This window comes from Arthrobacter terricola (assembly GCF_004354015.1).
GTDB lineage: Bacteria > Actinomycetota > Actinomycetes > Actinomycetales > Micrococcaceae > Arthrobacter > Arthrobacter terricola.
Window position 1 is genome coordinate 113,935 of record NZ_SMRU01000003.1, and the last position, 56,639, is coordinate 170,573.

The following is a 56,639-nucleotide window of genomic DNA, read 5'->3' on the forward strand; positions in this document are numbered from 1 at the left end:
ATCAGGGTCAGGATGAGGGCCTTGCGGCGCATCTTGAGCCGGGCGAGGGCGTAGGCGGCGAAGGAGGCGAAAACGAGCGCGACGAGGGTGGTGACCACCGCGATGATGACCGAGTTGCGCAGGGCGAGCAGGAAGTCGCCGTTGCGGAATACCGAGATGTAGTTCTCCAGGGTGGGCTGGGAGGGGAACAGTTCGCCCTGGCCCAGGGCCGAGCCTTTCTTGAGCGAGGTGTTGATGAGCCAGTAGAAGGGTACGAGGGAGAATCCCATGACGGCGACGACGAACAGCCATACCGCAGGGTGGAGCGTGTGTTCGCGGCGGGGCCGGCGGCGGCGTGGCTTCGCCTGTCCCTGCAGGGTGCGGGTCGTTTTCGGGGCTGTGATGGTGCTCATCAGTGGTCTTCCTTGGCGATGTCGCGGATGTTGCCGCCGCCGAAGCGGATGTAGACGGCCGAGACGGCCATGACGGTGAGGAAGGTCAGGATCGACAGGGCCGAGCCGGGGCCGATCTGGCGGTTCTCGGTGAGCTGGGTGTAGGCCAGCATGGACATGGACTGGGTGCCGTTCGCTCCGCGGGTCAGGACGAAGGGCAGGTCGAACACGCGCAGGGCGTCCAGGGTGCGGAAGATCGCGGCGAGGACGATGGCCGGGCGCAGCAGGGGCAAGGTGATGTGGGCGAAGGTCTGCCACTTGTTGGCGCCGTCCAGTTCGGCGGCCTCGTACGTCTCCTTCGAGATTACTTGGAGGCCCGCGAGGATGATCAGTGCCGCGAACGGGGTGGTCTTCCATACGTCGGAGAGGATGATCACGGCCATGGCGTAGCCCTGCTCGCCGAGCCACACGACCCCTGCCCCGGGCAGGTGGAGGGTGTCCAGGATCTGTGGGAGCAGTCCGAGTCGGGGTTCGAACATGGTCCGCCAGGTGATCGCCGAGACGACGGTGACGATCGCGTACGGGAGCAGGACGACGGTGCGCAGGAGCGCCCGGCCGCGGAAGGCGAGATTGAGCAGCAGCGCCATCGCGGTGCCCAATGCCATCTCGAGGGAAACGGAGACGGCAGCGAACAGGAAGGTCTGGCCGAACGCAGCCCACCAGTCACTGCTGGCGAGGGCGTCAAGGTAGTTGCCCAGGCCCACGAACCGGGACAGTCCGGCTTCGCGGATGCTGTACTGGTTGAGGGAGAGCCAGATCGCGTAGCCGATCGGTACGGCGGCCACGACGGCCATGAGGATCAGCGAGGGGGCGGTCATGCGGGCGGCGAGCCGCCGCTCGGCCCGGTCGCGGCCCGCGGGGCCGCGACCGGGGAGAAGGGTTTTCATAGCCATGGTTAGAAGCTTGCCTGCGCCTTCTTGATCTGGTCCGCCATCTTCTTCACCGCGTCATCGGTGGACGCGGTGCCGGAGAGCACGGAGTAGACGTTCTTGTAGATGGCCTCGGAGATCTGCTGGTAGACCGGGGAGGACGGGCGGGGCTTGGCGGACTTGACCGAGGCGAGAAGTTCCTTCGCGAAGGGCATCTTCGCCAGGACGCCGGGGTCGGAATAGGCGGCCTCGTTCACCGGCGCGGATGAATAGTCGGCGGCGACGTGCTTCTGCCAGTCCGGGCTTGTTGCGAAGTCGATGAAGGCTACCGCGGCCCCAGGGTTGGAGGAGTAGGAGGAGATGCCCAGGTTCCAGCCGCCGAGCACGCCGCTGGCCTTGCCTCCCTCCCATGAGGGCAGCGGTGCGACTCCGAACGTTCCGGCGAGCTTGGTCTTGTTCAGGAGTCCATAGACGTAGGGCCAGTTGCGTTCGTACCCGTTCTTGCCCGATTCGTAGGCCAGGCGCGTGCCATCCTCGTCGTACGTGAGCACACCCTTTTCGACAGCACCGGACTTGATGCCGCCCGCCATGAAATCCAGGACCTTGCGGGTCTCGGGGGAATCAATCTTGATGTTGCCCTGGTCGTCGATGACGTCCCCGCCGGCGCTGTAGAGCAGCTCAAGGAAGTTCACGGTCAGGCCTTCGTACTGCTTGGCCTGGAAGACCACGCCGTCGCCCGAGGCTTTGGCGGCCTCGGTGTAGAGCTGCTGCCAGGTCTCGGGCTTGGCGACCTTGGACTTGTCGTAGTAGATCAGGCCCGCATTGGTGAAGAACGGCGTTGCCCAGTACCTGTCCTTGTACCTCGCGGTCGCTGCGGTGGAGGCGATCAGCTTGTCCTTGTTGGATTCGACCAGTTTGGTCTGGTCGAGAACCCAGCCTTGCGAGGCGAACTCGGGGGTCCACGTGACGTCCATGAGGAACAGGTCGCATTCATTCGACTTGCCCTGGAGGCGCTGGATCGTCTGGGTGCGGGCGTCGTCGGTCGTGGCCCCGATCGAGGTGTACTTTGCCGTGACGCCAGGGTTGGCCTTCATGAACGCGTCGACCGTGCCCTTGTACAGGCCGGCCCCGTCCTTGCCGCCGCACAAGGTCACGTTGCCCTTCGCGTCCTTGGCCGACGCCGGGTCTGCTGCGGCCGCGGTGGGGCCCAATGCGGGTGTCGCTACGCCGCCGCAGCCGCTCAAGGCGAGCCCGACGGCGGCTGTTGCGGCAGCGACGACGGCGAGGCGTCCGCCCCGGCGGAACCGGAAGCGGCGGGATGTGGCGGGGTTGATGGTGTTCACAGATAGCTCCTTTGGATCTGGTGTGAGGGAAATTGGGAAACGGTCGGGATGGGTCAGGGGTGGTTGATGAGGGCCCGGACCCGCTCGGAGGTCTCTGCCGCGATGCGTGAGCACAGTCCGAGGTGGTGCGCAGGGTCGAGGAGGTCGGTGATCTCGCTGTCAGTGAGGCGTGCGGTGACCTGCGGGTCTTCGATCAGGGCCTCAGTGAAGGTCGTCCCGCCGGAGCTTGCCTGGAGGGCGGCATGGTGGACGACGGTGTGGGCTTCCTGCCGCCCGATCGACCGGGCCAGGCGCATCATCACGGCTTCGGCCGTGATGAGCCCTCCGGTGAGGCCGAGGTTGGCCTCCATGCGTTCGGGGAAGACTTCCAGCCCCGAGAGGACCCGATCGAGCGTATTCAGGACGTCGTCGGCGAGGATTGTGGCCTGCTCGACCGCGCGGTCCATCATGGCCGAGCGCGCGCCGTCGACCTCGTGGGACTGGATCATCGCCTCGAGCGCAAGGGGCACAAGCGCCCTGACCTGGGCCGCGCCGGTCACGATCTGCCCACACAGCTTCGGGTTCCGCTTCTGCGGCATGGTCGAGCTGCCGACATCGCCGGCAGGAACCGGCTCGCTGAGTTCTCCAAACTCGGTAGACATGAGACGGGCCACTTCTTCGGAGACCGAAGCTGCGCTGGCGCAGACCATCGCGAGGACCGAAACGAACTCGGCGAAGTGATCCACCAAGCTGCGGGAGGAGACCGTCATCGGGGCCAATCCGAGCTGACGGGCGACCGAGGCCTGCACCGCGGGGCCCCTCTCGCCCAGACTCGCGAACGTCCCCGCGGCCCCTGCGGTCATCGAGACGAACAGCCGTGGGCCGAGCTGGTCCATGCGTTCGAGGTGCCGGGCCATGACGTCGGCCCACACGGCCGCCTTGTACCCGAAGGTGATCGGTACGGCGTGCTGCCAGTGCGTGCGTCCTGCCATCGGCGTGTCCGCGTATCGCGCGGCCAGGTCAGCGAGGGAGGCGATCACGGCTGTGATGCGTTCACGTAGCCGACCGTGGGCTTCGCGGATGCCCACGGTGTCGCCGGTCTGCTGGATGTTCTGGGTCGTCGCGCCCCAATGCACCCAGCCGCCATGCCCGGGACCGGCCGCGCGGGCGAGCTCGGCGATCAGAGGGACCATGACGTGCCCGGTGGCGGCTTCCCCTTCAAGGATCCGGCCGTAGTCGAGCAGATCGAGGTGCGCGGCGGCGGCGATCTTCTCGGCCGCATCCCACGGGACGACCCCGGCCTCGGCCTCGGCCCGGGCGAGGGCTGCTTCAACGTCGAGCCAGCGCTGCCTCTTGGCACGCTCGCAGAACAGCAGGCGCATCGGCGCATCATCAGCCGGCTCGGCTGGGGCGGCGCAGTGGGGTATCGGGGCGGCGACAGTGTCGGACATCGTTATTCCTTGGACGGCTCCGAACCCGGCACAGTGACCGGAGCCCGGAGCGGGCGGGGACACACCGCCCGGCGCGAGAGGCGTGTCGAATTCGAGTGGTGGATCGATTCGGCAAAAATGCCGAATCGATCCACCATATGAGCAAAAGAAAAGGCCTGCGATACTCGGCTTGCGTGCCGGATCGATTCAGCATCTGTGTAAATGGTGTCAGGTGACGGTCGTCACTGTCAAGCGTGGGTCTGGCAGCCGCAGGATTCGCGGACCACGAGTTCCGGGGGGAAGAGCCGACGCTCAGGCTCTGAGTCCAGTTCGTCGAGTTCGGCCAGGAGCAGTTCCGCTGCCGCGTGCCCGAGCCGTTCGGGGTGGGTGGCGACGCTGGTGAGTGGAGGCTCCCAGAGAGCGGCTGTGTTCACGTCGTCGTATCCGATGATTCGGACGCTGTTGGCCCTGCCGGCGATGCGCAGTGCCCGGTACAGGCCGAAGGCTACGCTGTCGCTGTGGCAGATCACTGCTTCGGGCAGTTCCCCTCGTGCAAGTAGTTGTTCTCCCGCCGCCAGGCCGCCCTGCCCCGAGGTTTCGCTCTCCACATCGACCAGGGTCGCGGGGTCGACACCTCCGGCCCGGAGGGCATCCTTCACTCCGTCGATCCGGTCCCTGCGTGAAAGCACGGCCGGGCGCCCGCCCACGTAGGCGAGCGAGCGGCTTCCGTGATCCAGGAGATGCTCGGCGGCGAGGCGTCCGCCTAGCCGGTCATCCGGCCCCACGTAGGGCGCCGGGGCGCCGTCCAAATACCGGGTCATAAGGACATGCGGAATACCCGAGGCCGTGAGACCTTCGAGAAAGGAACCGCTCGTCCGGCCTGCTGGCACGATCGCGAGACCCGCAATTTGATGCTCCCTGAGTTCAGCGACAAGCTCATCCTGCCGCGCGGCGTCATCCCCAGTCGCAACCACCAGGGAACGAAAACCGGCCCTGGCCAGCGTCGACTCGAGTCCGACGAGGAGCTCCCCGAAGAACGGGCTGGCGATGTTGGTCACCACAACGCCGACCGTGGTGGTCTTGTGGGTGCGCAGGGAGGCCGCGCCCCGGTTGTACACATACCCGAGCTCGCGCATCGCCTGATGGACCCGGTCACGCGTTTCGGAGGCGACCCGCCCCGTCCTGGTCACAACATTCGACGCCGTCGTCCTGGACACCCCGGCATGAGCGGCAACATCCTTGAGCGTGACAGCTTGAACCATACTGTCACGATAGCAGGATCGATTCAGCATTCGCGCGCCATGTCCGCTACGCCGCCCTTAGGTCCCCGAAACCCCTCAGCCGGGGCGTAGGCTGTCGGCATGAGCGGCCCTGCGGAGTCCGCCGAACCTTTGCAAAGGCTGCGAGCGGGCGGTCAAGGTGGCATGCCCAGCACGAGCCTGCAGAGGGGGTCTCGACCTCTCCCGCCAAGCAATGTCGGGTGGTATGACGAGCTGCCCAACCGTCGTGGACCGCTGATTCCACGACCATTACGTTGTCCCGGCTGAGCTCCTCGACAAGGCTTTTGGCACGTCCGATGGCGCGAACGGATATACCGCCCGCTTGCGAGCGCCTCCTCGAGGCAACGGGCACTCAAAGGGCTGGCGTAGCCGGGTTGGAACGCTGCGGCGCTGAGGTCAGGAGTCGCATGTTTGGTCACTAAGGTTCCGTGGCCGTTCTGAGTCAGGGACGGGCGGCGCCCGGCCGTTAGGTTTCGGCGGCGTTCTGATAAAGGATCTTCTGCTGAGCATGAGGGGCCGGAGTGCAACTTGGGGAACCGGGAACGATCCAAAAGTTCGCGAGGAAATAAGCGACGCAGGAGCGCCGAGCGAAGTTTTGGATTGGGGCCGGCGCAAAAGCGCCCTGGTTGCGCGGAGGACCCGCCCAGCGATGATCGAGCATCAGAACGACAACAGTGAAGATACGATATCTAAACTTCTAGGTGCGAGGACAACCACGAGTTGAAGTCGCTCCGGCTGATCCTCAGATGTCGGCCGATTCTGTAGGCGCGGGGGCCGATATGTTTCACCCTCCACTGGTAGAACGTCTGCTCAGGAATCTGTAACTGGGTGCAAATGTCTTTCGGGGTCAACCATTGTTCGTCGGCAGTCTCCGCCGTGCTGCTTCGTTCTGGCTTCGTGGTCATCCGTGCCTCCGTCGTGTCCGCGGCTTGACTGCCGGCGTAGGTGCCAGCTGTGTTTCTGGTTCATGGGAAAGGAAGAGCCAGGCGGCATGACGGTGCGCGGAGCCTGCCGCGGCGCACGTTGAACCTCATAACGCGATTCGCCCACCGTTTACCCACCGGAAACGATGGTGCGTAACGAAAAATGATGACATGCCCGTCGCCCGATTTGGGGCCATTCTGCCCCGGAATCTAGGCACTTTTAGCATCCACCGAATACTAATGAAAAACGCGAAATCATTCTCCTAAGGTCCTCGGTTCAAGTCCGAGTAGCCCTACAGGAGAGGAGCCTTTGACTCACGGAAACGTGAGCCAAAGGCTCCTTTTTTGTTGAGCAGTTTTTGTTGCGGTGCGCCACTCATTGCGATAAGTTACTCATCGGTAACTTAAGCGAAGGGGTGTCATGTCCAAGGCAGCAATCGATCTCGACAACCTCCCATATGCCGATGGGGATTTCTTCGGCTTTGAGGACCTGCTCACTGGAAAGGAGAAGGACAGGCTGGCCGAGATCAGGGACTTCCTCGCCCGCGAAGTCAGGCCGATCGCTGTTGACTGGTGGAACCGCGGCGAGTTTCCGCTTGACCTCATCCCCAAGCTCGCGGAGATCGATTTGGTCAGCCCCGTGAAGCGGCAGGGCCATTCCCACGTCTTTGCTGGACTGATCCACGCCGAAGTCACCCGCGCCGATACCTCAATTGCCACGTTCATGGGTGTCCACGACGGCTTGTTCACCGGCTCCATCGAGGCGCTTGCCTCGCAAGAGCAACAAGACGAATGGCTCCCGGACATTTACTCCCTCAAGAAGGTGGGTGCCTTCGGGCTGACCGAACCCCTGGGCGGCTCGGATGTAGCAGGGGGCACCCGGACCACTGCGCGCCGGGATGGGGATTCGTGGATCCTCAACGGTGCCAAACGATGGATCGGCAACGCGACGTTCTCCGACTGGGTGGTGGTTTTTGCCCGGGACCTCGCCGACAACCAGGTCAAGGCGTTCATGGTGGACACGGGCCTTCCCGGATTCAAGGCCAGCAAGATCGAAAACAAGATCTCCCTGCGGATCGTTCAAAACGCTGACATCACCCTCGATAACGTTGTGGTTCCGGACTCCTTCAAACTGGCCAACGCGAACAGCTTCAAGGACGTCAATAAGGTACTCAAGGTCACGCGGCTCGCCGTCGCCTGGCAGGCTGTCGGCCAGCAACTCGCGGCGTTCGACGTCGGCCGGCGCTATGCGGTGGAACGCATCCAGTTCGGGAAGCCCTTGGCGGCCTTCCAATTGGTGCAGGACCAGCTCGTCCAAATTCTCGGCAATGCGGTCAGCTCCATGGGCATGATGGTCCGCCTTGCCCAACTCGAGGACGCAGGGGTGGCCAAAGATGAACAATCCGCCCTGGCAAAAGCGTTCACCACGGCCCGCATGCGCGAAAGCGTTGCCTTGGGCCGCAGCATCCTCGGCGGCAACGGGATTGTCACCGACTTCGGAATGGCCAAGATCTTCGCCGACGCAGAGGCGATCTACTCCTACGAAGGCACGCACGAAATCAACACCCTGGTTGCCGGACGGGCGATCACCGGAGTCTCCGCCATCGTCTAGAGGCAACGTCATCGACCAACTGTTGCCCCTGGTTCATTGAAGGCTGGTTCATTGGAGGCTGGCCCGTTGAGGGGCAGCAAGACCGACGGGCGGAGATCAGTGACGAATGCGAGGGGATTGACGTAGTCCTCTCCGCGCCGGACGCCCCAGTGGACGCAGGGGCTAGCCTCGCAATGACCGTTTTCCAAGGTTCCGATGACTTGCCCTTTGGACACCGGAGTTCCTTCCTTGAGCTCGGACTTAACAGGTTCGAAGCTGCTCCGGATCCCGCCGCCGTGGTCGATTGTGATCACAGGTCTGTCCACCACAGTGCCCACGAAGCTCACGGTGCCGTCCCCAGGAGAGGTAACCGGGCCGGCGTCGGACGCTGTTTGCAAGTCCACGCCGCGGTGCCCGCTCAACCACGGTTTGTCCGGCGGTTCGAAACGCCGCAGGACAGGTGGAACGGGAGGCAGCGGCCAGGCCCACTCCGGCCGGATGCGGGATACCCCTTGGCCGGCCGGGGAAGCGGCTTCAGCCGACACCGGCGTGCTCGCAGGCGCTGCGAGAGCCAGCACCAAGGGGAGACTGAACAAGAATTTCGCCGTTCGCATGGCACAAGCCTTCGGCATCCCGTCGGCTCCCGGAAGCCCGAAAGTCGGCTATGTGGAAAACCGCGGAAAGGCAGTATCCCAGAGGCTACGGAGTGAGAACGGCTAGCTGCATGGTTGCCCGGGTCATAGCGACATAACGGTCCAAGGTGCCCTCGATACCCGCGCCGAATGCCTCCGGGTCAACCAACACGACGAGATCGAACTCCAAGCCCTTCGACTCTTCCGGCGACAAGAAGCTCACACGCGGAATGCCCCCGATCGAGTCGAAGCCTGACGGCTTCGCACTGATGACGCACGCTGTGCCTTCCGTGTGGGCGACGAGCCAACCGTTGAGGACCTGCTCCAGGTCCGACGCCGTCGCATGAAGCACCGGAATGCCGCTGCTTCGGATCGATGAGGGCACGTTGGCATCGGGGAGCGCAGTCCTGATGACGGGCTCGGCTTCCGCCATGACCTCCGAGGGCGTGCGGTAGTTGACCCCGAGGGTAGCCACGGCGACGGCAGGCATGCCGATCCGGCCCAGCCGTTCCTGCCAGGACTCGGCGAATCCATGCCTGGACTGGGCACGGTCACCGACCACCGTGAAGCTGCGGGACGGGCAACGGAGCAAGAGCATGCGCCATTGCGCGTCGGTCAGTTCCTGTGCTTCGTCCACGATGACGTGGGCGAACGGTCCCGCGAGCTGGTCCGGCTCGGCTTGGGGCAAGGCATCGAAGTCGACCAACTTGTCCCGCATGTCCTGCCCGCGCAGCATCGACATCACAAGGAGTTCCGAATCGTCCGCGGCCACCAGGTCTTCGACCACTCGATCCATAAGCTCCCGCTCGCTGGCGATTGCCGCGTCATGAAGGCGTTTGCGTCGGGACGATTCCGGATCGCCGAGGCGTTGCCGGGCCGCATCCAACAACGGCAAGTCGGAGACTGTCCAAGCCTGCGGATCATGGCGCTGCAGCGTGTTGACCTCCTCCGCGGAAAGCCAAGGAGCGCACAATCGCAAGTAGGCCGGCACAGACCAGAGATCTCCCACGACGTCCGTGTACCTCAGCAAGGGCCATGCCCTGTTGAAAGCCCTCGTCAGCTCAGCGTTCCGGGCCAGTGCCGTCCGTAGCATCGCGATGGTGGCGTCGTCGCCGTCGTGCGTGTCCTGATGCCTGTCCACGAGGATTCCGAGCAGCTCTTCCCAAACTTCGTCGCGGGCTTCATTGTGCGGCGTGCCGGGTGAAGGGGCGGCAAACGCGTCCGCCCAGTCCCGGGTGCTGAGCAGGAAATCGCCGTAGGGAGTTTCCACCTCCATGTCCTTGGCGGGCGGCTCTTCGTAGAACCTGACTGCCGCTTCGATCGCGTTCACGAGGTCCGCCGACGATTTCAAGGCGGCAACGCGCGGATCGGATTCGACGACGGCGGTGGCCCCTTCGGGAACCAGGTCCCGCAAAGTGCACATCTGCACACCATCCTCGCCCAGGCTCGGAAGGACGTCAGCGACGTAGGCGAGGAAGTGCTGGTGCGGGCCGACGAGCAGCACGTGGCTTGAGCTGTGGGCGCTGCGATGGCCGAATCGCGGGTCGGAATAGAGGAGATATGCGGCGCGATGCAAAGCCACAACCGTCTTTCCGGTACCCGGGCCGCCGTCGACCACCAATGTCCCGCGGGACGAAGCCCTGATGACGGCGTCCTGTTCGGCCGCGATGGTGCCGAGGACGTCGCGCATCCGGTCGGAACGGCTGCTGCCAAGGCTTGCGATAAACGCGGAAAGGTCTTCGAGGGCAGCCTGCCCTTCGAGGCCTTCCGGGGTGAACGCCTCGTCCCAATAGTCGCTGATCCGGCCGCGGCTCCAACGATAACGACGGCGGCTGGCGACACCCATCGCTTGGGCGTGGGTGGCGCCGAAGAACGGCTCGGCGGCAGGGGACCGCCAGTCGACGAGCAGTCGCCGGCCTGCACTGTCCGTGAGGCCAAGCCGTCCGATATACACGGGCTCCGGATTGCCGGCGAGGACGATGCGTCCGAGGCACAGATCCAGGCCGAAGCGGCGCAAGGCGCGGAGGCGGGCGGCGATCCGCCGTACTTCCGCGTCCCGCTCGAGGGCTTCCTGCCCTGGCCGGCCCGGTGCCTTGCGTGCTTTGTCGAGGCTCTCTGAGAGCTCGGCGATCGAGTGTTCGAGGCTTTCGGCGATGGAGGCGAAGTGGCGCTCGTCGTCGGCAATAAGCACGGCGTCGGATTTGCGGACGAGGTGGTCGGGAAGATCGAACGCGCTGGTGGACAGGTGCATGTGGTCAACTCCATTTCCGGGCGGCAGCAACCAATTCTGCGGCAGGACGGGGGCCTTGCGGCAAGGGCCGGGGGCGGGGATATCCTGAAAATGGAGAGAGGAAACCGTGGCTGCTGCCGCGGTTTTCGCGGTCATGGGGCTGGGTGCGCTGTAGTACACTTGGTGGAGCAGTCTGCTGTGCCCTCAAGCTTGTTCAGGAGCGCGTCTCATTCAGTTGCGCGAGGGTGTCAGGCTGACTACGCGTATCCAACCCTCCAACGGTGAATCCCCATGGATTCGATGCTGAGGAGGATTGTGCCTCTTGCGGTCCGGTGAGCCATCGCCGGATGAGGGGCGCAATGGATGCCAGGAGCCGGGCCCGATCGGGTCAGGCTAACTAACCGTCAACTATTGGCAGGGTAAGAGCGGCCCGTGTGGCTCTCTCATGAATGACCTGCCGGAAGGAGCGTCGGCATGCCCGTCGTAACCATGCGCCAGCTGCTTGACAGCGGCGTCCACTTTGGACACCAGACCCGTCGTTGGAACCCGAAGATGAAGCGGTTCATCTTCACGGAGCGCAACGGCATCTACATCATCGACCTTCAGCAGTCGCTGTCCTACATCGACCGCGCTTTCGAGTTCGTCAAGGCTACTGTCGCCCACGGCGGCACCGTCCTGTTCGTCGGCACCAAGAAGCAGGCCCAGGAAGCAATTGCTGAGCAGGCTACCCGCGTTGGCCAGCCGTACGTCAACCAGCGTTGGTTGGGCGGTATGCTCACCAACTTCCAGACCGTTGCCAAGCGTATCCAGCGCATGAAGGAACTCGAAGAGATCAACTTCGAGGACGTCGCCGGCTCCGGCTACACCAAGAAGGAACTCCTGCTCCTCAAGCGCGAGCTCACCAAGCTGGAGACCAACCTCGGTGGTATCCGCAACCTGACCAAGGCTCCTTCCGTCCTGTGGGTTGTCGACACCAAGAAGGAACACCTTGCTGTTGACGAAGCCAAGAAGCTCAACATCCCGGTTGTTGCCATCCTGGACACCAACTGCGACCCCGACGAAGTCGATTTCCCGATCCCGGGCAACGACGACGCCATCCGCTCCGTCAACCTGCTGACCCGCGTTGTTGCCGACGCCGTTGCCGAGGGCCTCATCGCCCGCAACCAGCGCGCAACGGGTACCACGGAAGCTCCGGAAGAGCCGCTGGCCGAGTGGGAGCGCGAGCTCCTCGAGGGCAGCAAGGCCGAAGCTGCGGCTGCTGAAGCCGCTGAAGCCCCGGCTACCGAAGCTCCCGCCGGCGAAGCCGACAAGTAAATCCGGACCTTCCCGGCGCCGGATAGTGGTGCCGGGAGTTACTGACAGGATGGTGGCCCACGAGGTGGGCTACCGTCCTGTCAGTCCGTAAACACATAAATTTCTAGACAGAGGGGTTCACATGGCGAACTACACTGCTGCTGACATCAAGGCCCTGCGCGAGCGCACCGGCGCCGGCATGATGGACGTCAAGAAGGCTCTTGACGAAGCCAACGGCGACGCCGAGAAGGCCATCGAGATCATCCGCATCAAGGGCCTCAAGGGCGCTACGAAGCGTGAAGGCCGCTCCACCGCCGAAGGCCTGGTTGCCGCCAAGGTCACCGGTAACGTCGGCGTCATGATCGAAGTCAACTGCGAGACCGACTTCGTTGCCAAGGCCGACCGCTTCATCCAGCTGGCCGACAAGGTCCTGGCAACCGCCGTCGAGTCCGGCGCTGCCGACCTTGAGACCCTGCTGGCCACTGACGTCGACGGCAAGCCGGTTTCCGAGTACGTCATCGAAGAAGGCGCTGTCCTCGGTGAGAAGGTTGTGGTTCGCCGCATCGCCCGCATCGAAGGCGGCACGGTTGACGCCTACCTGCACAAGACCTCCAAGGACCTCCCGGCCCAGGTCGGCGTCCTGTTCGCTGTGGAGGGCGAAGGCGAAGCCGCCGCAAGCGCAGCCCACGACGTCGCTGTCCACGTTGCTGCCATGGCTCCGAACTACCTGACCCGCGAAGACGTTCCGGCCGAACTGGTCGAGTCCGAGCGCCGCATCGCCGAGGAAACCGCCAAGGCTGAAGGCAAGCCCGAAGCTGCCCTCCCGAAGATCGTGGAAGGCCGCGTGACCGGCTTCTACAAGGGCGAGGTCCTCCTGGACCAGGCCTTCGCTAAGGACTCCAAGAAGACCGTTGCCCAGGTCCTCGAAGAGGCCGGCGTCAAGGCAACTGCAGTGGCCCGCTTCCGCGTCGGAAACTAGTCAGTCATAAAAAAGGGGTGGTCACTTCGGTGGCCGCCCCTTTTTCATGCAATGGATCGCCCGCATCGCCGGGCGTCCGGGTCAGCGGCTTTATGCCCTGGCCCCCAGCAAGATAATCTAGCCAGAGTGAACCAACGGGAAGGCACCATGGAAACCGAGAACACTGCAATCCAGCCCGGGAAGACCCGCCGCCGCGTTCTGCTGAAGCTGTCCGGCGAGGTCATTGGCGGCGGTAAGCTCGGTGTCGATCCGGAAACCGTCCGCGCCATCTCCAAGCAGATCGCAGCAGCCGTTTCCGAAGTCGAGGTTGCGATCGTCGTCGGCGGTGGAAACTTCTTCCGCGGCGCCGAACTGTCACAGAGCGGCATGGACCGCTCGCGCGCCGACTACATGGGGATGCTTGGCACCGTGATGAACTGCCTGGCCCTGCAGGACTTCCTGGAGCAGGCAGGCGTCGAAACCCGCGTCCAGAGCGCAATCACAATGGGCCAGGTGGCCGAGGCCTACATTCCACGTCGGGCCATCCGGCACATGGAAAAGGGCCGCGTCGTCATTTTCGGCGCCGGCGCCGGCCTCCCGTACTTCTCGACCGACACGGTCGCCGCCCAGCGCGCGCTCGAAGTGCACGCCGACGTCGTCCTCATGGCGAAGAGCGGCGTGGACGGCGTTTACACCGCCGACCCCAAGAAGGACCCCGAGGCCCAGAAGCTCGAAACGCTCAGCTACGATGACGCCTTGCGCCGGGACATCAGGGTAATGGACCAGACGGCCATGACCATGTGCAAGGACAACGACTTGTCCATGGTGGTCTTCGGCATGGAGGGCGAAGGGAATGTCACCCGTGCCATCCTCGGCGAAAAGCTCGGCACCCTGGTCACTCCGTAGCGGGGAGTGACACCCGGGCAAGGACTAGGATATTTCTAGGACTCTTCCGCTCGAGAGGGCGGAATTCTATTGTGCATCGCGGCCCGCGGATCGGGTCGCGACTATTTCTGAGGAGAAACCGTGATCGAAGAAACCTTGCTCGAAGCCGGGGAAAAGATGGACAAGGCGATCGAGGTAGCCAAGGAGGATTTCGCCTCGATCCGTACCGGCCGTGCCAACCCCGGGCTCTACAACAAGGTCATGGTGGAGTACTACGGCACTCCCACACCGCTGCAGCAGCTGGCGTCCTTCGCGATTCCCGATGCCAAGACCATCTTGATCACCCCGTATGACAAGACGGCGTTGCGCGATATCGAGAAGGCCCTGAGCGACTCCGAAGTGGGCGCGAACCCGTCCAACGACGGCAACGTCATCCGGATCACCATCCCGGAGCTGACCCAGGAACGCCGCAAGGAATACGTCAAGATCGTCAAGGGCAAGGGTGAGGACGCGAAGGTCAGCATCCGCAGCATCCGGCGCAAGGCCAAGGACGCCCTGGACAAGCTCGTCAAGGACGGCGAAGCAGGCGAAGACGAAGGCGCCCGCGGCGAGAAGGAACTGGACGCGATCACCAAGGCCCACGTCGACGGCATCGATGAGCTCCTCAAGCGCAAGGAAGCCGAGCTGCTCGAAGTCTAATGAGCGAGCCTGAGCCGGCGCCCGCGCACGGGGCTCCCACACGCGCAAGGCGCCCACGACGAGGCAACCCGACGCCCAAGGCGGGCCGTAATCTTCCGGCTGCCATCGGCGTCGGGCTTGCCATGCTCTTCGCCATCCTCGGCGGGCTGCTCTTCCTGCCCTTGGGGTTCGTCGTCCTGACCACTGCGTTCGCCGTGATTGGGGTGTGGGAGCTCTTCCGTGCCCTCGACAGCCAGGGAACCCGGATGCCGATCATCCCCGTGTTGACGGGAACAGTCGCCATACCGTTCGCGGCCTATTTCGGTGGCCTGGAAAGCATGCTTTTCGCCATGGTGCTCAGCAGCACGGCCGTCCTGCTCTGGCGTTCGCTCGAAAGCGCCGCAGGCGCGCCGCGCAGCGTCTTCGCGGGAATCTTCACCCTCGCCTGGGTGCCTTTCCTGATCAGTTTCGCCATCGTGCCGCTGCATGCCAGCGGAGGGGCGACGACGGCGGGCCTTTGGCCGGACGGGCAGGTCCCGGGCGGCGCGTGGCAGATTGCCGTGATGCTGTTGCTGGTGGTGTCCAACGACACCTTCGGGTACCTCGTCGGTGCCCTGTTCGGCAAGCATCCCATGGCCCCCAAGATCAGTCCCAAGAAGTCCTGGGAGGGCTTTGGCGGTTCCGTCGCTGGCGCCATGGTCATCGGTATCCTCGCCAGCTTGTTCGTCCTGGACAAGCCGTGGTGGGTCGGCGTGGTGCTCGCGGTCGGCATGGTTGCTGCCGCGACTGCCGGCGACCTCGCGGAATCCATGGTCAAACGCGAACTAGGAGTCAAGGACATGAGCAGCATCCTGCCTGGCCACGGCGGCGTCATGGACCGGCTCGACTCGATCGTGTTCGCAGCTCCCACAGCATTCATTCTTTTCGCGCTGCTGAGCGGCGCCTGACAACATCCAGAAGGAAAACACCGTCAGTGGACATTCGTCGTCAAATCCCCGCAGCGTTCCAGCGCGTGGAGCGCAGCAAGTACGGCTACAACGCAAAGCAAGTGGACCAGTTCTTCCAGCGGGCCAGGGTGTCGTTCGAGAACAAGGCCGAGGCCTCGGAAAAGATCGGCAGCCAGGATGTTCGTGCAGTGTCCTTCGATCCGGTCAAGGGAGGCTACGACGCCTCGGTAGTCGATGCTGCCCTTGACCGCCTTGAGGACGCCTTCGCCCGCAGGGAACGGGACGACCTCATTGCGGCGGAAGGCGAAGACGCCTGGCTGCTGAAGATCGGCAAGCTTTCGGGTGTCTTGAGGGGCAGGCTGCACCGGCCCGACGGCGAACGGTTCCGCCGCCCGGAAAAGAAGCGCACCCGCGGGTACAACATCGCCGAGGTGGATGCCTTGTGCGCGTCGCTGATCGGCTACTTGGAAAACGACAAACCGCTAAGCGTCGACAACGTCCGCCGCGCGGCCTTCTCTGAAGCCAAGGGGCACGACAGCTACGAAGAGGCCCAAGTTGACGCCTTCCTGGACCGCGTTGTCGAGCTCATGGCGGCCATCGACTGACGGACTAAGTCAGCGCACCTGGCGCTCGGTGGCCACGGGCCGTTCAGGCACGTGCAGCCTGGTCATGAGGCGGGTGACGCTCCTTGGAACCCGGTGTTTCGTCGCCCGCGAGACCAACACCATGACGCCGAACGCCGCTGGCACGGTCCAGGCCGCGGGCTGGGCAAGCCATGCGGGGGCGAGGTCTGAACCCATGATCGTGCCCGCGCCCAGTGCACCGCCGCACAGGACGGCGCCGGTCACCATCCCTGCGATGGCCCCGGCGTCGCTCAGTCCGCGCCACCAGATGCCCAGGAGCAGGACCGGGCAGATCGTGGACGCGGTGAACGCGAAGACCAATCCCACGCTGCCGGCCAGCGCCGTCGAATCCGTCGTGAATGCGAACGCCAAGGGTACGACGGCGGCCACGAGGGCGGCTGCGCGGAACCCGCGGACACTCCCACCCAAGAGGTCCTGGCTGATGACGCCTGCAAGCGACACCACCAAGCCGGACGTCGTAGAGAGGAACGCGGCGAACGCTCCCGCCACCACCAGCGCGGAGAGCAGGTCACCGGGGATCCCGCCGAGCAGCTTCCCGGGGAGCAGGAGCACCAGCGCATCGGGCTGGCCGTTGCGTGCCAGCTCCGGGGCGAAGACGCGCCCAAGCAAGCCGGTCGCCGTCGGGAAGAGGTAGAAAACGGACAGCAGTCCCAGGACGATCAGCGTAGTTCGCCGTGCCGACTGGCCGTCCGGGTTGGTGTAGAACCGAACCAGGACGTGGGGGAGTCCGAGCGTGCCGAAGAGGAGCGCCACCAGGAGCGAGACGGTTTGGTACAGTCCGGCCGGCGGAAGGCTGGTCGGATTGCTGGCGGCCTCCGCCAGGGAAAGCGTTCCGGCGTCCGCTTGATGCAGGAGCAGGAACACCACCGGAACCGCCAGGGCCGTGAGCTTGAGCCAGTATTGGAACGCCTGGACGAAGGTGATGGAGCGCATTCCGCCGGCCACCACGGTCAGGCACACCACCACGACGACGGCCGTGGAGCCAACCCAGGACGGCAGGCCCGTGCTGATGCGGATGGCGAGCCCGGCGCCGTGGAGTTGCGGAACGATATAGAGCCAACCGACAGCTACCACCACGAGGCTCGTGACGCGGCGGACGGCTTTGGACTCGAGCCTGGCCTCGGTGAAGTCCGGGATCGTATAGGCGCCGGAGCGGCGCAGCGGAGCGGCCACGAACAGCAGGAGCATCAGGTACCCGGCGGTGTAGCCCACCGGGAACCACAGCGCGTCCGTTCCGGTGAGCAGGATGAGCCCGGCAACGCCCAGGAAGCTTGCGGCGGAAAGGTATTCGCCGCCGATCGCCGAGGCATTCCACCAGGGCCGCACAGTGCGGGACGCTACATAAAAGTCGCTCGTAGTACGGGAAATGCGAAGTCCGTAGAAGCCGATGGCCGCCGTCGCAAGTACCACGCCCAGGAAGGCGGTGAGGCCGACCGCCGGATTCACCTGTCCTCCACGAGGTCGCGGTAGCGGGCTTCGTTTCGCGCCGCGGCGCGGTTGTACAGCCACGCGCTGAGACCGATCACCGGGTACAGCGCAGCGCCGAGGATGATCCAGTTGACCGGGACACCAAGAATCCGCATTTGCGCCAAGTCGGGGACAAGCGCCACCATCAGGCCATAAGCGGCGATCACCAGCAGGAATCCCGATGCCACCACAACAGCGAGACGAAGCTGCGAACGGATCAGTGACCGGACAAACACCTGGCCGACATCCGATTCTTCGGCGGCTTCACGCGAAGTGTAGGGTCGCTTCGGCGCTGGCCTGGCGGCGGATTGGGGTGCGGTGACCCGGACGCGGGTCATCCCTGCGGCCGGATCCGGGTGGCCTGGAGCTTGTCTCGCACGGAGGGCAGGTGCCTGCGGCTGATGGGCAGTTCGGCCCCGGCAACCGTAACGCTTGGCCGGGCCGCGGCGAGTTTCATGTGCCCGACGTGGTTGAGGGACATCAGGTAGGAGCGGTGGATCCTGATGAACCCGGCGTCCGCCCACTGCTGTTCGAGGTCGCTGAGCGGGACCCGGATCAAGTAGCTGGCTTCCGCGGTGTGGAGCCGGGCGTAGTCTCCTTGGGCCTGGACGTAACTGACGTCGTCCCTGCGGATCATCCGTGTGGTTCCGCCCTGGTCCACCGTGATCATCTCCGGAACCTTGCTTCTGTCCTTCATGAGTTCGCAGATGCGGCTGACGGACCGCGTCAGGCGCTCGGTGCGCACGGGCTTGAGCAGGTAGTCGACGGCGGCCAGTTCGAACGCTTCCAGCGCGCAGTCTTCGTCGGCGGTGACGAAGACGACGGCGGGTGGCCGGGTACTGTGCGAAATGGCGCGGGCGATGTCCAAGCCGGAGACGGCGGGCATGTGGATGTCGAGGAAAACCGCATCCACGGATTCGGCGTCGATGGTCCTGAGCGCTTCGGCTCCCGAGACGGCGCGGTGGATCGTGCCGATTCGCTCGTCACGCCTCAGCAGGAAGGCGAGCTCTTCAACGGCGGGGAGCTCGTCGTCGGCGACGAGTACGTTGATCATGCTTATAGATTAGCTTCAGGCGTCATGGCGCGGTTGGGACTTGGGTACGCGCATCGTGATCAGCATGCCTTCGCCCCGTGCTGTTTCGATGACCAGGCCGTGGTCGTCGCCATAGACCTGCCGGAGCCTGGCATCGACGTTCCGCAAGCCCACATGCTCAGCGTCCGAATACCCGGCCAGGACGGCCCGCAAGTGCTCCGGATCGATGCCCACGCCGTCGTCCTCGATGGTGACCTCCGCGAAGGCGCCCGAGTCGTTGGCGCAAATGGTGATGTGGCCGGGGCCCTCCTTCGCTTCCAGCCCGTGGCGCACGGCGTTTTCCACGAGAGGCTGCAAGCTGAGGAAGGGAATCACGGTGCTCAGCACTTCGGGCGCGATTCTTAGGCTAAGCTGCAGCCGCTCGCCGAAACGGGCCTTCTCCAGGAGCAGGTAGCGGTCAATGCTGCGAAGTTCCTCGGCCAAGGTGGTGAAATCGCCATGGCGTCGGAACGAGTACCGCGTGAAGTCGGCAAACTCCACCACCAGCTCACGGGCCCTCTCGGGATCGGTATTGATGAAGGAAGCGATCGCGTTGAGGGAGTTGTAGATGAAATGCGGACTGATCTGCGCCCGCAGCGCCCTGACCTCGGCTTCGATGAGGAGGGTTCGCGAAGCATCGAGTTCGGCGAGTTCCACCTGAACCGCCACCCAGTCCGCGAGCTCGCTGGTCGCGCGGACCAGCCCGGCTCCGGCTTGGGGAGCGAAGGCCGCAACGGCGCCCACCACCCGGTTGCCGGCCCGGATCGGCGCGACGACGGCACTGAGTTCGCGGGATGCGGAAACCACCGCTGTCCGCCCGTCGTTGAGGACCCCCGCGGCGAGGTCCATGAGCGAAGGCTTCAGTTCCTCGGCGGCGCCGTCCCATGCCAGTACCGATTCGGCGTCGGTGATTGCCAGGGCGTCGCATCGGAGCATGGAGCGCAGTTGCTTGCTCGCCTTCGCGGCTCCCGCCGCGTGCAGCCCGGTCCGCAAATGCTGTCCAGCGCGCGACGCCGCGTGGAGGGTCTGGTAGGTGGCCCGCTCGGCATCGGTGCCCAACTCCCGGAAGGAGCGGATTACCTTGAGTCCCACCCCGACGACGACGGCCACGGCGAGGACGATGACCGCAATGGCGGCCGCGGTGACGAGCGGGGAATCCGGCATGGAGCAAGAGTAGCGAATCCGTGTCCGGCAGCCGCAGCGGAGCGGTGCCTTTCGGAGTGTGCCGTTCGGCGCAACAACATGTCCGTTGGGCGACGCCCGGTGCAGGAGGTCTGGAAGTGCCCGGCCGGCCCGGTCGATAGTGATGTCAGTCACACTGGGCCGGAGCGTGCGGCTGATGTGGACGTTCACCACCAGGAGGAAACCATGGGTAACGAAGCCCCAACACCGGACACGGCGTCCGTCGATTTCCAGGAAGTCCAGCAAAGCCCGCAGTTCCACGAGCTCCGCAGGCGTCACCGCAGTTTCGTCTTCCCCATGGCCATCGCGTTCCTGCTGTGGTACTTCGCCTATGTCCTCCTGGCCGACTACGCGGTGGGCTTCATGTCCACCAAGCTGTGGGGAAACATCAACATCGGCCTGGTCCTTGGCCTGCTGCAATTCGTGACGACATTCGGGATCACTGCTTGGTACGTCAGCTACTCCAACCGCAAGCTCGACCCCGTTGCCGAAGAGATCCGGCACGGCATCGAAGGCCATGAATTCGACAAGGACGCCGTGAAGGGACTCGCACAATGAAAACGATGGTCCCCACGGTCGAAGTCTCCGCACTCAAGGACACCACGATGCTGAACATGGGCATTTTCGCGTTGTTCGTCCTGGTCACCATGGTCATCGTGTTCCGGGCCAGCCGAAACAACAAAACCGCCGCAGACTACTACGCGGCGGGCCGCTCCTTCACCGGCTCCCAAAACGGAACAGCCATCGCCGGCGACTACCTCTCGGCGGCTTCCTTCCTCGGGATCACGGGAGCGATCGCCGTCAATGGCTACGACGGGTTCCTGTACTCCATCGGCTTCCTCGTCGCGTGGCTCGTGGCGCTGCTCCTCGTGGCGGAACTGTTGCGGAACACAGGGAAGTTCACCATGGCGGACGTGCTGTCCTTCCGGCTCCGGCAACGCCCCGTCCGCATTGCCGCAGCCCTTTCCACCCTCGCCGTTTGTTTCTTCTACCTGCTGGCTCAAATGGCCGGCGCAGGAAGCTTGATCTCCTTGCTCCTCGGCATCAGCGATTGGGGCGGCCAAGCACTGGTCATTGTCGTCGTCGGCGCCCTCATGATCATGTACGTGCTGATCGGCGGAATGAAGGGGACCACCTGGGTCCAGATCATCAAGGCAGTCCTGCTCATCTGCGGTGCGGCCGTCATGACCTTGTGGGTCCTCTCCATCTACGGCTTCAACCTCTCGAACCTCCTCGGTTCCGCCGCGGACGCCGCAAAGAACCCCAATGTCCTGAACCCGGGCCTGCAGTACGGTAAAACCGGGACCTCGAAGCTTGACTTCCTGTCCCTCGGCCTGGCCCTTGTCCTCGGTACGGCCGCCCTGCCGCACGTCTTGATGCGTTTCTACACCGTGCCCACCGCCAAGGAAGCCCGCAAGTCCGTGGTCTGGTCCATCTGGTTGATCGGCTTGTTCTACTTGTTCACGCTGGTCCTCGGGTATGGTGCCGCTGCGCTGGTCGGGGCCGACACCATCAAGTCCGCCCCCGGCGGAGTCAACTCCGCCGCTCCGCTCCTCGCGTTCCACCTGGGCGGGCCGTTGCTCCTGGGCTTCATCTCCGCCGTCGCGTTCGCAACCATCCTTGCCGTTGTCGCGGGCCTGACCATCACGGCGGCAGCGTCCTTCGCGCACGACATCTATGCGAACGTCATCTCCAAGGGCAAGGCCGACCCCGCGTCCGAAGTCAAAGTGGCCCGGCGGACAGTTGTGGTCATCGGTATCCTGGCCATCCTCGGCGGCATCTTCGCCAACGGCCAGAATGTCGCCTTCCTCGTCGCCCTCGCCTTCGCAGTAGCGGCGTCAGCCAACCTGCCGACCATCATCTACTCCCTGTTCTGGAAGAAGTTCACCACCCAGGGAGCCGTCTGGAGCATGTACGGAGGGCTGGCCGCCGCAATCGTCCTGATCGCCCTTTCGCCAGTGGTTTCCGGTGCGAAGACGTCCATGATCCCGGGCGCGAACTTCGCAGTTTTCCCGCTGAGCAATCCCGGGATCGTGTCCATTCCGCTCGCGTTCCTGCTCGGTTGGCTTGGCACCGTGTTGGACAAGCGGCGTGAGGACGCGGCCAAGCAAGCGGAAATGGAGGTTCGTTCGCTGACCGGTATCGGAGCCGAGAAGGCAGTGAACCACTAGGGTCCCTGTTGGTCCCGCCAATAACAGCGTCCGTCCCGCCGCTCTTCAACGCGACGGGACGGACGCTGTCCTTTGTATGGATGGGCAGTTTCAGTGATGGTGCCCCGTGGGCAAGGAATGCTCCTGGTGCGGGACGGCGTGCTGGCCGGCGACGGAAGCCGCGAGCCCCGGCGTCGTAATCGCAGCGACCACGACGGCGGCCGCGAAAGCCGCCGCTACCAGCAACCCGGGGTGCGGGGGAACCGCCATTCTGGCGCCCGGCCGGGCGCTGGTTTCCTCGCCGTCGGGGTACCTCCGGGCAATCCAGGCGGACGACCCCAACGTCATGAGGACCAGGAAAAGAGCGGCCAGGTGGCCGCCGTCGAGCACTTGTTGGGAAATACCAACAGTGAGGGCGGCAACGTGGAACACCACTGCCACTGCCAGCGCTCTGGCGGTCAACCGACGGAACCTGAGCCGGCCGCGCTGCAAGCTTGCCACCGAGACCGAGAGCAACGCCAACCCCCACACCGCCACAACGAAACCCGGCAACATGAGGGGTCCGCGGGGCAGAATGTAGCTTGAAGCGATGGAAAGCTCCACGAGCCCGGCACCCATTCCCGCGAAGCATGAAAACAAGGTGACGGATGCCCCGGCAGTCGGCCCTACGGACGACGGTGTTGGTACTGTTCGCGCTGTTTGTGCTGTCACGGTCGGCTCCTTCCGGATCCGTTGCTCTGCGGTTCCTGAACCGCGTTTTCCCGGATGGTCCTAGGCGTGGGCCCTGGCGTGGCCGGCCGGGACCTTGTCCTGAGAGAGTCCCACGCCCAGCAGTACAACAGCGCTCGCGAGGTGCAGGACATTGTCTGCTCCGTTAAGGGCAATGATATTCAGTGCGGAACCAACGAGGAACAGCCCGAGGATACCTACCAGGAGGTAGACGGCGCCGACGGTTGAATTGACGGCCTTGGAGAGGGTTGCGTTGTTCAGTCCGGCGTAGAGCAATGCCGCGCCGACCGCCAGGTGAATGATGTTGTGCAAGGGGTTGACCGCAAAGATGATCAGGTTGGCACCGTCGGTGGCGAAGAATCCGATCCCCGAGGTGACAAAGAATCCAAGGACACCCACGAGCAGGAAGACGGCTCCAAAGATGGTGGCGATCAGGCGGTTGGGTGAAGTGCGCATGGTCCAAACCTTCCGGTATGGCCGGAGTCTCCGGCCTTTGGTCGAGTCCCGGGTGGGGCTCTCAACCAGCGGTTCGGAACACCCGGCCAAGTGGATGGGTGGACTGGGGAAACTTTTTTGCGTCAGCCTTCGGGCCGGAGGCGGATCGCATCCATCTTGGGGTCGTTGCCTTCAAAGTTGTATTGCAGATCGATGGTCTTACTTTGGCATTGCAACGTGCCCACGACCTCTGCGGTGTTGGTCCCGTTTACCGTACTGACGTTCACGGAGTCATAGTGCGGCTTGCACGTGCTGTCGAGGCCCAGGCCCGCAACACCGCTCTCGAATTCGTCTTTCGTCAGGTTTTGGGCCAGGTCCGGGTGCATGTATTGGTCGTATGCTTGCCCGCTCTGGCCGTTCACGATCAGGCGCGTGAAATCATCGGAGGCGGCCCGCGCTTTGTTCGTGGCGCTTCCCACCACGTTGAACAGCACGACTGCCCCCACTATGACCAAGATGAGGAAGGCGCCTGCGACGCCGAGGATGATCCAGAGAAGCCTGCGGTTCTTGGGCCGCGGCGGCGGAGGGCCGTACGGGCCCGGGTATTGCCCGTACTGGACTGGCGGGTACTGTCCGGATCCGTATTGAGTTGGAGGGTACTGACCTGGCCCGCCGTATTGTCCCGGTTGGTATTGGCCGGGAGCGGAATATTGTCCGGACGGCGGGAACTGGGTTGGCGGGCCGTAGGGTTGGGCTGGGCTGTGCTGGTGGGGACCAGCGCCCGACGCCGGTTGGCCGGCGTCGGGGTCATCGTTCGGCTGCGGCGGCACGTGCGGGGTGCTCATGGCAATTCCCCTTCCCGGCGGCCAGGCGTGTGCCGCCAACCGGACGGAAGCCGCCTCCCGGCCCCCATGGCGTCCACCTGCATCAAATCGTACAAAGTTGCTCAGGGCAAGGGCCGGGCCGGGCTGTACCGGGAGCGCCGGTGGAACTTACGTGGCGCGGGGCGCCTTCTGGCTGGTGCGGTTCAAGAGTGGCTGCACCCGGAAGGGGATCAGTTCGCCCATGGACATGGCGGTATCCGTGCGTTCGACGCCGTCGCACGCCAGGATCTTGCCGTTGATGCGGAACAGGTCCTCGGCGTCGAGCGCTACCACCCGCAAGAGGAGGTCGGCTGATCCGGTCAGCCCGTACCCCTCGAGGATTTCCGGGATTTCGGCGAGTTCCACGGTCAGTTGTGCGAGCTTTTGCTGCTGGACGTGGATCGAAATGAAGGCCATGAGCGGATAGCCGAGAGCCGCGGGATTGATGCGTCGTTCGAACGAGAGGAAGGCGTGCTTCTTCTCCAATTGGGCCAGGCGGGCCTGCACGGTATTCCGGGACAATCCCAGCTTCTGGGCGAGGGCCACTACGGTGCCGCGGGGGTCCTTGGCCATGGCCGACAGCAGCCGGGTATCAGTGCCATCCAAAGCTTGCATAATGCGCAACGGTAGCACGGTCCAGGACGCTCAAATAGGGCATTATGCGCAGAATTTCCAGTAGCGGTTGTACCCAATGAGCATTGTGAGTAGGGTCACAATTAATCCGGGCGACGACGCCGGGATGCTGGCACGCGAGTGGACCACAAGTCCTTCCGCAAGCCTGCGAGCACGAGCTGAAAGGTGCGATCAACGGTGTTGACGGACAAGGCCGGCAAGGACGCCTACGAGGCTTCGACAACCGGAATCAGTGCAGAAAATCCGCGTCGGACCGGCGGGAACCTGGTCCAATTGATCTCCGCCAAGGGGGAGCGCATCAGCCACCCGGAGTTCGATCTTTGGGTCAGCGACGTCACCGACGAGCAGTTGTGCTCGCTGTATGAGGACATGACGGTCATCCGGCGCATCGACGCCGAGAGTACGGCACTGCAGCGTCAGGGAGAGCTGGCCTTGTGGCCGCCGCTCCTCGGCCAGGAAGCATCCCAGATCGGCTCGGCCCGGGCCCTCCGCGACGATGACTTCGTCTTCCCCAGCTACCGCGATAACGGCGTGGCCTATTGCCGTGGCGTGGACCCGCTGGACATGGTGCGGGCCTGGCGCGGCAATGCGTCCTTCGGTTGGGACCCGTACCGCTACAACATCGCCACCCAACAGATCATGATTGGATCGCAAACCCTGCATGCCACCGGATATGCCATGGGTATCCAGAACGACGGAGCGGACTCGGCGGCGGTTGCCTATTTCGGTGACGGCGCCACGAGCGAGGGCGATGTCAACGAGGCCATGGTGTTCGCGGCCAGCTTCCAGGCGCCGGTGGTCTTCATCTGCCAAAACAACCATTGGGCTATCTCAGAGCCGGTCCGGCTACAGTCCCACATCCAGATCGCCGACCGTGCCCTGGGCTTCGGCATCCCCAGTATCCGCGTGGACGGGAACGATGTCCTGGCCGTCATGGCAGTCACCCGGATCGCCCTTGACCGGGCGCGCAAAGGCGGTGGTCCCACCTTCATCGAAGCGGTCACCTACCGTATGGGACCGCATACGACGGCGGACGACCCCACCCGGTACCGCGATGCCAACGAACTCGAGGATTGGCGCGCGAAAGACCCGATCGCAAGGCTCAAGACGTTGCTCCTGACGAAGGGCCTCCTGACGGACGAGGCTGAAGCGAGGGTGCGGGCGAAAGCGGACGAGGTCGCCAACAAGCTGCGCTCGGGCTGCGTCAATATGCCCGATCCCGCGCCCTTGGACCTTTTCAACCACGTCTACAGCACGCCCAACTCGTGGATCGAACGGCAGAAAGACCATTACTCCCGCTACCTCGAAAGCTTCAGTGGATCAACCCAGGAAGGTGCACTCTGATGAGCAAGCTGACCTTCGCCCGCGCCATCAACGCCGGCCTGCGCAAAGCCCTCGACAGCGATCCCAAAGTAGTCCTCATGGGTGAGGACATCGGCACGCTCGGTGGTGTCTTCCGCGTGACCGACGGACTGCAGAAGGACTTCGGCAAGCACCGCGTGGTAGACACCCCACTGGCCGAATCGGGCATCCTCGGGACCGCCGTCGGGCTCGCATACCGTGGCTACCGTCCCGTATGCGAAATCCAGTTCGACGGGTTCATCTACCCGGCGTTCGACCAGATTGTCAGCCAAGTGGCCAAGATGCACTACCGCACTCAAGGGCGCGTGAAGATGCCCATCACCATTCGCGTGCCGTTCGGCGGCGGCATCGGTTCTCCCGAGCACCACTCGGAGTCACCGGAAGCGTACTTCACCCACACTTCGGGGCTGCGCGTCATCAGCGTTTCCAACCCCCAGGATGCCTATACGCTGATCCAGCAGGCCATCGCTTCTGACGATCCCGTGCTGTATTTCGAACCCAAGCGCCGCTACCACGACAAGGGCGATGTCGATGAGGCCGCGGACCTGTCCACCGCATTGTCCATGGAGAAGGCCCGGGTGGTCACCCAGGGCAGCGATGTCACGCTGGTCACCTACGGTCCACTCGTGAAAACGGCAAGCGATGCCGCCCTGGCGGCCTCCGACGAGGGCATTTCGGTGGAAGTGATCGACCTCCGTTCGCTCGCGCCGATCGACTTCCCTGTGGTGGAAGCGTCCGTCCGCAAGACCGGCCGCCTGGTGATCACCCACGAAGCAGCCCAATCCGGAGGGCTCGGCGCCGAAATCGCAGCCAGCATCACCGAGCGTTGCTTCAACTACCTTGAATCCGCCCCGGTCCGGATCACCGGGTTCGACATCCCGTACCCGTACTCAAAGCTTGAAATGCACCATTTACCGGACCTCGACAGGATCCTGGACGGCGTGGACCGCTCGCTGGGCCGCCGCAACTCGTTGAGCGGGCTGGAAGGATGACGGCCACGATGATCAAGGAATTCAGGCTGCCGGACCTCGGCGAGGGGCTGACCGAGTCGGAAATCCTCAGTTGGAAAGTAGCCGTGGGGGACACCGTGGCCCTCAACCAGGTGATCGCGGAAGTCGAAACGGCCAAGGCTGTGGTTGAATTGCCTTCGCCCTTCGCCGGAACGGTCGCGGCCCTCCATGAAGAGGCTGGTGCCGTAGTGGAGGTCGGCAAGCCGATCGTCTCGTTCGAGGTCGACGACGTCGGCGCTGAGGGTTCAACCGCTGCCGGTTCCGGTTCGGAAGCTTCCACCTCGAACGGCGCCGCCGCGGCTGTTCCTCCGGTGACCCCGGCCAAACGGGAGGCCAACCTCGTAGGCTATGGCGCCGTCGTCGAAGAATCCGGGCACCCGGTGCGACGCCATCGCACCTTCGACTCGGTGCCCGAGCGGGAGGCTGTCCAAACACCTGTGCAGCAACCAGTCCAGCAGCCCGCGCCGCAAACCATCCAGGAACCGGAGCAGGAACGTCCGCGCTCGACTCCGCCAGTCCGTAAGCTGGCGCGGGACCTTGGGATCGATCTCCAGTTGGTCAAGGGCACCGGACCGGCAGGGCTTATCACCCGATCCGACGTCCAGGGCTTCGCCGCCGGATCGCACGAGCAAACGGAGGCGCGGGCTGCCGCGGTTCCCGGTGGGCGTGAGACCCGGACGCCGATCAAGGGTGTCCGGAAGTTCACTGCCGCGGCCATGGTGCAAAGCGCCTTCACGGCACCGCACGTGACCGAATTCCTGACCGTCGACGTCACGCCAACCATGGAGCTTTTGGAACGGCTCAAGTCGAGCAAGGCATTCGCGGGCTACAAACTGACGCCGTTGACCATCGCGGCCAAGGCGGTGTTGATTGCGCTGCGCCGGAACCCGACCCTCAACTCCCGTTGGGACGAGGCATCGCAGGAGATAGTGCAGTTCAACTACGTCAACCTGGGAATCGCCGCGGCAACGCCACGAGGGCTGACCGTTCCAAACATCAAGGACGCGGACGGCATGACGCTCCTGGAGTTGTCGGCCGCCCTGTCCGAGCTCACGGATACGGCCCGATCCGGAAAGACCTCGCCGTCGGACCTGTCGGGCGGGACAATCTCCATCACGAACATCGGAATCTTCGGTATCGACGCCGGCACCCCCATCCTGAATCCCGGGGAAGCCGCGATCATTGCCCTCGGTGCCGTTCGTAAGGCCCCTTGGGTACACAACGACGAACTCGCCGTGCGGCAAGTGATGTCGCTCAGCCTGTCCTTCGACCATAGGCTCGTGGACGGCGAGCAGGGTTCGAAGTTCCTGGCCGAACTGGGGGCTATCCTGGCTGACCCCGCGATGGTCATCACGATGGTCTAGCCCCTTGGCTACTCCACCATCAGCGCAGCCAAGGCCATGCGCTCAAGGATGGGCCGGGCGCTCTTGGCTGCCATGCGGCGCCCATGGTGCCGCACGGAATGGGGAGTCGAGTTGATGAGGCCGAAAGCGGCGTGTGCCCGCACCCGCAGTTCGCTTGGATCCGTGTGGGGATGCACGTCGCCGAGCACCTCGACCCAGAGCTCGACATAATTTCGCTGGAGGGCGCGGACTTCGGCCTGGTCGGCCTCGCCAAGGTTGCTGAAATCCCGGTCCTGGACGCGGATGACGTCGGGGTTGCTCAGGGCGAAGTCGACGTGGAACTCCACCAACCCGCGAAGGGCCGCTTCTGCTTCCGGCGCATCGGACACCACGCCGCGTCCGCCGTCGAGCAGGTTGCGGCTCACGCTCAGCAGGAGCTCGGCGAGCACCGCCTGTTTCCCGGGAAAATGCCGGTACACCGCAGGCCCACTGACTCCCGCGGCGGCGCCCAGGTCCTCCAGCGAGACGCGGTTGAAGCCATCGGCCGCGAAGAGGCCGGCGGCGGCAGCCAGAAGTGCCTTTCGCCGTGTCTCCTTGGCCTGGCTGCGCTGGGTCTGGACGTGATTGTCCTGCTTGGTGCCATCCTTGGCGGGGGTGTCCTTTGGGCTCCGCTGGAACGTGACCACGATTCCTCCTTGTTGCACGCGATCCGCTGTGAGCTCAAGGCCGGGGCGCCGCCGGGGATGCGCCAAGGTGATGGACAACACAGTTAACAGAGACTAACCTAAATTCCAGTTACGCGGTACTAACTGAGATGGCCGTTGGCCGGGATGGAACGCAGTCGATGGAGACACTTGCCAGCCAGCTGGATACCGGCAGCGAGCAATTCGCCGCCAACGCCGAGGCGCAGCTGTCCCTCGTGGGCGAACTGAAGAAGCGCCTCGCCGTGGCTGCCCTTGGCGGTCCGGAGAAGTCCCGCGAGCGCCATATGTCGAGGGGCAAGTTGTTGCCGCGGGAGCGCATCGACTACCTGCTGGACGATGGGAGTCCGTTCCTGGAGATCGCGCCCTTGGCGGCCAACGGCATGTACAACGACGATTCGCCCGGCGCCGGAATCATCACGGGGATTGGACTCGTCCACGGCCGCCAAGTGATGGTGGTCTCAAACGACGCCACGGTCAAGGGCGGGACCTACTACCCGATGACGGTCAAAAAGCACCTCCGGGCCCAGGAAATAGCACTTGAGAACCGGCTGCCGTGCATCTACCTCGTGGATTCCGGGGGAGCGTTCCTGCCCAGGCAGGACGAGGTTTTCCCTGACAAGGAGCACTTCGGCCGGATCTTCTTCAACCAGGCGAAGATGTCCGCCGCGAAGATCCCGCAGATCGCCTCGGTCATGGGCTCCTGCACCGCCGGCGGCGCCTATGTTCCGGCGATGAGCGACGAAACGGTGATCGTCCGCAACCAGGGCACGATCTTCCTTGGCGGCCCGCCCCTCGTGAAAGCCGCGATCGGCGAAATCGTCACGGCGGAAGAACTTGGTGGCGGGGACGTGCACTCGCGAATCTCGGGCGTCACGGACCACCTCGCGGAAAATGACGAGCACGCCTTGCAGATTGTCCGTGACATTGTCTCCACGCTGCCCCTGCCGGCCGCGCCCGCCTGGGAGGTGGACGCCGTCGTCGATCCCGTTGCGGATCCGGAGGAAATCTACGGCGCCGTTCCTACGGACGTGAATGCCCAATACGACGTCCGGGAAGTCATTGCCCGCCTCGTTGACGCCTCGAGGTTCCATGAGTTCAAGAAGAACTACGGCACCACCCTGGTCACTGGATTCGCGAAGCTGCACGGCCATCCGGTGGGAATCGTGGCCAACAACGGCGTGCTTTTCAGCGAGTCCTCGCTCAAGGGCGCCCACTTCATCGAATTGTGCGACCAGCGGTGCATCCCCTTGATTTTCCTGCAGAACCTCTCCGGCTTCATGGTGGGCAAGGACTATGAGCAGGGCGGGATCGCGAAGAACGGTGCCAAGATGGTCACCGCCGTCGCCACGGCGCGCGTGCCGAAGCTGACCGTGGTGATCGGTGGTTCCTTCGGTGCCGGAAACTATTCGATGTGCGGCCGTGCCTATTCGCCGCGGTTCCTGTGGATGTGGCCGGCCTCGCGGATTTCGGTCATGGGCGGAAACCAGGCCTCAAGCGTGCTGGCCACAGTCAAGCGGGACCAGTACGAAGCCCGCGGCGAGGAATGGTCGGCCGAGGATGAAGAAGCTTTCAAGGCCCCCATCAAGCAGCAATATGAGGACCAGGGCAGTCCCTATTACTCCACGGCGCGGCTCTGGGACGACGGCATCATCGACCCCGCGGACACGAGGCGCGTCCTGGGGATGGCCCTTGATACCGTCTCCCGCCAACCCCTGCCGGATACGTCCTTCGGCCTTTTTCGGATGTGAGCCATGACCACTAAACCATTCGAAACTGTCCTTGTAGCCAACCGCGGAGAGATCGCCTGCCGTGTGATCCGCACGCTCAAAGCCATGGGCATTCGGTCCGTCGCGGTCTATTCAGACGCCGACGCCGGAGCCCGCCACGTGCGCGAAGCCGATACGGCCGTCCGGATCGGCACCGCCGCCGCTGCGGACAGCTACCTGCGCATCGATTCCATCATCGAAGCCTGCCTGCAGAGCGGCGCCCAAGCCGTCCACCCGGGCTACGGGTTCCTCGCGGAGAACGTCGAGTTCGCGAAAGCCCTGGACGCCGCGGGCATTGCGTTCGTCGGCCCGGGCATCGAGGCGATCGACATCATGGGCGACAAAATCCGGTCCAAAAACCACGTCATGTCCTACGGCGTCCCCTGCGTTCCCGGCATTGCCGAGCCCGGCCTCAGCGACCAGGAACTCATCGAGGCGGCGCCCGGCGTCGGATTCCCCCTGCTCATCAAGCCCTCGGCCGGCGGCGGTGGCAAAGGCATGCACGTCGTAGAGCGGCCCGAAGACATGGCAGCCACGCTGGCAACCGCGCGCCGCGTCGCCGCCGGTGCCTTCGGCGACGACACGCTCTTCCTGGAGCGGCTTGTCCCTGCACCCCGGCATATCGAAGTCCAGGTACTCGCGGACAACCATGGCAACGTCATCCACCTCGGCGAGCGCGAATGCTCGTTGCAGCGCCGGCACCAGAAGGTGATCGAGGAAGCGCCGTCCCCGTTGCTGGAGTCCCAGCCGGACGGGAAGGAACTCCGCGCGCGCATCGGCGAAGCAGCGTGCGATGCAGCCCGGTCGGTCGCGTACAGCGGAGCAGGCACGGTCGAATTCCTTGTGTCGGACCAGGATCCGGAGCACTTCTTCTTTATGGAAATGAACACCCGCCTCCAGGTCGAGCACCCCGTCACGGAAATGGTCACCGGGATCGACCTCGTCGAATGGCAGGTGCGAATCGCCGCCGGTGAGGTCCTCGCCGTGGCGCAGTCCGACGTCGTACTTGACGGTCACGCGGTGGAAGCGCGTGTCTACGCGGAGGTTCCTGAACGCGGCTTCCTGCCGTCCATTGGCGAGGTCGTGGCGCTCCGTGAGCGGTCCGGCGACGATCCCCATGTCCGGATCGATTCCGGCATGCTCCGGGGAGTGACCGTCACGGGGGACTACGACCCCATGCTCGCCAAGGTCATCGCGTGGGGACCGGACCGCAAGTCGGCCTTGGACACGCTGGACCACGCCCTGGCGGACTACTCGTTGCTTGGGGTGCAGACGAACGTCGAGTACCTTCGGCTCCTGATCAACGACGACGACGTCCGCGCCGGCCGCCTCGATACCGGGCTCATCGGGCGCAAGCTCGAAGGGATGCAGTTCCGCCACGCGGCGGACGCGGAAATCGTCGCCGCGGCACTGCTTGCCCGCGATGCTGCGGCGCCTGTTGAAGCCAACTCGCCATGGAACGCTGCCGATGGTTGGCGAGTTGGCGCACCTGCCCCGTGGCGGGTGACCATCGGCCTTCCCGACGGCGGCCTGGCCACCGTCTCACTGACCGGGCACGGACCGGACGCCACCGCGCGCGTCGATTCCGGCGTCGAACACCCTGCCGCGCTACGTCCCGGGACGCCGGGCACTGGGGACGCCGTGTTGGTGCTCGACGGCGTCGAGCACCTTTTCGAACTCGGCTTGCCTCCCGCAAGTGGTACCGCGGGTGCCAGCCTTCCGCGCGAAATCTGGCTCGGCAGCGGCGGCTGGTCCTGCCGGCTGGAGATCCTGGACCGCGAGGCCCGCCTGCAACGAGTCCTCGCGGGGATTCAGCGCGAAGAGGGAGCGGCGGACCCCGAAGTCCGGTCTCCCATGCCCGGAACCGTGGTCTCCGTCCCAGTGAACAACGGAGACCACGTGGAGACCGGGCAGGTCCTCGTCGTAGTCGAGGCGATGAAGATGGAGCACCAACTCGTGGCCTCTGTGTCCGGCACAGTCCACCTCAGCAGCAAACCCGGGGACCTCGTCAAAGCCGACCAGGTCCTCGCCACCATCCACGTAGCGGCCGAATCCTCCAGTCCGGCAGCAGAAGAACAGCAAGACAAGGAAGCCTAACCATGGAACTCAACGAGGAATACCAGGACCTGAGCGACTCCGTCCGGGAATTCGCCGACGAGGTGGTGGCCCCTGTGTCCACCAAGCACGACGAAGAACACAGTTTCCCGTACGAGATCATTAAGCAGATGGGGGAGATGGGCCTCTTCGGCTTGCCCTTCCCCGAAGAGTATGGCGGCATGGGCGGCGACTACTTTGCGCTCGCATTGGCCCTCGAGCAGCTCGGCCGGGTGGACCAGTCCGTCGCCATCACCCTCGAAGCCGGCGTCTCCCTGGGAGCCATGCCGGTGTATCGCTTCGGTACGCAGGAACAGAAAGAGCGCTGGCTGCCGCAATTGACCTCGGGCGCCGCGCTCGCGGGGTTCGGGCTGACGGAACCGGAGGCGGGCTCGGACGCGGGCGGCACCAAGACGAATGCGCATCTTGAGGAGGGCCACTGGGTCATCAACGGCAACAAGGAGTTCATCACCAACTCCGGAACCAACATCACCCGACTGGTCACGGTCACTGCCGTCACGGGACAGGGGACACGCGAGGACGGGAGCCTCAGGAAGGAAATCTCCACCATCCTGGTTCCCACCGACACGCCCGGGTTCACCGCGGAAAAGGCGTACAACAAGGTCGGCTGGAATGCCTCGGACACGCATCCGCTCACGTTGAAGAACGTCCGCGTTCCGCAGGAAAACCTCCTCGGCGTCCGGGGCCGCGGTTACGCCAACTTCCTGTCGATCCTGGACGAAGGCCGCATCGCGATCGCGGCGCTCGCAACGGGCGCTGCCCAAGGATGCGTCGATTTGTCCGTGAAATACGCCAAGGAACGCATGGCATTCGGCCAGAACATCGGCAAGTACCAAGCGGTCCAGTTCAAGATCGCCCGCATGCAGGCCCGGGCCCATACCGCCCGCCTCGCATACTACGACGCCGCGTCACGGATGCTCGCGGGGAAGCCATTCAAGACCGAAGCGGCCATCGCTAAGATGGTCGCAGGCGAGGCAGCCATGGACAACGCGCGGGACGCCACCCAGGTGTTCGGCGGCTATGGCTTCATCAACGAATTCACGGTGGCACGGCATTACCGCGACTCCAAGATCCTGGAAGTCGGGGAGGGAACCACCGAGGTCCAGTTGATGCTCATCGCCCGCGAGCTGGGCCTTTAACCGCTAGGGAAAGGTGAACGATGATCGACAAAGTTGTTGCCAGCGCCGCGGAAGCGGTGAAAGACATCCACGACGGCGCCTCGCTCGCCGTCGGGGGCTTCGGCCTTTGCGGAATCCCGGTGGCCCTCATCGACGCCCTGCACGCCCAGGGGACCTCCGGATTGGAAACCATCAGCAACAACTGCGGCGTGGACGACTGGGGATTGGGCATCCTGCTCAAGGACGGACGGATCAGCCGGACCATCAGCTCCTATGTCGGCGAGAACAAGGAGTTCGCCCGCCAGTTCCTCGCCGGCGAGCTTGAAGTTGTCCTCACTCCGCAAGGGACCCTCGCTGAGAAACTCCGCGCCGGGGGCGCCGGGATTCCGGCGTTCTACACGAAAGCCGGAGTGGGCACCCAGGTTTCCGAGGGCGGACTTCCGCAAAAGTACGACGCCGACGGTACGGTCGCGATCGCGTCCTCACCCAAGGAGGTCCGCACCTTCAATGGCGGAGACTACGTGCTGGAAGAGTCGCTGACGCCCGACTTCGGGCTCGTCCATGCGTGGAAGGGCGACCGCCACGGGAACCTCGTCTTCCATGCGACGGCCATGAACTTCAACCCGTTGTGCGCCATGGCCGCCCGGGTCACCATCGCCGAGGTGGAAGAGCTCGTGGAACCCGGCGAGCTGGACCCGCAAAACATCCACACCCCGGGAATCTTCGTCCACCGGGTGGTGCTCGCTCCGGACACCGAGAAACGCATCGAAAAACGGACCGTGGCGCTGACCCCGGCGTCAGGAGCGGAACCCGGCGGGAAGGCAGGAGCGTAGACATGGAAACCAACACGACCCAGGATGTGCCGCCCCGCCCGGAAGCGGTCCGGCACGAGTACCGCCGCTCCGACGTCGAACACCACGAAGGCAAAGGCTGGACGCGGAACGAACTGGCCGCCCGAGTTGCCCGCGAGCTCAGCAACGGACAATACGTCAACCTCGGGATCGGCATGCCCACCCTGATTCCCAACTACATCCCCGACGGCGTCGAGGTGATCCTGCATTCCGAAAACGGGATCCTCGGCGTCGGGCCTTACCCGGCCGACGACGCCGTGGATCCGGACCTCATCAATGCGGGCAAGGAAACCGTGACCGTCAATGCGGGCGCGGCGTTCTTCGATTCGGCAACCTCGTTCGGCATGATCCGGGGCGGCCATGTGGACGTTGCCGTGTTGGGTGCCATGGAAGTCGCCGCCAACGGAGACCTGGCCAACTGGATGATTCCCGGAAAGATGGTCAAGGGCATGGGCGGCGCCATGGACCTTGTGTTCGGCGCCAAGCGGGTCATTGTGATGATGGAGCACGTGGACCGCAACGGCAAGCCCAAGATCGTCAAGGAATGCTCGCTGCCGGTCACCGGGAAAGGCTGCGTTGACCGGATCATCACGGATCTCGCGGTGATCGACGTCGTGTCCGACGGCGGGGAATCGCGGTTGGTCCTGCGCGAACTGGCGCCGAACGTCTCTGCCGAGGACGTCGCCGCCGCCACCGGCGTCGAGCTTTTCGAGGAAGACCAGGAACTCACGGTATGACAGCGGACCCCGGCGTCCCGGAGAAACGCGTTATTGAACAGCGCGGGCTGTATTTCGATGAGCTTGAAGAAGGCGTGGTCTACGCGCACCGTCCTGGCCGTACTGTCACCGAGGCGGATAACGTCCTGTTCACCACGCTCACCATGAACACGCAGGCGCTCCATCTGGACGCCGCCTGGAGTTCCAAGCAGCCCTTCGGGCAACGGCTCATGAACTCCATGTTCACCTTGTCCACAATGGTGGGGCAGTCCGTGAACCAATTGACGCAAGGCACCATCATTGCCCAACTCGGCCTCACGGACGTCACGTTTCCGCATCCGCTTTACCACGGCGACACCCTCTACACGGAAACCGTCATCACCTCGAAGCGGCTTTCGTCGTCGCGGCCCGGGCAGGGAATCGTGACCATGCAACACACGGGCCGCAACCAGGCCGGAACCGTGGTGGCCCTCGCCACGAGGACGTGCCTCATGTGGACCCAGACCGCGCATCTGGAGGCGTAACAGGGGACAATCAATACATGACGTTCACGATGGGTCCCGCACTGCTCTTCTGTCCCGCCGACCGCCCCGAACGGTACCAAAAGGCCGCCGAGCGTTCCGACGCCGTGATCCTGGACCTCGAGGACGCGGTGGCTCCCGACAGCAAGAAACGGGCCAGGGGAGCCATCCTTGCACAGCTCGGCTCGGGCGGCGAGACCGCGGAGCTCGATCCGAGCAGGACGATCGTCCGGGTCAACCCCGTGGGCACGGCGGAATTCGAGAAGGACCTGCACTGCCTCACGCACACCCCGTATCGCACGGTGATGCTCGCCAAGGCGGAGTCCCGCGAGCAATTGAAGGAACTCGAGGGCTACCACGTCATTGCGTTGTGCGAGACGGCCAAGGGGATCGTCAACGCGGTCGAGATCGCCCAGGCGCCCAACGTCGTCGGACTCATGTGGGGCGCCGAGGACCTGATCGCGTCCATGGGAGGGACCTCCAGCCGAAAGGACGACGGCGGCTACCGGGCGGTAGCGCTTCACTCCCGTTCCACCGTGCTGCTGGCGGCAAAGGCCGCCGGCAAGGAAGCAATCGACGCGGTCTATGTGGACATCCCGGACCTCGCAGGACTGGCCGTGGAATCCGCCGATGCCGTCGCCAGCGGATTCGGGGCCAAGGCCTGCATCCACCCCAACCAGGTTGCCGTGGTCCGCGAAGCCTATGCGCCGTCGGCGGACGTCGTCGCTGAAGCGCAGGAGTTGCTCGACGCTGCCGCCTCAGCGGGCACGGGAGTTTTCCAGCACAAAGGAAAAATGGTGGACGGTCCCATCCTCAAGCATGCCGAAGCGACGTTGCGCAGGGCCCGGCTCGCGTAAAACCCAGCTCAGCTCCCATGCTGCCGCGACCGCGGCAGGGACAACGGCGGGATCACTTCGTACAGCTCCATCCGGATCCAGCGTTGGCCGGTTTCCCGGAACTCGGCCCGGGTTGCGAACCGGTACAGGAAGCTGCGGGCCCGTACCCACCTCGGCCGCCCGCCGTCGAACGGGTCAAGGCGCAACAAGCGCAAGGTGGGCTTGTCGGCGTCGAGCAGCTTGCCGAGGAACGCATAAAACCATTCCTCGTGCACCGTCCGCAGCGGCAGGAACCACATCAGCCAATCAAGCCGCAGGTGGTATGGCGCCCACTGGCGCGGCAAGCGCCGGACGTCGCCGGGCTTGCCTTTGAAGCCGTACTCGAGCCACTCGGCTTCGTCGACCGGCGCGTCGGACCGGGTGCCTTCCACCACGATTTCCACCCGGTGCCGCGTCACGGTTCCAAAGGCACCGTACGTGTTGGCCAGTTGCCAGCGGTTGAAGCTCGCGTTCATGAGCTGCCCGCGCGAAACCAGGTTCCGGGCCGGCCAATAGCTGAGCACCAGCAGGAGGACCGTGACGCAAAGAACGACGGCGAGCCACCAGGGCGGCGTCGTCGCTGCTCCGGCATGCGGTGCCGGGGTAAACGGCAGCACCGCGTGGATCACGGGGTCGTTCACTGCAGCGAAAGCAAGCACGATGGCGGACCAGTTGAGCCACGCGAAGTTCCCGCTACCCACCAGCCAAAGTTGCGTGAAGACAACTATCCCGGCGGCAACGCTGGCAAGCGGCTGCGGGAAGAACAGGAAGAACGGCACCACCAGTTGGGCGAAGTGGTTTCCGAGCACTTCGACGCGGTGCAGCGGTTTCGGCAGCAAGTGCGCTTGCCGGCTCAAGGGTCCCGGCATCGGCTGCGTCTCGTGGTGGTAGTACAACGCGGTCAAATCACGCCATTCGCTGCCGCCATGGATCTTGATCATGCCGGCGCCGAACTCCAGCCGGAACACGAGCCAAACCAGCAGGATCAGGATGGTCCTGGGCGGGGGAACCTGGTTCGAACCGAGGAATGCCACTGTGAAGCCCATTTCGAGCAGGAGCATCTCCCACCCGAACGCGTAGAAGGTCTGGCCGACGTTCACCACCGACATGTAGAGCAGCCACAGGGCCAGGAACGCGAGTGCGGGCAGCCACGGCGGTCCCAGCTGCGGCAGCCCGAGCACAAGGGCCAGGGAGATGAGTAAGCCGGTGGCGCACACGGAGCGCAGCAAAGTGTCCGAATATGCCCAGCGGAAAAGGCTTGGCCTGCGTAGTTTCCGGTGGCCATCAACGTACCGCGGGACGGGGAGGAGCCCATGTTCGCCGAGGAGCGCGGGAAACTGGTTCAGCGTGGACAAAAACGCGATGAAGTAGAGTGCCGCTGTTCCGCGCTGGAGCACTTGCCGGGCGAATTCATAGTCCGGCGCCTCGAACCACGAGACCCACTCCACAAATCAACGCTACGCCAGGGGTACGGGATACTTAAGCAATGCAGCCGCGAAAAATCGTTCTCCTCGGGTCCACTGGTTCCATCGGCACGCAGGCAATCGACGTCGTCGACGCCGCACCCCATTTGTTCGAGGTTGTGGCACTCAGCGCGGGCGGCGGGAACCTTGACCTCATCGCTCAGCAGGCCGTCCACACCAAGGCGCAGGCGGTCGGAATCGCCCGGGGAGATGCCCGCGAACTGCAGGAGCGGATCGATGCTGCCGCGTCCGCCGTCGGGATACGCAACTACAAGCCCGGCATCATGACCGGACCGGACGCCTCCACCCGGATTGCCGCCATCGAAGCCGATGTGGTCCTCAACGGCATCACCGGATCCATTGGTTTGGCACCGACCCTGGCGGCCTTGAATTCCGGAGCCGTCCTGGCCTTGGCCAACAAGGAATCCTTGATTGTCGGCGGCGCGCTGGTGAAGGCCGCGGCCGCACCCGGGCAAATCGTGCCGGTGGATTCGGAGCACTCGGCCATTGCCCAATGCCTCCGGGCAGGCTCGGCCAACGAAGTTGAAAAGCTCATCCTGACGGCGTCCGGTGGCCCGTTCCGGGGACTCACCAAGGAACTGCTCCGGGACGTCACCCCGGCCGAGGCACTGGCCCACCCCACGTGGGACATGGGCCTCATGGTCACCACCAATTCGGCCAGCCTCGTCAACAAGGGACTCGAGGTGATCGAAGCCCACCTGCTGTTCGACGTCCCGCTCGACCGGATCGACGTCGTGGTCCATCCGCAATCGGTGGTGCATTCCATGGTCGAGTTCGTCGACGGCTCCATCATCGGCCAAGCTTCTCCACCGGACATGCGCCTCCCTATCGCCCTCGGACTGGGCTGGCCGGACCGCGTGCCCCGCGCCGCCAAGTCGTGCGATTGGAGCCAGGCCACCAGCTGGACATTCGAGCCCCTCGACTCGGTGGCGTTCCCCGCCGTCGAGCTCGCCAAGGACGCCGCGAAGCAGGGGAGCACATACCCGGCGGTCTTCAACGCGGCCAACGAGGAAGCGGTGGAAGCCTTCCACGCCGGCAAGATCCGCTTCACGGACATCGTGGACACCGTGGAGTCCGTCCTCAGCGAACATTCAGGATCCTTCGAGCTGACGGTGGACTCGGTGTTGGATGCTGAGAGTTGGGCACGAACACGCACCCATGATCGTTTAGCCAACAGCACCCTTTAGGAAGCAGTACTTAAGGCATGAATCCCGCCATCCTGTTCATACTCGGAGTCGTCTTCGTCGCTATTGGCGTGGCGGTTTCCATCGCGCTCCACGAAGTCGGGCACCTCGTGCCGGCCAAGCTGTTCAAAGTGCGAGTCACGAAGTACATGATCGGTTTCGGCCCCACCATCTGGTCAAAGCGGAAGGGCGAAACCGAATACGGCTTCAAGGCCATTCCCTTGGGCGGCTACGTCGCCATGATCGGGATGTACCCGCCAAACAAGGAAGACGGCAGCGTTCGCCCTTCCAGCACCGGCATGTTCCAGACTTTGGCCTCAGAGGCCCGTTCGGCGGCGCACGAGGAAGTCGGTCCCGGCGACGAGAAACGGGTGTTCTACAAGCTCCCGGTCTGGAAAAAGGTCATCATCATGCTGGGCGGTCCAGCCATGAACTTCCTCATCGGCCTTGTGCTGACCGCCGTGCTGCTCATGGGATTCGGCGTGTCCAGCCCCACCACTACCATCGCGGACGTTTCCAAATGCCAGGTCAAACAAGGCGAAACGGTTGATCCCAACTCCGCGGCCTGCCAACTGACTCCCGCTGCCCAGGCCAAATTGCAGCCCAACGACGTCATCACCGGTTTCGACGGCAAGACTGTGACCAGCTGGGCGGAACTGACCGGCTGGATCAGGGCTTCTGCGGGCAAAGCCGTGCAAATCACGGTGGAACGCGGCGGTCAGAGCGTCACTACCCAGGTGACGCCGGTCCTCTCGGCGCGTCCGGTCATCGGAGACAATGGCCAGCAGGCCAAGGGTCCGGACGGCAAACCGCTCTACGAGGAGGTCGGGTTCCTTGGCATCGGCGCCCAGACCGCCATGGTGCCGCAACCGGCGTCGAGCGTCCTTCCCATGGCCGGCGAGAACATCAAGCAAATCGCCGGCGTCGTCCTGAACCTGCCCGCCAGGGTGGTGGGCGTGGCCCAGGCCGCTTTCAGCTCGGAGCCTCGCGATCCCAATGGACCCATGAGCGTTGTGGGTGTCGGCCGCGCGGCCGGTGAAGTCGCCGCCATGCAGGACGTGCCGGTGCAATCGCGGCTGGCGGCCCTCATCGGGCTCATCGCAGGCTTGAACTTCGCCCTCGCCGTCTTCAACCTGATCCCTCTGCTCCCGCTCGACGGCGGTCACATCGCGGGTGCCCTCTACGAGGGAGCCCGGCGCCGGATCGCCAAGCTGTTCCGCAAACCGGACCCGGGAGCATTCGATATCGCCAAGCTCTTGCCGCTCACCTACGTGGTTGCCGGCCTCCTCATGGCAATGAGCGCGCTCCTCATTTATGCCGACATCGTCAAGCCCGTGAACCTCTTCGGCTGATCCGGCCGCCTTCCGTCGCGGCACTCCGGTCCGCACCGGGGGGATAGGCTATCCATATGACTGTTTTCGCTGTTGAGTACGTGTACGACGCCGAATCCGCCGAAGTACGCGACGAACACCGCCCTGCCCACCGGGCTTGGCTCGCAGGCTTGGCCGAGCAGGGAACCTTACTCGCCAGCGGACCCTACGCCGATGGCGCTGGTGCGCTGTTGCTGGTCCGCGCCGCCGACGAGTCCGAGCTGAACGCGACGCTCAAGGAGGACCCCTTCGCCGCCGTGCAGGGAATCTCCGGAATCCGCACCTCGGCCTGGAACCCGATCATCGGCGTACTCTCCGCTTACGCATCCGCGTAGCCTGACTGGCCGGGGCCCGGGCCCCGGCCACACGATTTACCCATTTCAATCCAAGGAGTCCACGTGACCTCGGTCAGCCTGGGAATGCCGTCAGCCCCTCCACCTGTTCTTGCGCCGCGCCGCAAAACCCGCCAGATCAAGGTGGGATCGGTCGGCGTCGGCTCGGATTTCCCCATCAGCGTGCAATCGATGACCACCACTCCCACCACGGACATCAACGCCACGTTGCAGCAGATCGCCGAACTCACGGCCTCGGGCTGCGATATTGTGCGTGTCGCGTGCCCGTCCGCGGATGACGCCGAGGCGCTCCCGATCATCGCCCGCAAATCCCAGATCCCGGTGATTGCGGACATCCATTTCCAGCCGAAGTACGTGTTCGCCGCGATCGAGGCCGGTTGCGCCGCGGTACGGGTCAACCCCGGCAACATCCGCAAGTTCGACGACCAAGTCAAGGAAATCGCAGCCGCCGCCAAGGACCACGGCACGTCCATCCGGATCGGCATCAACGCCGGCTCCTTGGAACCGGGCATCCTGAAGAAATACGGCAAGGCCACTCCGGAGGCGCTCGTTGAATCCGCGGTGTGGGAAGCGTCCCTTTTCGAGGAGCACGGCTTCCACGACTTCAAGATCTCGGTCAAGCACAACGACCCCGTGGTGATGGTCGCCGCTTACGAAATGCTCGCCGAGAAGGGCGACTGGCCGCTGCATCTTGGCGTGACCGAGGCAGGACCGGCCTTCCAAGGCACTATCAAATCGGCCACGGCGTTCGGTGCCCTCTTGTCCAGGGGCATTGGAGACACCATCCGCGTTTCCCTCTCCGCGCCTCCGGTAGAGGAAATCAAGGTCGGTAACCAGATCCTGCAGTCGCTCAACCTGCGGCCGCGGAAGCTGGAAATCGTCTCGTGCCCTTCGTGTGGTCGCGCCCAAGTGGACGTCTACACCCTCGCGGAGCAAGTCACCGCCGGACTCGAAGGCATGGAAATTCCGTTGCGTGTCGCGGTCATGGGCTGCGTCGTCAACGGTCCGGGTGAGGCCCGCGAAGCGGACCTCGGAGTTGCCTCCGGAAACGGGAAAGGCCAGATCTTCGTTAAAGGCGAAGTCATCAAGACTGTGCCTGAAAGCCAAATTGTTGAGACACTGATCGAAGAGGCCATGCGTATCGCTGAAGAGATGGGGGAGGCCGATGGCGAAGATGCTGTCAAGGGTAGCCCCGTGGTTAGCGTCTCGTAGCAAAGACGAAACCGGCCCGGACGGCGTCGCCGTCCGGGTCCTCGGTGCTGCTGACACACCCGCCTTGCGGGCGCTTGCCATGGAAGACCCGGTTGCGAACGTCTTCATCCTGTCGCACCTTGATTCATCCGGTAGCGCCGCGCCGACCTCCGGCGGCGCGAGCGTTTTCGGAGTGTTCGACGGCGGCGCCCTCGTTGGCGCGTGCTGGGCCGGCGCCAACCTGGTTCCCGTTCAACTGGACCCGGAACTGACTTCGCTCGTTGCCGCGGCGGCGCACCGGGCAGGCAGGCGGTACGCCTCGATCTTCGGCCCCGCTGAGCCTGTCCTGGCTTTGCATTCCCATTTGGAACGGCTCGGCCACCTCGCCCATGAAGTCCGGGCCGAACAGCCACTCCTCGCTATTTCCGGTCAGCCAGCTGTCCAGGCCGACCCGCGGCTGGGCTTTGGCGACATCAAGGATTTCGACAGCATCCTGCCGGCTTGCGCGGCAATGTTCGAAGAAGAAGTCGGGTACTCGCCATTCCTTGGGAGCGAAGACTTCTACAGCCGCCGGGTGGCCGGACTCATCCGTCAAGGCCACTCCCTGGTACACATCGATACCGGTGGCACTGTGATGTTCAAAGCCGAATTGGGTGCCGTGACGGAGCAAGTCACCCAAGTGCAGGGGGTCTGGATGAACCCGGCCTTCCGCGGCCGGGGGCTCAGCGCAGGGTACATGGCGGCCGTGGTGGTCCTCGCCCAGCAGTTCGCGCCCGTCACCAGCCTCTACGTCAACGAGTACAACACCAGGGCCCGCGCCACCTACGAGCGCGTCGGTTTCAAGCGGCTGGGAACTTTTGCGACTGTCTTGTACTGATCCCTGTGTTGTTATGCCCCCTGCGCGCCGATTTCCATGGACCGTGGGCGTTCGCTAGTGTGCTTGTAGCCAGCGACGACGCTGGATAAATGGGGCAATATTTGGGGGAACAGTGAATCGATCGATCCTTGGCATCATCGGCATCTCGGCGGTGCTGGCCACCGGCGTAACGGCCTGCGGTGCGTCAGGAAATTCCACGGCTGCCGGGGCGTCAGAAAGTGCGGCACCGATCGTCTTGTCCCAGACGCCAACGCCAACGCCGACACCCACGCAGGCGAAGAAGTACACGAGCGATGAGCTTGCGGGGCTGCTGGGTCAGCTCCACGACTCCAAGGGCGCCAAGCTCTCCGTGCTGTCCAGCGCGGACCTTTCGGGCACAGTGGACCAGACGAAGTCGATCTTGTCGTCGATCGCGGTCGAACCGGCGGAGTGCGGGGCGATGGCGGCAGCCGGTATGGCCCAGTCGGTTGCGGGAGCGTCAATGGCCCTCGGTACGAGCACGGATACGGCTTCGGGCACCGCCACAACTATTTCGTTGATGTCGGGGCTTGATGCGGGTTTCCTCCAGCAAAGTGTCGCCCAGACCACGCAGCTCGACCGGTGCGCAAGCATGTCGATGACCGTTTCAGGCGTACGGGTGGATGTCGCCATCAGCAAGGTGGATGGAGTGGGCTCCGTCCCCGACACTGTGGCGTACCGAACCGACACGACATTCCCGGGCGGGCGGAAGCAATCGGTCATCACCGCCCAAGCTGTCAAGGGTGCAGTCCGTATTTCGTCGATCGCCACCGTAGGGTCTAGCGAGCAAGACGCCGTCTCCAGGGCCGGAGCATTGCTCGACCAAGCGGACGCGCTCGTCAAATAAACGCGGATGGCCCCCGGGGAAGGCGCTACGTGAGCTCGCCTGTGAGGTAGTGCTGGACGTTGGGGGCCACAAGGCGCACCACGTCATCCTGGGATGCCGACGCGAGCGGATCCAAGCGGACCACGTACCGCATCAGCATGAGCCCCACAATTTGCGTGGCCACGAGGCTTGCGCGCATCCTTTTTTCCTCAGGAGTTCCCGGGAGCCCGGCTGTGATCCTGGAGAGGATGGCGTGGGTAAGCATTTCGCGCATCAATGCTGTCTTGGCCTTCGAGCCGAGGGTTCCCCTGACGAACGCCACGAGTCCGTGTTGCGCCGGGCCTTCCCACAGGCGCAGGACCGCCCTGACGATCGCTTCGGCGCGCTGGCCGGGGTCCACCGATTCGACACCGGAAAGCACTTCGGCCGGGTTGGCCGGGAGCTCCACGCTCAAGGCGAAGAGCTCGTCCTTGCCATCGAAAAAGTGGTGGACCATTGCCGGGTCCACTTCGGCTTCACGGGCCACTTGCCGCAGGCTTGTGCCCTCGAACCCGTGTTCGGCGAAAAGCCGTCGCGCCGTCGCCAGGATCCGTTCGCGCGAATCGCTTCCCCCGCTGCGGCGTCCCCGCCGCCCTGGAGGCACGGCGCCGCTCACGAGGTCCGCCGTCGGAGGGTAAACGAGGCCAGGACCAGAACCGCCACCACGATCCCCGCCATGGTCACCGCGTCTTGCCACATCGCTTGGGTAGCGTCGGTGTTCCCGGCGATTTGCTGGAGCGCGTCCACCGAATATGTCAGCGGCAGGACATTGGAGATGCTCTCCAGGAAGCCATTCATGTGTTCCCTGGCAACGAAGAGGCCGCACAACAGGATCTGCGGCACCACGACCACCGGCATGAACTGCACCGCCTGGAATTCGGTCCGCGCGAATGCCGAACACAGCAAGCCCAGTGCGACTCCCAGCACGGCATTGATGACGGCGATCATCACGACGTAGCCCGGGCCTCCCTTGATGTCCAGGTTGAAGATCCAGTAGGCCACCGCCGTCGCGACCAAGGATTGGAGGGCAGCCATGAGGGAGAAAGCTATCGCGTAGCCGAACAGCAGGTCGGCCTTGTGGATGGGTGTGGTCAGGAGCCGTTCCAGTGTCCCGGTGGTCCTTTCGCGCAGCATGGTGATTGACGTGACGAGGAACATCACCACAAAGGGGAAGATGGCCAGCATCATGAGTCCCACACGGTCGAATGTCCGCGGGAATCCAGGCGGCAAGGTCTCGTTCTCGAAAAGGTAATACACGGCGGCGAGCAGGAGAGCCGGGACCACCAGGATCAACGCGACGCTTCGGTGGTCGTGCCGCAGTTGCTCCAGTACCCGCCTTGCAGTGGCAAACATCATTCGCGGATTCACGACGCCACCTGGCTTTCGCTGGCATTCCGGTTTGCCGATTCCGATTCCTGGATGATGTGCAAAAAGGCCTTCTCGAGATCATGGCTTCGGCCGCGTTCGCTCAATTCCGTCGGGCTGAGTTGCGCAAGCAGTAAACCGTCGCGGAGCAGGAGCAGCGAGGAACAGTGCGAGGCCTCCTCCATGACATGGCTGGAGACGATCAAGGTGGTTCCCGTTGCAGCCATCGCGGCGAACCGGTCCCACAGTTCAGCGCGCAGCACCGGGTCCAGGCCGACGGTTGGTTCATCCAGCACCAACAATTGCGGATGGGAGACCAGCGCGCACGCGAGCGAGACGCGACTGAATTCGCCGCCGGACAGGCTGGCCGTCTTTTGCCGGGCCAGTTTTTCGAGCCCGACGGCGGCAATCGCCTCAGCTGCGTCACTTGCCTTGGCGTCGTGCATGGCGCCGAAGTACCTGACGTTCGCTTCGACGCTGAGGTCCGGGTAGACGCTTGGAGCCTGGGTGACGTATCCGACGACGTGCCGCAGTGAGGGCGTCCCGGCCGGCCGGCCCAAGACCTCAATGGCTCCGGCCCTCAGCCGTTGGACCCCTACAACGGCGCGCATCAACGTGGTCTTGCCGCTTCCGGAAGGGCCGAGCAAGCCCGTGATGCGACCGGGTTCAATGGCGAAGTCGATGCCGCGAAGGATCTTCTTGCGGCCACGGGTCACATGCACGCCAGTTGCTTTGACAGCCGCGGGACCGGTTGGCTTGGCTCGTCCCGACGTGCTGTTTACCGATGTGCTGTTTCCCGAACTGCTGTGGGACATCCCGGCCTCCCGATACGTTTATTCATCAGGTGATGAATAAACGGTATGCCCCGCCTCCAGGCCCGTCAACCAAGAGGGCCGCCAAATATTGATTTGCCCAAATCCTTGAATCTTGTGGTCCCAATCACTTAGGTTCGAAATCAGCCGTGTCGTTGGGGTGCGGATGGGTCCAGGGGGAAACGCGCAATTGGCTGCTCTGGGAATCAAGACCATCCATGAACTCGGTAGCAAGATCTTCGCAGCCACAGGTGCTCTGACCGCCCGGCATGGGGTGGCGGGCGGGTAGCGCTTGTGGCCGACCGGCTGTTGAGCCACGCCATGGCAGGATGACCAGCCGTTCGCGGCCAGGGGCTTCCTTTGTTCATGGCGTGGCTCGACTGCGTTTACGCCCGGCGCCAGGGTGTTCGCGGCGGGCGACGACGCCGAAAGGGCGGCTGGAACGGCAAGGGGCCGGGTTGCGAGCCGGTAGATTGGTACACAGTAGTTTTTGCCAGCTCTTGCCATAGAAACGGATTCTGACCCGTGATCCTTCGCCTCTCCCAGCTTTTCCTGCGCACCTTGCGTGAAGATCCCGTCGACGCCGAAGTCGCCAGCCACAAACTCCTGGTCCGTGCCGGCTACATCCGGCGTGCCGCGCCAGGCATTTACACGTGGTTGCCGCTGGGTTTGAGCGTCCTGCGCAAGGTCGAAGAGATCATCCGGGAGGAAATGGCTGCCATCGGAGCGCAGGAAGTCCACTTCCCCGCTCTGCTGCCCAGGGAACCGTATGAGGCCACGAATCGCTGGACCGAGTACGGCGAAGGGCTGTTCCGCCTCCAGGACCGCAAGGGTGCCGACTACTTGCTCGCCCCCACCCACGAGGAAATGTTCACCCTCCTGGTCAAGGACCTGTACTCCTCGTACAAGGACCTCCCGCTGAGCCTGTACCAGATCCAGAACAAGTACCGCGACGAAGCGCGCCCCCGGGCAGGCCTCCTCCGCGGACGCGAATTCATCATGAAGGACTCGTACTCGTTCGACGTCGACGACGCCGGACTGGACGCCAGCTACGCCGCCCACCGTGCCGCGTACTTGAGGATCTTCGACCGTCTCGGCCTGGAAGTCATCCCCGTAACCGCCACCGCGGGCGCCATGGGCGGCTCCAAGAGCGAAGAATTCCTGCACCCGACCGAAGTCGGCGAAGACACCTTCGTGCGGTCTGCGGGCGGTTATGCGGCAAACGTCGAGGCCGTGACCACGGTGGTCCCGGCCGACATCGACTTCAGCAACGCCCCCGCGGCCCGCGTCCTGGACACCCCGGACACGCCCACCATCGATACTTTGGTGGCCGCGTCCAACGAGCTCGCGCCCCGCAGCGATTCCGACGGCGGCGCTTGGACTGCCGCCGACACGCTCAAGAACGTCGTACTCGCCGTCACGCTGCCCACGAAGGAACGCCAGATCGTCGTCATCGGCGTCCCCGGCGACCGCGCCGTCGACTTGAAGCGTGTCGAAGCGAACATCGGCGCCTTCCTTCCGATTGCCGGCGAGATCGGCCTTGAGGCCGCCAACGAAGAAGACCTGAAGAAAATCCCCCAACTTGTCAAGGGATACATCGGCCCCGGCCTGTCCCTCGACGAACCGGTCCTTGGCCTCGAGGGTTCCAGCAAGTTGCTCTTCCTCGTGGACCCGCGCATCGTGTCCGGCACCAGCTGGGTCACCGGCGCCAATCAAGACGGCAAGCACGTCTTCGGCCTTGTCGCCGGACGCGACTTCGCCTGGGACGGCGTCATCGAATGCACGGAGGTCCGCGCGGGAGACGAAGCCCCTGACGGTTCCGGTCCGCTCGAGACCGCCCGCGGCATCGAAATGGGACACATTTTCCAGCTCGGCCGCAAGTACGCCGAAGCCTTGGACCTGAAGGTCCTGGACCAGAACGGCAAACAGGTCGTCGTCACCATGGGCTCCTACGGAGTGGGCGTCACCCGCGCCGTGGCCGCCCTTGCCGAATCGAACAACGACGAACGCGGCTTGGTCTGGCCCCGCTCGGTGGCCCCGGCGGATGTCCACGTCGTCGCCGTCGGACGTGGCGAGGAGATTTTCGCGGCTGCCGAGAAGCTCTCCGCCGAACTCAACGCTGCCGGGCTGGACGTCATCTATGACGACCGTCCCAAGGTCTCGCCCGGCGTCAAGTTCGGCGACGCCGAACTCGTCGGCGTCCCCACGATTCTTGCGGTTGGCCGCGGACTCGCGGAAGGCGTCGTCGAAATTAAGGACCGCCGCACCGGTGACGCGGAAAATGTCGCAGTCGAGAAGGCAGTCGACTACGTGGTTAACGCCGTCCGCCAGAAGTGATCTCCGGCTTCGAATCCATCCAGCTCGGCACGATCATCATGATCGTGGTGGCTGGATTCGCGGCCGGCTGGGTTGACGCCGTGGTAGGGGGCGGGGGACTGATCCAGCTCCCCGCCTTGCTCCTGGTCCCCGGAATCGCTCCGGTCCAGGCGCTTGCCACCAACAAGATGGGTTCCATTTTCGGCACGGCAACCAGCGCCACGACGTACTACCGCAGGGTTGGCCCGGACCTCAAGACTGCCATACCCATGGCCGTGATCGCCCTTGCAGGAAGCTTCGGCGGGGCAGTCCTCGCGGCGAATCTTCCCGCCAGCGTGTTCAAACCGATCATCGTGGTGGCCCTGATCGCCGTCGCGGTCTTCACAGCGCTGCGGCCCAACGCGGGCGAGCTGACCGCGCTGCGCCACCAAGGCCACCGGCACTATGTGGTGGCCTGCGCGATCGGGGCTGTCATTGGGTTCTACGACGGACTCATTGGCCCCGGAACGGGATCGTTCCTGGTCATCGCCCTCGTTTCCGCCATGGGCTATGCCTTCCTCGAGGCGAGTGCCAAAGCGAAGATCGTCAACATGGCCACCAACGCCGGGGCGCTTTTGTTCTTCCTCCCACATGGATCGTTGTTGTGGGGGATCGGCATCATGCTTGGCTTGGCCAACATGGCGGGCGGATACCTTGGGGCCAGGACAGCGGTGAAGAAGGGCAGCCGCTTTGTGCGGCTGGTGTTCCTGATCGTGGTTGCCGCGTTGATCATCAAGCTGGGCATCGATGTGTGGAACGACTATTCGGCGTAGCATGCACCCATGTGGGCGGATTCCGACGACTATGAGCGAGCGCTCGAGCGGGCCCGGGAGCATACGAGGAAGTGGCTGGAGGCCTTGCCGGAGCGGATAGTCCGGCCGAGCGCCACAGCCGACGAGGTCAAGCAACGCTTCGGCGGGCCATTGCCGGAAACCGGACTTGATGCGGCCGCGGTGGTTGATTTCCTCGCCGAGAACGCGGAACCCGGATTGATGGCGATGCAGTCCGGGCGATTCTTCGGTTGGGTTATAGGCGGCACAGTTCCGGCCGCCATGGCCGCGGATTGGCTGGTGTCCGCCTGGGACCAAAACTCCGGCCTGTGCTTTGCGTCTCCGTCTACCGCGGGGATCGAAGAGGCGGCCGGGGAATGGCTCCTTGAGCTGCTCAACCTTCCGCCAGGGTCCGACGTCGGGTTCGCCACCGGCGCGAGCATGGCCAACTTCACCGCACTTGCCGCGGCCCGATGGCGCCAGCTCGCCAATGCCGGATGGGACGTCAATGCGGACGGACTCCAGGGCGCTCCGAAAGTACGCGTCCTCGCAGGGGCCGAGCGGCACGACAGCCTGGACATGGCCCTGCGGTTCCTGGGGCTGGGAGCGCCCGAACTTGTGCCGGCAGACGGCCAAGGAAGAATCGACCCCACCGCGCTCCGCAGCACCCTTGAATCCGGCCCGCAGGACGCTCCGGCGATAGTCTGCCTCCAAGCGGGAAACCTGCATTCCGGGGCCTTTGATCCTTTTCCGGCGGCGATCTCGGCTGCCCGGGACTACGGTGCCTGGGTCCATGTGGACGGGGCATTCGGCTTGTGGGCAGCAGCGGTTCCCGGGCTTCGGCACTTGACGGAAGGAGTCGAGTTGGCCGATTCCTGGGGGACCGATGCGCATAAGACACTCAACGTGCCGTACGACGCGGGAATCGTGGCGGTCCGCGACGCCGCCGCACTCCGATCCGGGATCGGCATGCACGCCGTCTACCTCATGCAGGACGACCACGGACCTGCGGATCCGATGGAGAAGGTCCCCGAACTATCCCGAAGGGCCAGGGGAGTGCCGGTCTGGGCGGCCTTGCGCTCCCTAGGGTCCGACGGCGTGCGGCAGCTTGTGGCCGGTCGCGCGGATTGTGCCGCGGAACTGGGCCATCGGCTTGCCGGGGTGCCGGGCGTTGAGGGCCTCAACGACGTGGTGTTTACGCAGCTTTCCCTGGCTTTTGGTTCGGACGAGAGGACACGTGCCGTGACGGACTACGTCATGGCAGCTACGAGGACGCTGCCTGCCCGGGCTCGGGCAGTTGGTGCGCCGAGGGCAGCCCGTCCAGTGTCCGTCCGGCGAGGGTGCTCGCAACCCACAACGAGCGGGCGAGGTCGCCGTCGTGCCCGGGTTTTCCCGCGTACCACAGCGCATTTTCCACTTCGCGGACGAGGCTCCACTGCCGGGCCACTTCGCTGTCCAAGCCGGCCGCGGCACTGAAATCGGCGCACCGTTCAAGGAGCGCGAGTTCCGGCGCCGTCGTGGAAAGGTCGCGGATGCGGTTCCACAGGATGGGCGCAACGGCGAATTCGGCTTCACCGATCATCGGCTGCGGATCAATTGCCACATATCGGGTCTTTCCGTTGGAGGCGCCTCCCACGAGGTGAGGGAGGATGTTCATGAAGTGCAGATCGCAATGCACCAGGACATCCCTGCCGGCCCGCCGTCCCACCGCGCCCCGCGTCTGGCACACTTCCAGCGCGGCTTCGAGGAGCCAGCGGGGGAAGGGCTGGCCGCTTTGCTCCCAGTCCGCCGGCAGGTCGTCGCTCAAGCGTTCGGCGTGCGCGGCGATGTGGTCGAACTCCCGCCATTCCGGGCTGGCGTCTGGTTCGATGCTGAGTTCCTTGATAATCGCGCCCCAGGCGTCGCGGGCATCGTCGATGGGGGCGCTGTGGAGCCAGTTCCCGGCGTCGAGGCGTTCCAGGAGCATCGAACACGAGGCGGGATCGGCGTCGTGCATCCGTACCGCGCCTGCACCGTCCCAGAGGGCGAGCGCATGGCTCTCAAGAAGGGCCTCCGGGTGCGGGAACGCGATCTTGAGCACTGAGCGGTTTCCGTGGTGGAGAACGGGGACAACAATGCCGCCGTGGCCGTTCCATGGTTCGGCGCCTGGTTCCAGGTCCACGGACAATTGCCACCGGTCCAAACCGGAATCGATCAATCCGGGCAGGCGGGAAAGCCATGCGCGCCCCTCCGCCGTGCGGGAGTAGCGTGCCCGGAGATCGCTCGGAATGGAAACGGAGGTAGTCATTACCGCCAGACTACCCAAACGGGTCGCCCGCTGGTTCAGACCACTCCGGAAGAACAGTTCGGACCACTCCGGTGGAGCCGTTTAGACCACTCCGGTAGAACCCAGCAGGCTTCCGATGATGAACGTCGCGGCTAGGGCGAGCGCGCCGCCGATCACAACCCGCACAGCGGCACGGGTCTTCGAACTGCCGCCGATCCATGCTCCGATGGCGCCGGTGACAGCCAGCGCCACCAGGACTGAAATGAAGGTCAACGGGACCCGCACGCCGGGCGGCGGGAGGAGGATCGCGAGCATGGGCAGGACCGCGCCCAGAGTGAAGGCGATGGCTGAGGCGAAGGCTGCGTGCCAGGGGCTCACGATGTCGTCTTCGTCGATGTTCAATTCGGCGGAAAGGTGCGCGGCCAAGGCATCGTGCTCGGTGAGTTCCAGCGCGACCTTCCGCGCGGTATCCGGGCTCAGGCCCTTGGAACGGTAGATGGCCGTGAGTTCTGCCAGTTCCTCCTCGGGCTGCTCTTCGAGCTCCCGGCGCTCCTTCTCGATGAGGGCTTTCTGGCTGTCGCTTTGGCTGCTGACGGAGACGTACTCTCCGAGCGCCATGGACACCGCACCGCCTACGAGGCCTGCCGCGCCGGCGGCGAGGATCGCACCCGTGCTCGTGGTGGCTCCTGCGACACCGACCACGATCGCGGCAACGGAGACGATTCCGTCGTTGGCGCCAAGGACGCCTGCGCGGAGCCAATTGAGCCGATGGGCGAGGTCGTTGGCGTGGGGTTCGTTTTCGTGCAGAGCTGCAGTTTCGATGGAAGCCATGCTACTAGCCAAGCACTCGTGCCCGGGAGCCGCTAGGAAAGAAAGGCTTTCCTATGGAGCCGGCGTGCTTGTAGGCAGGGGCGGCAGTTCGGCGTCGTCCACCGGGAGTCCAGCGAATGGACCCGGTTGTGTGCCCCAGGCCTCGCTGCGCTTCGCGGTCTCGAGCAGGACGCCGAGCGCCCATTGGCGGGTGGTGCCGTCCGAGAGTGCCACGAGGTCGGCGTAGGCCTCCAGCGAACTGGCCTCCATGCCCCCCAGTGCCGCTGCTGGCTTCGACTGGAACGTGACCGGCAGCCTGTAGCCGGCTTCACGCGGCGGGGTGACTACACAATGCAAGCGGCCTTGGTCCTCCGCAGCCCGGAGCAATTCCTGGTGCCGGGCGAGCCACGTGGCCGCGGTTGCGGACGATTTCGCATCCAGTTTGGTCACGGCCACCTGGTACGCGTAGACCGCCTCTTGTTCGGAACTGACCACGGCGGCCAGGGCATTGGGGAGGTCCGCCCGCGAACCGGATCCGGTGGCCGGCGTGGCAGCTGCCGAGGCCTCCGGCTGGGGAGGGCAACTCGGAAAGGCGGTGGGGGCGGGAACCGCCTCCACTGTCGCCGTCGGTTGCGGCAAGCCCCAGGCGGTTGCGAGCCGCGACGACTCCAGTAGTTGCGAGGTCCCGACGGCGGCGAGCAGCCGTGCGATGCCGCCGTCGGCTTTCCCGGCGTCAGCCAATCGGCGCGAAGCGCTTGAAGCGAGGGCGGCTACAAAGGACTCGCGCGTCGGGTGTTCCGGGCTTGCCGCGGGCGAGGAAGGTGCGGTGCTTGCGGTGCCGCTGCTCTTCATGCTCGACGACGGCGAGGGTGCAGAATCCGGCAACAAGGCCCTGCTTTGGGTTGTGAGCAAAGTAACGGTCGCGGCCAGGCCGCCGGAATCGGTTTCACTCCCTGCGCCGCGACCCGCCGCCGGTTCCAGGAGGGTCGCGCTGCGGACGAGGTCCTCGGTTGAATCCAGGGCTTCGGTACGGGCGGTCTGCGAGAACGGCACTGCTTGTGGTTTGCCTGTATTGCGCGGTACGAGCACTGATCCGACGCCCAGCACGAGCACTGCGAGCAAAGCCACAATGAGGGTTCTCGTCCATCGATGGCTTGGGGGTTTTTCGGCAGTCTCGTTCTTCACAACAGACTATGGTGTCACGCCCGTGCACCACGCGGCCGCAAATGTCGTTAAGCTAGTAGTCACAACATCATCTATCGGGAGGCGGCTGGCCAGTGAGTCATTCGGAAGCCAGGACTTCATCAGACCCGGATCCGGCGAATCCAACAGAACGCGAGGTCCGCAACCCGGAAGAGAGCAGGCTGAGGGACCTCTTGGAACCCGCCGTCGTGGCAAATCGGCTGTACCTCGAGGATGTTGCCATCCAGGTCGCCGGCTCCCACCGCGTGGTACACGTGGTCATCGATCTTCCGCAGGAAGAAACCGGCGGCGTCAGCCTGGACGTCATCGCAGACATCTCCAGGGCACTATCGGACGTCATGGACAACGATCCCCAGGCCGATTCCCGGCCCTACGACCTCGAGGTGTCCTCGCCCGGCGTCGGACGGCCCCTCACTGAACCGCGCCATTGGCACCGCGCCCGCGGACGCATGGTCAAGGTCAACGTGATCCAAGGGGACAACGTCACTGGCCGGATACAGTCAGTCGATGACGAAGGCGTCACGCTGGTTCCTGAGCAAGAGGTCAAAAAGGGGACCAAGCCCAAACAGGGCGAACCAGTAAAGATTCCTTTCGACAGGATCCGCCAGGGAAAAGTCGAAGTAGAGTTCAGCCACCTCCATGAGGCAGGGCTGGAAGACGACGAGAACGGACCTTCAGGGAGGCCAAATGGATATTGATATGAGTGCGCTGAGGCTCTTGGAGCGCGAGCGTGAAATCCCGCTGGACCTCCTCATTCCCACCATTGAGCAGGCGCTCTTGGTGGCTTACCACAAGACGCCTGGCGCTTTTGAGAAAGCCCGCGCTGAGCTGGATCGCAAGAGCGGCCACGTCACCATCTGGGCCACGGAAATCGACGACGACGGCGAGGCCGTCGGCGAGTTCGAAGATACTCCGGCCGGGTTCGGGCGGATCGCGGCAAGCACTGCGCGGCAAATCATCCTGCAGCGCTTGCGCGACGTCGAAGACGACAACGTCCTCGGTGAGTTCAAGGGCCGCGAGGGCGAGCTCGTCGCCGGTTTGATCCAGCAGGGCAACAACCCCCACATGGTCCAGGTCAACCTGGGTTCCGTGGAGGCACTCCTGCCGCCGCCCGAACAGGTTCCGGGGGAGAGGTACACCCACGGAAGCCGTCTCCGCGCATTCGTTGTGGATGTCCACCGCGGCGCCAAGGGGCCTTCCATCACGCTGTCGCGATCGCATCCGGGCCTTGTCCGGAAGCTGTTCGAGCTGGAAGTTCCGGAGATCGCGGACCGAACCGTCGAAATCGTGGCGTTGGCGCGGGAAGCAGGGCACCGCACCAAGATGGCGGTCAAAGCCAACACCCCGGGCATCAACGCCAAGGGCGCGTGCATTGGTGAAATGGGTTCGCGCGTTCGCGCGGTCATGACTGAACTCAACGACGAAAAGATCGACATCGTCGACTTCAGCGAGGACCCGGCGACCTTCATCGCGAACTCGCTTTCGCCGTCGCGCGTGAATTCCGTCACCATCACGGATGAATCCACGCGTTCGGCGCGGGTTGTGGTCCCGGACTACCAGCTGTCGCTCGCCATCGGCAAGGAAGGCCAGAATGCCCGCCTTGCCGCCAAGCTGACCGGCTGGCGCATCGATATCGTTTCCGACGCCACTCCGGCGAAGGGCAACTAAACACGTTCCCGGGGTGCCCGGCGCCGATCCAGGCATGGCCTGGATTCGGTAGCCGGGCATTCTGGGGCTTAGAATGGATGGAACCGGGCCTATGCCCGGTATCCGTGCGCTTTGGCGTGCTCACGGCAAAGAGTGCAGAACGCGAAGGCAGGAAAGACACTGAGGCGATTGATGGACCCGGTGACTGAACTGCCCCGCCCCAGGCACCAGCCTGTACGCACCTGCATCGGATGCCGGAAACAAGGCATGCGGAATGAGTTGATCCGGCTTGTCGCCGAAGGCGACGGGTCGCCCGTCGTCCTGGTGGATGTACGACGCCGGATGGCTGGCCGGGGTGCTTGGCTGCACCCCAGCAACACATGCCTGACGCTGGCAAGCAAACGGCGTGCTTTCGTGCGGGCCCTTCCGGGCACAAGCGAGATCACCGCAGTCCAAAGCTACCTGGCGGCAGTCGTGCCACCTGCGGACACACCCGTGAAAGCAGGAAAACCGTCCAAACCTGAAAGCGGGTCAGAAGACTGATGGAAACCCGATGAGTTCCCAGCGATGAGTGCGTAACGATGACATCTTTGTTGCGCTCTGCACAGGGCCTTTCCGCCGCATTCGTGGCAGGGGCCCGCAGTAAGAAGTAGACGGTTCGTGCCTGGCTCGGTGCGGACCGAGACAGGAGAAATGTGGCCAAGGTCCGCGTACATGAGCTCGCCAAAGAGCTCGGTATTACTTCCAAAGATGCAGTGACAAAACTGCAGGAATTGGGCGAATTCGTTCGCTCCGCCTCGTCAACCATCGAGGCCCCCGTCGTGAAGAAGCTTCGCGACGCCTACCCTGCTGCTGGTGGCGGTGCCGCAAAGGCGTCCGCACCTGCAGCTCCCCGCGCTGCCGCCCCGGCTGCGCCTGTTGCCCCCGCGGCTCCTGCCGCGCCCGTGGCATCCCGTCCGGCTCCCGGCCCCGCCGCGCCCAAGGCCCCGGTTCCGGCTCCCAAGGCTGAAACCCCGGCGCCTGCCGCACCGGCAGCTCCCGCAG

General features: G+C 64.4%; 55 protein-coding genes and 1 pseudogene (2 of these 56 only partly in view). 32 read left to right on the forward strand and 24 right to left on the reverse strand.

What is annotated here, in order from left to right; translation table 11 throughout:
* The 6 genes from E1809_RS03485 to E1809_RS27960 all read right to left on the reverse strand — a co-directional run.
* Positions 1-392, reverse strand: partial view of a carbohydrate ABC transporter permease gene (locus E1809_RS03485; protein WP_133202839.1) — the 5' end (the start) only. Its footprint begins 508 nt before the window's first position; the window shows 392 of its 900 coding nt (coding positions 1-392); its start codon is at positions 390-392; its stop codon lies beyond the left edge, outside the window.
* A complete protein-coding gene (locus tag E1809_RS03490; RefSeq protein WP_133202840.1) occupies positions 392-1,324 on the reverse strand; it encodes a carbohydrate ABC transporter permease in 933 nt (310 codons plus the stop codon). Before E1809_RS03490 ends, E1809_RS03485 begins: the two co-directional genes overlap by 1 nt.
* A gap of 2 nt (positions 1,325-1,326) precedes the next feature.
* Complete coding sequence (locus E1809_RS03495) at positions 1,327-2,643, reverse strand: ABC transporter substrate-binding protein (RefSeq protein WP_235835413.1); 1,317 nt, start codon at positions 2,641-2,643, stop codon at positions 1,327-1,329.
* A gap of 53 nt (positions 2,644-2,696) precedes the next feature.
* The gene (locus tag E1809_RS03500; protein ID WP_133202841.1) at positions 2,697-4,073 is read right to left on the reverse strand and encodes a class-II fumarase/aspartase family protein; all 1,377 of its coding nucleotides are present in this window, start codon (positions 4,071-4,073) and stop codon (positions 2,697-2,699) included.
* A 227-nt stretch (positions 4,074-4,300) separates the two neighbouring features.
* The gene (locus E1809_RS03505) at positions 4,301-5,314 is read right to left on the reverse strand and encodes a LacI family DNA-binding transcriptional regulator (RefSeq protein WP_165962196.1); all 1,014 of its coding nucleotides are present in this window, start codon (positions 5,312-5,314) and stop codon (positions 4,301-4,303) included.
* Positions 5,315-6,021: 707 nt separating this feature from the next.
* Positions 6,022-6,237 carry a helix-turn-helix domain-containing protein gene (locus E1809_RS27960; protein ID WP_133202843.1) on the reverse strand — a complete coding sequence of 72 codons (216 nt, stop codon included), beginning with the start codon at positions 6,235-6,237 and terminating at the stop codon, positions 6,022-6,024.
* A 439-nt stretch (positions 6,238-6,676) separates the two neighbouring features.
* Between E1809_RS27960 and E1809_RS03515 the strand changes: the two genes are divergently transcribed.
* Positions 6,677-7,867 (forward strand): acyl-CoA dehydrogenase family protein, encoded by a 1,191-nt coding sequence (locus E1809_RS03515; protein WP_133202844.1) that lies wholly within the window; start codon positions 6,677-6,679, stop codon positions 7,865-7,867.
* 8 nt (positions 7,868-7,875) lie between these two features.
* Here the strand turns inward: E1809_RS03515 and E1809_RS03520 are convergent, their stop codons facing one another.
* Both E1809_RS03520 and helR read right to left on the reverse strand, forming a co-directional pair.
* Positions 7,876-8,460 carry a M23 family metallopeptidase gene (locus tag E1809_RS03520; RefSeq protein WP_235835414.1) on the reverse strand — a complete coding sequence of 195 codons (585 nt, stop codon included), beginning with the start codon at positions 8,458-8,460 and terminating at the stop codon, positions 7,876-7,878.
* Positions 8,461-8,545: 85 nt separating this feature from the next.
* Positions 8,546-10,729: an RNA polymerase recycling motor ATPase HelR gene (gene helR / locus E1809_RS03525; protein ID WP_133202846.1), complete on the reverse strand. Its 2,184-nt coding sequence runs from the start codon at positions 10,727-10,729 to the stop codon at positions 8,546-8,548.
* A gap of 453 nt (positions 10,730-11,182) precedes the next feature.
* Between helR and rpsB the strand changes: the two genes are divergently transcribed.
* The 6 genes from rpsB (at position 11,183) to E1809_RS03555 (ending at position 16,074) form a co-directional block, all read left to right on the forward strand.
* Positions 11,183-12,022 (forward strand): 30S ribosomal protein S2, encoded by an 840-nt coding sequence (rpsB, locus tag E1809_RS03530; RefSeq protein ID WP_133202847.1) that lies wholly within the window; start codon positions 11,183-11,185, stop codon positions 12,020-12,022.
* Positions 12,023-12,143: 121 nt separating this feature from the next.
* Positions 12,144-12,980, forward strand: coding sequence for a translation elongation factor Ts (gene tsf / locus E1809_RS03535; protein WP_133202848.1), 837 nt, complete (start codon positions 12,144-12,146; stop codon positions 12,978-12,980).
* A 147-nt stretch (positions 12,981-13,127) separates the two neighbouring features.
* Entirely contained in the window at positions 13,128-13,865 is a 738-nt protein-coding gene (gene pyrH, locus E1809_RS03540; RefSeq protein WP_133202849.1) for a UMP kinase, read from the forward strand.
* Positions 13,866-13,985: 120 nt separating this feature from the next.
* Complete coding sequence (frr, locus tag E1809_RS03545; protein WP_133202850.1) at positions 13,986-14,543, forward strand: ribosome recycling factor; 558 nt, start codon at positions 13,986-13,988, stop codon at positions 14,541-14,543.
* Entirely contained in the window at positions 14,543-15,469 is a 927-nt protein-coding gene (locus E1809_RS03550; protein ID WP_133202851.1) for a phosphatidate cytidylyltransferase, read from the forward strand. The genes frr and E1809_RS03550 overlap by 1 nt, the downstream gene beginning before the upstream one ends.
* A 26-nt stretch (positions 15,470-15,495) precedes the next feature.
* Complete coding sequence (locus tag E1809_RS03555; RefSeq protein ID WP_133202852.1) at positions 15,496-16,074, forward strand: DivIVA domain-containing protein; 579 nt, start codon at positions 15,496-15,498, stop codon at positions 16,072-16,074.
* 9 nt (positions 16,075-16,083) lie between these two features.
* Here E1809_RS03555 and E1809_RS03560 read toward each other — a convergent pair whose 3' ends face one another.
* Genes E1809_RS03560 through E1809_RS03575 form a run of 4 tightly spaced genes read right to left on the reverse strand, consistent with a single transcriptional unit; the run spans position 16,084 to position 19,816 of the window.
* Complete coding sequence (locus E1809_RS03560; RefSeq protein WP_133202853.1) at positions 16,084-17,559, reverse strand: sodium/solute symporter; 1,476 nt, start codon at positions 17,557-17,559, stop codon at positions 16,084-16,086.
* Positions 17,556-17,918 (reverse strand): DUF485 domain-containing protein, encoded by a 363-nt coding sequence (locus E1809_RS03565; protein ID WP_133202854.1) that lies wholly within the window; start codon positions 17,916-17,918, stop codon positions 17,556-17,558. Before E1809_RS03565 ends, E1809_RS03560 begins: the two co-directional genes overlap by 4 nt.
* On the reverse strand, positions 17,915-18,634 hold the full coding sequence (locus tag E1809_RS03570; protein ID WP_133202855.1) for a LytR/AlgR family response regulator transcription factor: 720 nt from the start codon (positions 18,632-18,634) through the stop codon (positions 17,915-17,917). Before E1809_RS03570 ends, E1809_RS03565 begins: the two co-directional genes overlap by 4 nt.
* A 15-nt stretch (positions 18,635-18,649) precedes the next feature.
* Positions 18,650-19,816, reverse strand: coding sequence for a sensor histidine kinase (locus E1809_RS03575; protein WP_133202856.1), 1,167 nt, complete (start codon positions 19,814-19,816; stop codon positions 18,650-18,652).
* Positions 19,817-20,020: 204 nt separating this feature from the next.
* On the opposite strand from E1809_RS03575, the gene E1809_RS03580 reads away from it, so the two are divergent.
* Positions 20,021-20,392 carry a DUF485 domain-containing protein gene (locus E1809_RS03580; RefSeq protein WP_133202857.1) on the forward strand — a complete coding sequence of 124 codons (372 nt, stop codon included), beginning with the start codon at positions 20,021-20,023 and terminating at the stop codon, positions 20,390-20,392.
* Entirely contained in the window at positions 20,389-22,005 is a 1,617-nt protein-coding gene (locus E1809_RS03585; RefSeq protein ID WP_133202858.1) for a solute symporter family protein, read from the forward strand. The genes E1809_RS03580 and E1809_RS03585 overlap by 4 nt, the downstream gene beginning before the upstream one ends.
* 90 nt (positions 22,006-22,095) lie before the next feature.
* Here E1809_RS03585 and E1809_RS03590 read toward each other — a convergent pair whose 3' ends face one another.
* The 4 genes from E1809_RS03590 to E1809_RS03605 all read right to left on the reverse strand — a co-directional run bounded on the left by E1809_RS03590 (position 22,096) and on the right by E1809_RS03605 (position 24,626).
* On the reverse strand, positions 22,096-22,695 hold the full coding sequence (locus tag E1809_RS03590; protein WP_133202859.1) for a hypothetical protein: 600 nt from the start codon (positions 22,693-22,695) through the stop codon (positions 22,096-22,098).
* Between the two features lie 60 nt (positions 22,696-22,755).
* Positions 22,756-23,169 (reverse strand): DUF4383 domain-containing protein, encoded by a 414-nt coding sequence (locus tag E1809_RS03595; RefSeq protein ID WP_133202860.1) that lies wholly within the window; start codon positions 23,167-23,169, stop codon positions 22,756-22,758.
* A gap of 122 nt (positions 23,170-23,291) precedes the next feature.
* Complete coding sequence (locus E1809_RS27290; RefSeq protein WP_235835415.1) at positions 23,292-23,993, reverse strand: hypothetical protein; 702 nt, start codon at positions 23,991-23,993, stop codon at positions 23,292-23,294.
* 147 nt (positions 23,994-24,140) lie between these two features.
* Positions 24,141-24,626 (reverse strand): Lrp/AsnC family transcriptional regulator, encoded by a 486-nt coding sequence (locus E1809_RS03605; RefSeq protein WP_133202861.1) that lies wholly within the window; start codon positions 24,624-24,626, stop codon positions 24,141-24,143.
* A gap of 195 nt (positions 24,627-24,821) precedes the next feature.
* Between E1809_RS03605 and pdhA the strand changes: the two genes are divergently transcribed.
* From pdhA to E1809_RS03620, 3 genes are read left to right on the forward strand one after another with little or no spacing between them, the layout of a single operon-like run.
* Entirely contained in the window at positions 24,822-25,988 is a 1,167-nt protein-coding gene (gene pdhA / locus E1809_RS03610; protein WP_133202862.1) for a pyruvate dehydrogenase (acetyl-transferring) E1 component subunit alpha, read from the forward strand.
* The gene (locus E1809_RS03615) at positions 25,988-26,998 is read left to right on the forward strand and encodes an alpha-ketoacid dehydrogenase subunit beta (RefSeq protein ID WP_133202863.1); all 1,011 of its coding nucleotides are present in this window, start codon (positions 25,988-25,990) and stop codon (positions 26,996-26,998) included. Before pdhA ends, E1809_RS03615 begins: the two co-directional genes overlap by 1 nt.
* On the forward strand, positions 26,995-28,380 hold the full coding sequence (locus tag E1809_RS03620) for a dihydrolipoamide acetyltransferase family protein (protein WP_133202864.1): 1,386 nt from the start codon (positions 26,995-26,997) through the stop codon (positions 28,378-28,380). The genes E1809_RS03615 and E1809_RS03620 overlap by 4 nt, the downstream gene beginning before the upstream one ends.
* 8 nt (positions 28,381-28,388) lie before the next feature.
* Here E1809_RS03620 and E1809_RS03625 read toward each other — a convergent pair whose 3' ends face one another.
* Positions 28,389-29,045, reverse strand: a complete 657-nt coding sequence (locus E1809_RS03625; RefSeq protein ID WP_133202865.1) for an SACE_7040 family transcriptional regulator — start codon at positions 29,043-29,045, stop codon at positions 28,389-28,391.
* Positions 29,046-29,203: 158 nt separating this feature from the next.
* Between E1809_RS03625 and E1809_RS03630 the strand changes: the two genes are divergently transcribed.
* Genes E1809_RS03630 through E1809_RS03660 form a run of 7 tightly spaced genes read left to right on the forward strand, consistent with a single transcriptional unit; the run spans position 29,204 to position 37,007 of the window.
* The gene (locus tag E1809_RS03630) at positions 29,204-30,811 is read left to right on the forward strand and encodes a carboxyl transferase domain-containing protein (RefSeq protein WP_133202866.1); all 1,608 of its coding nucleotides are present in this window, start codon (positions 29,204-29,206) and stop codon (positions 30,809-30,811) included.
* A gap of 3 nt (positions 30,812-30,814) precedes the next feature.
* Positions 30,815-32,926 (forward strand): acetyl/propionyl/methylcrotonyl-CoA carboxylase subunit alpha, encoded by a 2,112-nt coding sequence (locus E1809_RS03635; protein WP_133202867.1) that lies wholly within the window; start codon positions 30,815-30,817, stop codon positions 32,924-32,926.
* A gap of 2 nt (positions 32,927-32,928) precedes the next feature.
* Positions 32,929-34,083 carry an acyl-CoA dehydrogenase family protein gene (locus tag E1809_RS03640; RefSeq protein ID WP_133202868.1) on the forward strand — a complete coding sequence of 385 codons (1,155 nt, stop codon included), beginning with the start codon at positions 32,929-32,931 and terminating at the stop codon, positions 34,081-34,083.
* Positions 34,084-34,103: 20 nt separating this feature from the next.
* Positions 34,104-34,895, forward strand: a complete 792-nt coding sequence (locus E1809_RS03645) for a CoA transferase subunit A (RefSeq protein WP_133202869.1) — start codon at positions 34,104-34,106, stop codon at positions 34,893-34,895.
* Between the two features lie 2 nt (positions 34,896-34,897).
* A complete protein-coding gene (locus E1809_RS03650; protein WP_133202870.1) occupies positions 34,898-35,650 on the forward strand; it encodes a CoA transferase subunit B in 753 nt (250 codons plus the stop codon).
* Entirely contained in the window at positions 35,647-36,153 is a 507-nt protein-coding gene (locus E1809_RS03655; protein WP_133202871.1) for a MaoC family dehydratase, read from the forward strand. Before E1809_RS03650 ends, E1809_RS03655 begins: the two co-directional genes overlap by 4 nt.
* Before the next feature lie 17 nt (positions 36,154-36,170).
* Positions 36,171-37,007, forward strand: coding sequence for an HpcH/HpaI aldolase/citrate lyase family protein (locus tag E1809_RS03660; RefSeq protein WP_133202872.1), 837 nt, complete (start codon positions 36,171-36,173; stop codon positions 37,005-37,007).
* 8 nt (positions 37,008-37,015) lie between these two features.
* Here E1809_RS03660 and E1809_RS03665 read toward each other — a convergent pair whose 3' ends face one another.
* Entirely contained in the window at positions 37,016-38,473 is a 1,458-nt protein-coding gene (locus E1809_RS03665; protein WP_133202873.1) for a lipase maturation factor family protein, read from the reverse strand.
* A 38-nt stretch (positions 38,474-38,511) separates the two neighbouring features.
* Between E1809_RS03665 and dxr the strand changes: the two genes are divergently transcribed.
* From dxr to E1809_RS03695, 6 genes are all read left to right on the forward strand, one after another.
* Complete coding sequence (dxr, locus tag E1809_RS03670; RefSeq protein ID WP_133202874.1) at positions 38,512-39,696, forward strand: 1-deoxy-D-xylulose-5-phosphate reductoisomerase; 1,185 nt, start codon at positions 38,512-38,514, stop codon at positions 39,694-39,696.
* Between the two features lie 17 nt (positions 39,697-39,713).
* Positions 39,714-41,045 carry a M50 family metallopeptidase gene (locus E1809_RS03675; protein ID WP_133202875.1) on the forward strand — a complete coding sequence of 444 codons (1,332 nt, stop codon included), beginning with the start codon at positions 39,714-39,716 and terminating at the stop codon, positions 41,043-41,045.
* Between the two features lie 56 nt (positions 41,046-41,101).
* A complete protein-coding gene (locus E1809_RS03680) occupies positions 41,102-41,398 on the forward strand; it encodes a YciI family protein (RefSeq protein ID WP_133202876.1) in 297 nt (98 codons plus the stop codon).
* A 63-nt stretch (positions 41,399-41,461) separates the two neighbouring features.
* Positions 41,462-42,628, forward strand: a complete 1,167-nt coding sequence (ispG, locus tag E1809_RS03685) for a flavodoxin-dependent (E)-4-hydroxy-3-methylbut-2-enyl-diphosphate synthase (RefSeq protein ID WP_133202877.1) — start codon at positions 41,462-41,464, stop codon at positions 42,626-42,628.
* The gene (locus tag E1809_RS03690; RefSeq protein ID WP_133202975.1) at positions 42,591-43,484 is read left to right on the forward strand and encodes a GNAT family N-acetyltransferase; all 894 of its coding nucleotides are present in this window, start codon (positions 42,591-42,593) and stop codon (positions 43,482-43,484) included. The genes ispG and E1809_RS03690 overlap by 38 nt, the downstream gene beginning before the upstream one ends.
* A gap of 112 nt (positions 43,485-43,596) precedes the next feature.
* On the forward strand, positions 43,597-44,349 hold the full coding sequence (locus tag E1809_RS03695; protein WP_133202878.1) for a hypothetical protein: 753 nt from the start codon (positions 43,597-43,599) through the stop codon (positions 44,347-44,349).
* Positions 44,350-44,374: 25 nt separating this feature from the next.
* Here the strand turns inward: E1809_RS03695 and E1809_RS03700 are convergent, their stop codons facing one another.
* From E1809_RS03700 to E1809_RS03710, 3 genes are read right to left on the reverse strand one after another with little or no spacing between them, the layout of a single operon-like run.
* Complete coding sequence (locus E1809_RS03700) at positions 44,375-44,983, reverse strand: TetR/AcrR family transcriptional regulator (protein WP_133202879.1); 609 nt, start codon at positions 44,981-44,983, stop codon at positions 44,375-44,377.
* A complete protein-coding gene (locus tag E1809_RS03705; RefSeq protein WP_133202880.1) occupies positions 44,980-45,723 on the reverse strand; it encodes an ABC transporter permease in 744 nt (247 codons plus the stop codon). The genes E1809_RS03700 and E1809_RS03705 overlap by 4 nt, the downstream gene beginning before the upstream one ends.
* A gap of 8 nt (positions 45,724-45,731) precedes the next feature.
* Positions 45,732-46,547: an ABC transporter ATP-binding protein gene (locus E1809_RS03710; RefSeq protein ID WP_133202881.1), complete on the reverse strand. Its 816-nt coding sequence runs from the start codon at positions 46,545-46,547 to the stop codon at positions 45,732-45,734.
* A gap of 522 nt (positions 46,548-47,069) precedes the next feature.
* On the opposite strand from E1809_RS03710, the gene E1809_RS03715 reads away from it, so the two are divergent.
* From E1809_RS03715 to E1809_RS03725, 3 genes and pseudogenes are all read left to right on the forward strand, one after another.
* Positions 47,070-48,881 (forward strand): proline--tRNA ligase, encoded by a 1,812-nt coding sequence (locus tag E1809_RS03715; RefSeq protein ID WP_133202882.1) that lies wholly within the window; start codon positions 47,070-47,072, stop codon positions 48,879-48,881.
* The gene (locus tag E1809_RS03720) at positions 48,878-49,672 is read left to right on the forward strand and encodes a sulfite exporter TauE/SafE family protein (protein WP_133202883.1); all 795 of its coding nucleotides are present in this window, start codon (positions 48,878-48,880) and stop codon (positions 49,670-49,672) included. Before E1809_RS03715 ends, E1809_RS03720 begins: the two co-directional genes overlap by 4 nt.
* 9 nt (positions 49,673-49,681) lie before the next feature.
* A pseudogene (locus tag E1809_RS03725) lies at positions 49,682-50,917 on the forward strand (pyridoxal phosphate-dependent decarboxylase family protein); the annotation flags it as partial.
* 16 nt (positions 50,918-50,933) lie between these two features.
* On the opposite strand, the gene E1809_RS27295 reads toward E1809_RS03725, so the two are convergent.
* From E1809_RS27295 to E1809_RS03740, 3 genes are all read right to left on the reverse strand, one after another.
* Positions 50,934-51,956, reverse strand: a complete 1,023-nt coding sequence (locus tag E1809_RS27295; RefSeq protein WP_133202885.1) for an aminoglycoside phosphotransferase family protein — start codon at positions 51,954-51,956, stop codon at positions 50,934-50,936.
* A gap of 81 nt (positions 51,957-52,037) precedes the next feature.
* The gene (locus tag E1809_RS03735) at positions 52,038-52,766 is read right to left on the reverse strand and encodes a VIT1/CCC1 transporter family protein (protein ID WP_133202886.1); all 729 of its coding nucleotides are present in this window, start codon (positions 52,764-52,766) and stop codon (positions 52,038-52,040) included.
* 51 nt (positions 52,767-52,817) lie between these two features.
* A complete protein-coding gene (locus E1809_RS03740; RefSeq protein ID WP_235835416.1) occupies positions 52,818-53,873 on the reverse strand; it encodes a DUF4439 domain-containing protein in 1,056 nt (351 codons plus the stop codon).
* A gap of 149 nt (positions 53,874-54,022) precedes the next feature.
* Between E1809_RS03740 and rimP the strand changes: the two genes are divergently transcribed.
* From rimP to infB, 4 genes are all read left to right on the forward strand, one after another.
* Complete coding sequence (gene rimP, locus E1809_RS03745; RefSeq protein WP_133202887.1) at positions 54,023-54,646, forward strand: ribosome maturation factor RimP; 624 nt, start codon at positions 54,023-54,025, stop codon at positions 54,644-54,646.
* On the forward strand, positions 54,636-55,616 hold the full coding sequence (nusA, locus tag E1809_RS03750) for a transcription termination factor NusA (RefSeq protein ID WP_133202888.1): 981 nt from the start codon (positions 54,636-54,638) through the stop codon (positions 55,614-55,616). The genes rimP and nusA overlap by 11 nt, the downstream gene beginning before the upstream one ends.
* A gap of 246 nt (positions 55,617-55,862) precedes the next feature.
* Positions 55,863-56,138 carry a YlxR family protein gene (locus E1809_RS03755; RefSeq protein ID WP_235835417.1) on the forward strand — a complete coding sequence of 92 codons (276 nt, stop codon included), beginning with the start codon at positions 55,863-55,865 and terminating at the stop codon, positions 56,136-56,138.
* A 152-nt stretch (positions 56,139-56,290) separates the two neighbouring features.
* Positions 56,291-56,639 carry the beginning of a translation initiation factor IF-2 gene (gene infB / locus E1809_RS03760; protein WP_133202889.1) on the forward strand. Its footprint extends 2,546 nt past the window's final position, so the window shows 349 of its 2,895 coding nt (coding positions 1-349); the start codon lies at positions 56,291-56,293; its stop codon lies beyond the right edge, outside the window.

Excerpts from the sequence above, each read along its gene's own strand:
- E1809_RS03690 (WP_133202975.1), top strand. The coding sequence starts at position 42,591 with ATGCTGTCAAGGGTAGCCCCGTGGTTAGCGTCTCGTAGCAAAGACGAA.
- E1809_RS27960 (WP_133202843.1), bottom strand. The coding sequence starts at position 6,237 with ATGACCACGAAGCCAGAACGAAGCAGCACGGCGGAGACTGCCGACGAA.
- E1809_RS03605 (WP_133202861.1), bottom strand. The coding sequence starts at position 24,626 with ATGCAAGCTTTGGATGGCACTGATACCCGGCTGCTGTCGGCCATGGCC.
- E1809_RS03500 (WP_133202841.1), bottom strand. The coding sequence starts at position 4,073 with ATGTCCGACACTGTCGCCGCCCCGATACCCCACTGCGCCGCCCCAGCC.
- E1809_RS03520 (WP_235835414.1), bottom strand. The coding sequence starts at position 8,460 with ATGCGAACGGCGAAATTCTTGTTCAGTCTCCCCTTGGTGCTGGCTCTC.
- E1809_RS03630 (WP_133202866.1), top strand. The coding sequence starts at position 29,204 with ATGGAGACACTTGCCAGCCAGCTGGATACCGGCAGCGAGCAATTCGCC.
- pyrH (WP_133202849.1), top strand. The coding sequence starts at position 13,128 with ATGGAAACCGAGAACACTGCAATCCAGCCCGGGAAGACCCGCCGCCGC.
- E1809_RS03655 (WP_133202871.1), top strand. The coding sequence starts at position 35,647 with ATGACAGCGGACCCCGGCGTCCCGGAGAAACGCGTTATTGAACAGCGC.
- E1809_RS03680 (WP_133202876.1), top strand. The coding sequence starts at position 41,102 with ATGACTGTTTTCGCTGTTGAGTACGTGTACGACGCCGAATCCGCCGAA.
- E1809_RS03580 (WP_133202857.1), top strand. The coding sequence starts at position 20,021 with ATGGGTAACGAAGCCCCAACACCGGACACGGCGTCCGTCGATTTCCAG.
- E1809_RS03645 (WP_133202869.1), top strand. The coding sequence starts at position 34,104 with ATGATCGACAAAGTTGTTGCCAGCGCCGCGGAAGCGGTGAAAGACATC.
- E1809_RS03490 (WP_133202840.1), bottom strand. The coding sequence starts at position 1,324 with ATGGCTATGAAAACCCTTCTCCCCGGTCGCGGCCCCGCGGGCCGCGAC.
- helR (WP_133202846.1), bottom strand. The coding sequence starts at position 10,729 with ATGCACCTGTCCACCAGCGCGTTCGATCTTCCCGACCACCTCGTCCGC.
- E1809_RS03635 (WP_133202867.1), top strand. The coding sequence starts at position 30,815 with ATGACCACTAAACCATTCGAAACTGTCCTTGTAGCCAACCGCGGAGAG.
- E1809_RS03660 (WP_133202872.1), top strand. The coding sequence starts at position 36,171 with ATGACGTTCACGATGGGTCCCGCACTGCTCTTCTGTCCCGCCGACCGC.
- E1809_RS27295 (WP_133202885.1), bottom strand. The coding sequence starts at position 51,956 with ATGACTACCTCCGTTTCCATTCCGAGCGATCTCCGGGCACGCTACTCC.
- E1809_RS03575 (WP_133202856.1), bottom strand. The coding sequence starts at position 19,816 with ATGCCGGATTCCCCGCTCGTCACCGCGGCCGCCATTGCGGTCATCGTC.
- E1809_RS03710 (WP_133202881.1), bottom strand. The coding sequence starts at position 46,547 with ATGTCCCACAGCAGTTCGGGAAACAGCACATCGGTAAACAGCACGTCG.
- E1809_RS03675 (WP_133202875.1), top strand. The coding sequence starts at position 39,714 with ATGAATCCCGCCATCCTGTTCATACTCGGAGTCGTCTTCGTCGCTATT.
- E1809_RS03565 (WP_133202854.1), bottom strand. The coding sequence starts at position 17,918 with ATGACCCGCGTCCGGGTCACCGCACCCCAATCCGCCGCCAGGCCAGCG.
- E1809_RS03615 (WP_133202863.1), top strand. The coding sequence starts at position 25,988 with ATGAGCAAGCTGACCTTCGCCCGCGCCATCAACGCCGGCCTGCGCAAA.
- E1809_RS03735 (WP_133202886.1), bottom strand. The coding sequence starts at position 52,766 with ATGGCTTCCATCGAAACTGCAGCTCTGCACGAAAACGAACCCCACGCC.
- E1809_RS03755 (WP_235835417.1), top strand. The coding sequence starts at position 55,863 with ATGCGGAATGAGTTGATCCGGCTTGTCGCCGAAGGCGACGGGTCGCCC.
- nusA (WP_133202888.1), top strand. The coding sequence starts at position 54,636 with ATGGATATTGATATGAGTGCGCTGAGGCTCTTGGAGCGCGAGCGTGAA.
- E1809_RS03570 (WP_133202855.1), bottom strand. The coding sequence starts at position 18,634 with ATGATCAACGTACTCGTCGCCGACGACGAGCTCCCCGCCGTTGAAGAG.
- rpsB (WP_133202847.1), top strand. The coding sequence starts at position 11,183 with ATGCCCGTCGTAACCATGCGCCAGCTGCTTGACAGCGGCGTCCACTTT.
- E1809_RS03620 (WP_133202864.1), top strand. The coding sequence starts at position 26,995 with ATGACGGCCACGATGATCAAGGAATTCAGGCTGCCGGACCTCGGCGAG.
- E1809_RS03705 (WP_133202880.1), bottom strand. The coding sequence starts at position 45,723 with ATGATGTTTGCCACTGCAAGGCGGGTACTGGAGCAACTGCGGCACGAC.
- E1809_RS03595 (WP_133202860.1), bottom strand. The coding sequence starts at position 23,169 with ATGCGCACTTCACCCAACCGCCTGATCGCCACCATCTTTGGAGCCGTC.
- E1809_RS03515 (WP_133202844.1), top strand. The coding sequence starts at position 6,677 with ATGTCCAAGGCAGCAATCGATCTCGACAACCTCCCATATGCCGATGGG.
- E1809_RS03505 (WP_165962196.1), bottom strand. The coding sequence starts at position 5,314 with ATGGTTCAAGCTGTCACGCTCAAGGATGTTGCCGCTCATGCCGGGGTG.
- E1809_RS27290 (WP_235835415.1), bottom strand. The coding sequence starts at position 23,993 with ATGAGCACCCCGCACGTGCCGCCGCAGCCGAACGATGACCCCGACGCC.
- E1809_RS03640 (WP_133202868.1), top strand. The coding sequence starts at position 32,929 with ATGGAACTCAACGAGGAATACCAGGACCTGAGCGACTCCGTCCGGGAA.
- dxr (WP_133202874.1), top strand. The coding sequence starts at position 38,512 with ATGCAGCCGCGAAAAATCGTTCTCCTCGGGTCCACTGGTTCCATCGGC.
- E1809_RS03550 (WP_133202851.1), top strand. The coding sequence starts at position 14,543 with ATGAGCGAGCCTGAGCCGGCGCCCGCGCACGGGGCTCCCACACGCGCA.
- E1809_RS03650 (WP_133202870.1), top strand. The coding sequence starts at position 34,898 with ATGGAAACCAACACGACCCAGGATGTGCCGCCCCGCCCGGAAGCGGTC.
- E1809_RS03585 (WP_133202858.1), top strand. The coding sequence starts at position 20,389 with ATGAAAACGATGGTCCCCACGGTCGAAGTCTCCGCACTCAAGGACACC.
- tsf (WP_133202848.1), top strand. The coding sequence starts at position 12,144 with ATGGCGAACTACACTGCTGCTGACATCAAGGCCCTGCGCGAGCGCACC.